Raw genomic sequence first — 41877 nt, forward strand, 5'->3', positions numbered from 1 at the left:
CAATAAGATTATATCATAAATAGAAATATATTTTTATATATTTTTATAGATTATTTTTAACAGTTAAAAGCCCCCTTAGTCTTTATTTCTTATTGCTCATTAACATGAATTATAATATGTATATAATATTATAATTTGTTAATATTTTCAATAGTTTTTTGCATTTTTGTTACATTCAACCCCATATTTTTAATATTTTATATTTATAATTATATTTTCATTGTCAATCTAACATTTAACCCCTCTATTTATAAGTATCCTATTTACATTCTCATATTGGTTAGACACAAAAGACTACATTATATAATTTATTGATTATTTTTCTTAATAACCAGAAATTGACAACAACAAAAAAAAATCGCAAATCCAATATATTGAATAATACGATTTTTATACTTTACTATTTAGTTTTTTTATAACTATTTATTTCCTTATAACATACAAACTTAATTTACTTAATTACGTGCAATAAAAATAAATATACTTTTTTTAATTCATATAAATTTCAGTAAATCTAAAACTAAACTCTACATCACTATTACATGTACCTTATTCTTATCTACGCCCATAATAGTCCTTCCATTATTGGCATAATCCTTAATAATTTCAATAACTTCATGAGTTATAACCTCACCTGGGCATACTAAAGGAATTCCTGGTGGATATGGTATTATGCTTTCCTTAGCTATTTTTCCCTCGCTTACTTCAACATCAACAAATTCACTTTTTGCATCAAATGCTTCATAAGGTTCTAACATTTTTTTCGGAATAATACTGCTGTATGATGGATTTTTTTCACATGCAAGTGTACTCATATCTAACTGTTTTATTGCTTCATAAATCTTTAAGAAATCCTCTTCCTTATTTACTGGAGATAATATAAGTACTACACCTCTTGCAAAACTCATCTCACATTGTATTTTCATTTCACTCATGAAATCTTGAAGTTTATGGCCACTATATCCATCTGGAACAATTAAAACATATCTGCTTAAATCAATTTCATATTTTTGTTTATCTTCAGCTTCAAGCATTTCTTTAGATAATACTTTTACTTTTCCAAGACTATTTATTCTTTCCTTCCAAACTTCAGCATTATTTATAAGTCTTTCATATTCATCATGACCATACTCATCTAAATAATGCCTTGCATAATCAAGTGATGCCATTATCAAATATGATGGAGATGTGCTCATAAACGCTCTTATATAAAATTCTGCATGTTCACTATCATCATTAACCATAAGATATGACCCTTGAGTCAATGATGGCAATGTTTTATGTGCACTTAAAACAACATAATCAGCCATACTTGAAACACTTTTAGGCAGTCTGTCACTTGCTCCATAATGAGCACCATGAGCACTATCTATGATTACCTTTAATCCTCTATTTTTCAAATCTTCTAGTATATATTCTATATCATATGTAATTCCAAAATAATTTGGATAAGTAAGTATTATTCCTTTAGGATTATTAGCTTTATTTATAGCTTCATATATTTTATTTTTATCTGGTGGAAGAAATACTCCATTCTTTTCATCTATAACAGGTTCTATATATGTTATCTTAAGCCTTCTAAGAATTAATCCATTATAGATAGATTTGTGACAGTTTCTCTCAACAACAACTTCATCACCGTCATTAAATGCTGAAAAAATAGCTGCAAGATTTCCACCTGAACTTCCATTAACTAAAAAGTAAGCCTTTTTAGCATTATAAGTCTTTGCAAGCATTTCCTGTGCTTCTTTTATTACACCTTCTGGCGCATGAAGATTGTCTAGGTTATCAACTTCTGTTATATCCATTCTCCCCATATTATTCATAAATTCTTTACCAAGCTCATCAATATAATATGTACGCCCACTTTTATTTCCTGGCATTGATAATAATAATCTTTGTTTATTATGATACTTAATAAGTTCCTCTAATAATGGTGCTTTCATTTTTTCTCCTTTACTTATAGTTTATTGTATTACTTGTATAGAACACTTTGATAATACCTTTTCTGCTGTTTCAAAAATTTCTTCTATAGTTATTACATCTAAATCATCTATTTCATCTAAATATAACTGTCCACTGTTAAACATAGTATCGTGAGTAGATAATTCCTTTGCCATGACTATACTTTGTTCTTCTCTAAACAATCTCTTAAGCTTAAAACTCTTAATAAGCTTGCTTTTGAGTTCTTCATTAAATTGTTTTTTATATTCTTCAAGGCAAGTTATACATTTCTTCAATACATCTAATGTTTGATCTGTTTTTTCCTTTGAAGTTGTAAAGGTGATCTTGTATAGCTTAATATAATTTTCATAAACCACTCTAGTAAGTACATCATACACTAATCCATTTTTAGTTCTAAGATTGTCATATAATACACTGTTTACTCCTTCTCCAAAAAATTGATTAAAGATTCTTAGACTTTTCATTTCTCTTTCATTTAATTCATCTATTGGAAATATAGCTTGTATCTTGCATGTTTTTGAATCTTTCTTTTCATCATAGAATATTTTATTTTTAGGAAGTTCATATTTATCTAAAACATTATTCTCAATATTATTTTCAGACTTCCATTCACCAAAGTGCTTTTCGCATATTTCCATTACTTTATCATAAGCTAAAGAAGTAACTGCTGTAATCACTCCATTTTCCGGGAAATAATTTTCTTTATAGAACTTTTTAATATCCTCTAAAGTCATACTATCTAAGTCTTTATGAACACCTATTATTGGATACTTAATTCTTCTTTCATTAAATGCATTCATAAATAACTTATCTTCACAATACTGTTCTAAGTCTTCATCCCATTCATTTAGTTCTTCTTTTATTACACTCATTTCCTCTTTAAATCCATTTTCATCAAAGGATGGATTTATTAATATATCAGAAAAGATTTCAAGTCCTTTTTCAAAATCTTCACTTAGTAATGTTCCATAATATATAGCATATGGATAATTAGTCATAGCATTTTGAAACCCAAAAATATTGCTAAGTTCTTCATTTATCTCAGCTTCACTTCTCTTTTTAGTACCTTTGTACACCATATGTTCAACTGCATGGGCAGTCCCCATCTTGTCATCTTCTTTTTCAGCCCCTGCTCCAGCATTAAAGCTTATACATATAGAAGAAAGAGCTCCTTCTCTATGCTCATATATAACTTTTAAATTATTTTTTAAAAATCCTTCTTTCAAATTAAAACTCCTTATCTTAAATATCAATCTCTTTATACTACTAAATTATATTACTTAATTTTAGACTATAAAATTATAGACCATATTTACTCCAATTATAATCTTATCACAAAAAAGCATTCTATTTATATTCATAATAATTTATGAATATAGATAGAATACTGATTTTAAGTACATTTCAAAAATTCCTCTTTCTTTTTTTAATTAAATCATACTATTTCCATGAAACAAAAAGACGGTAACATAATTTCTTACATTACCGTCTTATATATTTCAACTAATATCTTATTCTTCTACAGCCTTTAATGCTATTGCACATTCGATTCTCTTCTTTTGCATCTTACATCCAATTTCATATGGTATGTTCATATCTCCATTGAAGTTTACGTTGTTAGCTTGGCATCCACCACTACAGTAGAATCTTGCCCAACATTCTCTACATTTAGGCTTGTTATATATATGAGCCTTCTTGAATGTCTTAGCTAATTCACTATTATAAGTATCTTCATAAATATCACCTAATTTATATTCTTCTTTACCAACAAATTGGTGACATGGATATACTTCACCTTGTGGAGTTATTGCAACATATTCAAATCCTGCTCCACATCCTGAAATTCTCTTATAAACACATGGTCCACCTTGAAGATCTATATTGAAGTGATAGAATTTGAATTCATCTCCTTCTTTCTTTCTTCTAGCCATTTCTTCATATAATTTATCATAGTTATCAAAAATAGTTTCAAGATCTTCTTCTCTTAATGAAAGTGGGCTTTCATCTGGTAATACAACTGGTTCAATTGATAATTCTCTGAATCCTTCATCTACCATAGCCATTACGTCATTGTAGAAGTCTGTATTATCTCTAGTAAATGTTCCTCTTACATAGTAAGTCTTACCTGGAGTTCTTCTCTTTATCATTTCCTTTATGTTTGGAACTATATCATCGTAAGAACCAGTCTTATCGATTTTAATTCTTACGTTATCATTAACATCTTTTCTTCCATCAAGAGATAAAATTATATTTCCCATTTCTTTATCCATATAATCCATCATTTCTGGAGTTAAAAGAGTAGCATTTGTAGTCATTGTAAATCTTACATTCTTACCCCATTTTTCTTCGTTATCTCTTGCGTATTGAATTATTTCTTTAATCTTATCCATTATTAAAGTTGGTTCTCCACCAAATAAATCAATTTCAATATTCTTTCTAGGACCACTTCTCTTTATAACGTAGTCAATTGCCCTTTTAGCAGTTTCAACGCTCATAACTCCGCCATGACCATGGTATTCACCTTCATCTGCAAAACAGTACTTGCATCTTAAGTTACATCCGTGAATTACATTTAAGCATATTGCTTTTATGTAATCTCTATCATCCATAGAACTATGTGCTATTTCTTCATATTGATCTTCTGAATAAAGAATTCCATCTTCAGCTAATTCTTGAATTTCATCATAAGCTTCTGAAAGTTCTTCCTCATCATATTTACCCTTAAGTCTATCTAAAACTTCTACTTTAGATTCTAACTTATTATCATCTAATATATCATAAACTAATTCATCTACAACGTGTACCGCACCAGTATTAACATCTAAAACAAAAAAGTTTCCGCCTTGTTTAAATTTATGTATTAACGCCATTTTAAACTCCTCCTAATAAATATAACAATTGTAAATATACAATTGACAATAGACAATTATATACACCATATTTAAATTGTCCATTGCCAATTATACATTAAATTAAAGCAGTAACGCTTAGTTACTGCTTCAAATTTTACTAGTTATTTTCGCATTCTAAGTTTGCAACTGTGCAAGATGTCTTACAAGCTGATTGACAAGAGTTTGCGCATTCTTTGCATCCTGGTTTGCATAAGCTGTTTTTTATGTTTGTTTTGTTGATTGTTTTTATATGCTTCATTAATAAAAGCCCTCCATTCAATTTTTCTCTGACAATTATACCATTGTTAGTACAAATTCTCAATGGTTATTATTAATTGTTATATTATAACAATTATATATATAAATATATATATTAGAATCTGTTCCTTTTATTACTAATAAATTTAATATTACCAGATTCTACATTTTAATTTTTACTTTATTATATTTTTCTGTATAATATTAATTCAAAATACTGCAAATTCAATTATTTTGAAAAATTAAGCTTTTAAAATAATAAATATTTAAATAGAAACAGATGAGCTCTATATCTATCTGTTTCTATTTTTAAAATTTAAGTATTATTTAACAACAGAAGTTACGTAGCTTATTTTTCCATCTCTAACTACTCTAACTACACCTTTTACAACAGTATTTTGACCTTTTTCAGGTGTTATAATGAAAGTATCACCATTTTTATCAACTTTTTCAGCTCCAATAACATAGATATCTCTAGTTACATAATCTGATGAGTTATCGGCTATTTTTAATGGACTCTTTTTAAACTTATAAGTGTTATCAGCTACTTTTTCTAATTCAGCATAATCTGCATAAAACTCATTTATACTTGGTACAGTTGATAATACTATATCTTCACCACCTCTACCACTATTTTGCGCATGGTGAGTACTTTTACTAGTTGATGATGATCCTGTATGTGAATTACTTGAGCTTCCACCTTTATCTTTGGAATTATTTCCATTATTATTTGTTGAATTACTTCCTTGATTATTTGTTGAACCTTGATTTATAACTGTTCCATTTGAGTTAAATTCTTTATCTACTTTTGGAGTATCCCCTATGCATTCTCCAGATGCACTAAATGTATATTTAGATCCATTTATTTCTACATTTCCAGTTGCCATAGATCCTGATGGTTGTAAACAATAAACTTTTCCACCAACTTTTACAATCCCTGTTTGCATTGATCCTTTTGTTCCATCTGATACTGGATTCATGTAATACCATTTTCCATTATCTTGTATCCAACCTGTTTTCATTGATCCCTTTGTTCCATCTGATACTGGATTTGTGTAATACCACTTTCCTCCATCTTGTATCCAACCTGTTTTCATTGATCCTTTTATTCCATCTGATACTGGATTCATATAATACCATGATTCCCCATCTTGTATCCAGCCTGTTTTCATTGATCCTTTTGTTCCATCTGATACTGGATTCATGTAGTACCAATTTCCATTATCTTGTATCCAACCTGTTTTCATTGATCCTTTTGTTCCATCTGATACTGGATTCATATAATACCATGATTCTCCATCTTGAACCCATCCAGTCTTCATATATCCAACTGAATCAAAATGATACCAATTTCCATCTAATTGTCTCCAACCAATAGAATATGAATTTCCTTCAGTATTCCACCATCCTTTGCTATCATTTCTCCAAGCAGCTGAAGCTCCCATTGACGTTACAACTGATATAGTAGCTACAGCTAATGCTGCTGCGACTAACTTTTTTAACTTTAAACTCTTCATTATACTTACCTCCTAGTCAATCTCTTCTTTATCACTAAAATATCCATAATTAATCCAACTATAAAAATCCCTATCGATGCTATAAATAAAACTCTACAAAAATATTCTGAAGATGCTAAAATCATAGGTTGAAAATATGACTTATTTACAATTCCACCAAACTTTATATAAACTTTAGATAAATATATAAATCCAAAAGCAATTGTTGATAACATTCCAGATATCATAATTGACTTAGATAAATAATTAATTACCTTTATAAAACTAAAATTATTGTTAATCATTAATGCTATAATAAGAATTATCAATATTAATAGATCAATATAAAATGATTTATAGACAATTGATGTTGCTTTTACTGCATACATAAATACACAAGAATTAATTAATTGAGAAAAATTTAGATTACTCATCTCTTTATTTATGATAATTTCAGATTCATCCATCAATTCTGAATATATTTTGTCCATCTTTTCATCAAAGCTCATACTCTCATCTAAGATTATAGACATAACTATATTTTGTATCTTTGTTTTAGAAATTTTACCATCATCAATATTTCCACTTTGTGAATTTACTTTTTGAGAATTATCTGATAAATTAATATTATTTTCTTTAGTATTATTTTGTTTTTCATTTTCATATACATTTTGTTCATTAGAATCACTTACATTATCCTCAACTTTATTAGAATTCGTTGATGTCTGTGAGTTTTCATTTGGTTCATCTTCTTCATCAAGATATCCATGATCTTTTGCGTATTGCCAAAGCTGTTCTTCAGTTATGCCTCTTTGAGCCATTTTAGCTCTAGCCTCAGCCTCTGTTATGCCTTTTTCTTTAAGTATAGCTCTAGCTCTCGCTTCTAATTCTGCTCTTGTAGCTAACTTTTCAAAAAATACATCATTATTTATATTATTATAATTATCTACTTTTAAATTTAAGTTATTAGAGCTGCTACCAATCTCTATGATTAAATTCATAGGTTGTATAGTATATTTATTTATTGCTTGGTAGCTAGTTAAATCCTTTTTCTTATTAATATAAGCATCATAACCAGTTAAAGAATTTAAAGCTTCAGCTATTCTTTCTTTGTATATATTAACATCAATCTCAGGTACATTAGTTTGTCCATTAATAATATTACTAATCATATAATCAAGAACCACATTTGCTTCTTTTCTCACATCATCTTCAGTTATTATAGATTTTTTAAAATCTTCACTTATATCATCACCTAAAATAGCACTCATTTTTCCATAAAGTGCATCAGTAACAACAGAATATGTATTAGTAGAATCTAATAAATTTAAATAAATCTTCTTATTAGTAAGAGAAAACCTTACAAAAGCAGATAACATAGTAACTAATATAGTACAGATTAATAAAACAGTAAGAACTACATTAATATACTTTGTTGTTTTTTTCATTATAAATTAACTCCAAACTAGCTTATTTTTTTGAATTCTTTATATAATTATAATAAGTTCAATAAATCCGCCCATGTATTGATTTTTCCCAATTCATTTTGTAATGAATTTACATTTTCTGAACTTACTTGAAGAACTACTTGTTCATCTCTTTCTAAGGTAACTACAAGTTTATTATTTGAATTTTTACCATAAGTTAATTTTCCATTTAATTTTTGAACATTAAAATATTTGTTTATAGTGTCTTCTAATTTTTTAGTTCCATCAGTATGGTAATCATACTTAAATTCTTCTACCACATCATTCACAACTTTTTTCATTTGTTGTAAAGTTTCATCAGAATTTTTACTAACATACATAATAGAAGTCAATATTTCTTTGAAAGTTTTTCCTTCATTATATTCTTTTTCAATATTACTTTTTATTTGTTCTTTAATATTAGTATCAGTTATATCTTGATCAATATATTTTTTAATATCTTCTATAAAATCATGTGTCACATAATTTTTACTAATACTAGCCTTATTAATATTTAAACTTTCAGCTATATTTTGTCCTTTAATAACATTCATGATTATTTGATTTTTGGCATTCTCTCTATTTCCAGCTGATTCAGCTGCAAATACATTCATTGACGTACATGTAGTAATTGTTAATGCTAGTGCACCAATTGATAGAAGTTTCTTAATTTTCATTATCTTGTTTCCCTCCAACTATAAATTAGAATTTTAACTCATTTGTATTTTAAAATAAGTCACTCATATCTATATGATAACACATTTACAGCTACTCTTCTACATTTTTTTCACAGATTTTCTAATTAAATTATATTATAAGAAAAATTTATTAATAATTTTGATGTTTTTGTCGAAAACAATATATTATAATAAGTATAATTATATTTAATCTTAGTAGAGTTTAATCTGTTATCAAAATAATATGCATCATAAAATACCATAAAAAAATAAGCCATATGACTACTTTCATATGACTTATTAAAATTCTTATATTTCTATATTTTTCATTAAATTCTTTTCAAATTCTATTATCATTTCTTCAATAAACTTAATCACTATAAGCATATTAACTTAATGTCAGTTATTAATTTATTTTTTCTTTTATTCTCCATCATTTCCATAGTAATAGTAGTACTTACCCTTTAAATTGTCTACTCCCTGTAATACACATCCAATAATATTGGCACCTACTTTTTTCAAAGAATCCTCTGCTTCCAGTACAGTATCTCTTTTAGTTCTTTGGGCTCTAGCTACTAATATAGTACCATCAACTTTAGTTGAAAGAATTTGAGCATCTGTAACAGCACCAACTGGCGCACTATCAAGTATAATCACATCATACTCTTCTTTAAGTTTATCTAACAAATTAGTCATAGCTGAAGATGCAAGCATTTCTGCTGGATTTGGTGGAAGCTTTCCAGACGTTAATACAAATAAATTATCACTATGCTTTTGAACAGCTTCTTGTAAATTTACTTTACCTAATAATAGCTCAGATAATCCAACCATGTTCGATATTTTAAACTTCTTATGTAAAGATGGTTTTCTTAAATCACAATCAATTAAAATAACTTTATTATTATTTTCAGCAAAAGTTAATGCTAAATTTCCAGATACAGTTGATTTTCCTTCTGCTACTTCTGCGCTTGTAACAAGTATAGTCTGTATTTTTTTATCGAAAGAAGAATATTGTATATTTGTTCTTAATGTCCTATAAGCTTCAGATATTACAGACTTAGGATTTCTTTCAACCTCAAATCCAAGGTACTTTTGATTTTCTACTGCTTTCTCTAATTTACTTTTAAAAAACATTTTTATTTTCTCCCCTATTTAAACTCATCCTCATTAGGAATTACTCCTATTACAGGTAATCCAAGTTGGCTTTCCAATTGTTCCTTTGTTTTAAACGTATTATTCATAAATTCAATTAAAAAACTAAATCCTACACTTACCATTAATCCTAATAAAAATGCAATTGCTATATTTAATTTTTTATTTGGGCTAACTGGATTTTCTGGCACTCTTACTTCTTCAATTACTTGTACATTTCCATTTGGTATAAGCTCTGTAGAATAATTAATAAATTCATTTGTTACTGATTCTACTACTTCTTTAGCCAACTCTGGATCAGTATTAATATAACTTATCTCCAAAATCTCTGTATCTGCTCTTGGAGTTACAGTTAGATTTCCTAAAACATCTAATGAATTTAAATTTAAATTAGCCTCATCAAGTGCTCGTCCGACCAAATCATTTGTTGCAATAACTTCTGCATACGTTTTTAATAGTTTTTGATACATCTGAACATCATTATTGCTATATGACTGATCAGCATTTTGACTTTGTTCCTTACCAATAAATAATTTAGTACTTGCTTCATATTTAGGTGAAATAACAAAAAAACTTATAATTGCTGAAACAACTGTAGCTATAATAGTTATTGAGGCTATTATTTTCCATCTTTTTTTAAGTACATCAATAATGTCTTCAATTCTTATAACTTCTTCATTCATCCTATAATTCTCCATAATATATATTTTTTCGACTATATTCTATTTTAACATCAAAAAATGATTATGTTAATAATAAATCATTATATTTTTTAATATTATTTCATATAACTCATAAAAACATTTCCAAATTTTACACAAAATATAAAAGAATTAAATACAATTGCATTTAACCCTTTTATATAAAAATTAAGCCATCTATATTTTTATATAGATGGCTATTTTCAACACAGAATTTTTTATAGTTCTGTAATCATATTTAATATTTTATTATTTCTCTTTATGAATTTATCCATTTCATCAGCATCTAGCTCTTTGTTCGCAATCTTAGCTAAATCAAATATATGCTCGCATACAAGTTTAACTTCATCTTTTTTGCTTTCATCCTTAGAGATTCCAACAAGCTTTTTAACTAAAGGATTATTGTTATTTACAACTAAAGTTTCCTCTTCTTTAAACATACCCATAGCTCCCATACCAGCTTGAGCATACATCTTACTCATTTCTGCCATTCTTCTTGATTCTTCTGAGATTAAGATTATAGCTGAAGTATCTGTATTCTTTAATCCTTCAACAGATATCTTAGAAACTTTTTCTCCTAAAGCTCCCTTAAACATATCTTCTATTTCTTTGTTTAGATTCTTAACTTCTTCATTATTTTCATCAGTCTTTGTTCCTAATGTATCAGAAATATCTGAATCTATTCTCTTGAACTTAACTCCATTTTCATGCATTTCTAAGAATGTAATAAAGTGATCATCTAATGAGCAGTCTAGTATAAGTGCATCAAGATCATATTCCTTAAACATCTTTATATATTGAGACTGTTGTTTTTCATCATTAGCATAATATACTTTATTTTCATGCTTTTCTTTATTAGCTTCAAGGTAATCTTTTAATGTTACATATTCGCCTTTTAAATTCTTGAATATGATTATATCTTTAATCTTTTCATAGAACTTTTCATCTCTTAAACATCCATATTTAATGAATATTTGAATATCTGGCCAGAATTTATTGAACTCTTCTCTGCTGTTCTTGAATAAGTCATTTAACTTATCCGCAACCTTTTTAATAATATGGTTAGATATCTTAGTTACATCTTTATCATTTTGTAAGAAGCTTCTTGAAACATTTAAAGGTAAATCTGGACAATCAATTGTACCCTTAAGTAATAATAAGAATTCAGGAATTACTTCTTTAATGTTGTCAGCAACGAATACTTGGTTATTATAAAGTTTAACCTGTCCTTCTCTGATTTCAACTTCATGAGTTAGCTTAGGGAAGTATAGTATACCCTTTAAGTTAAATGGATAATCCACATTTAAGTGAATCCAAAATAAAGGTTCATTAAAGTCCATAAATACTTTTCTATAAAAGTCTTTATATTCTTCATCTGTACATTCGCTTGGCTTCTTCATCCATAATGGGTGAGTATCATTTAATGGCTTTGGAGCTTCAGGTTCAACTAATTCCTGATATTCTGTTCCATCTTCTTTTTTCTTTGTAACATACTTAGGTTCTTCCTTTGGTTTATTTTCATCTTCTAAGTATATTTCAGTTGGTAAGAACGAGCAATATTTTTCTATTATCTGTCTTACCTTATATTCTTCTAAAAATTCACTACTTTCATCATCAATATATAATGTTACAGTTGTACCTCTTGTAGTTCTTTCATCACTTGATGAAATTTCATATTCAGTACCACCAGTACATTCCCACTTAACTGGTTCTGCATCTTTTTTATAAGATAATGTATCTATTTGAACTTTAGTAGACACCATGAATGTTGAGTAAAATCCTAGACCAAAGTGGCCTATTATATCCTTACCTTCATCCATTTTATCTTTATATTTTTCCATAAAATCTGTAGCACCTGAAAAAGCAACTTGATTTATGTACTTTTTAACTTCTTCTTCAGTCATTCCGATACCATTATCAGAAAACTTTAATGTCTTCTTTTCTTTATTTACAGAAACAACTACTTTGTATTTTTCATCCTTTGAAGCTTCAGCTTCTCCTAATGAAACAAGTCTTTGAAACTTACTTATTGCATCACATGCGTTACTTATAACTTCTCTTATAAATATATCCTTATCAGAGTATAGCCATTTCTTAATAATAGGAAATATGTTCTCTGTATCAATTGATATATTACCATTTTCTTTTATCATTACATAACCACTCCTCTATATTTTTCTAAGATTATTTTAGCCTTATTAGTATATATTGTCAAATAAATACATATATAAAAGTTAAAAACTACATTTAATAAATTGTTCAAATTCCTTGACTATTTCAGGATCAAACTGTGTTCCAGAACATCTTTTAATTTCTTTTAGTGCCTCTTCATGACTTAATGCTTCTTTGTATGCTCTTTTACTTGTAATAGCATCATATGAATCTGCTACACTTATTATCCTTGAAATAAGTGGAATCTCTTCCCCCTTTAATCCTAGAGGATAGCCCTTTCCATCCCATCTTTCATGATGACTTAAAACATACTTAGCAATATCATTAAACTCAGTAGCTGCATTAATTAATCTATATCCCTTTGCACAATGTGTTTTTACAATCTCATATTCTTCTTCTGTAAGTTTGGTTGGTTTGTTAATTATGCTCTTATCTATTCCTACTTTACCTATATCATGAAGCTGAGCTGCAGTTATTAATTCATTCATTTCAGACACTTTTAAATGTAATACTTCACCTATTCCCTTTGCATACTCCGTCACATGTTTTGAATGCTCATTAATCCCTCCATAATTTTCCTCAAGACACTTTTTAAACGAATAAATTATAGAACTTCTAATACTCTTTTTTTCAACTATTTTTTTTCTATATACTTTTTCTTCTACTCTTTTTATGCACTCATTTATATCTTCATCTTTAGATTTTTTTATGATTTGTCCAAGTGCCATACTTACCTGTATATAGTTATGTTCTACTTTGTTGCACATTTTCTTTATTGTTCTAATTATACTGTTACAGTTATTTTCAGTAACATTAGGAAGTAAGACTATAAATTCATCTCCTCCCCATCTATATACATATGGCCCACATACTTCTTTCAAAATATTTGCTGCATGTATTATAAGCTTATCACCCTCTAAATGCCCAAAAGTATCATTAACAATTTTAAGACCATTTAGGTCTGCCATAATTATCCCAAGTGGAAAATATTCTTCATTGTCAAATTCTTCAATCTTTTGTTCAAAGCTATATCTATTATACAAACCTGTAAGAGTGTCAATTTCAGTTAAATATATGAGTCTTTTTTCATTAGCATTTCTTTCAGTAACATCCCTTGCAACAGCAACTATTCCACAAACATCTCCATCATCATCTGTAACATAATTCTTTATATATTCATAAATTAAATCATTACCTTCTTTATCCTTAACACTCTGCTCATAGCGCTTTACTTCTTTATTGGCTATTATTTCTTTATCAATATCATTGATCTTTTTTGCTTTTTCTTCATCAAAACCAATTTCAATAGCCGTTTTGTCTAATATCTCTGAGACACCCATACTATTGTATATCTCTTTAAATGCTTTATTATAATTTTTAATTCTTCCTTGCTTATCTTTATAGAATATTGCTTCTGGAATTCCATCTATTATTTTTCTTAACATAGATGCCTGCTTTTCTAACTTATATTCTCTATCTGTTCTTTCACCTGCGTCAACTATAATATTGCAGATAGCATATACATTGTCCTCATTATTTCTTAATAATATCTTATAAATGTCATATATATTACTTCCAATTTTAATTCTATTTATTGTTAAATTTTTATCACTGATATCGCCAACAAATTTCTCTAATACTTCAAAGTCTACAATTTCATCAAAATGTTTGTTATTTGCTTCTTCAAAGCTAATATTAAATATATTTTCAAAAATTTCATTAACATAGAAGATTCTGTCCCCAGCATCCCCTATACAAATTGCCCATGGTAAATAATTTGATAATATTTCATATGCTTCAACAAAATTTTTATATTTCATAGCAATTCTCCTTTGTTTATATAAACACCTTTATATATTAATATCTAGTAAAGCATTATTTTCCACCAAAAGTTTAAATTCTCTTACTATATTAGGATCAAATTGACTTCCTGCACATCTTTCAAGTTCTTTCATAGCTTCTTCATGCTTTAATGGTTTGTTGTAAGGTCTATTACTTGTCATAACATCATAAGAATCTGCTACACTTATTATTCTCGAAATAAGTGGTATTTCTTCTCCAGTTAATCCAAAAGGATATCCATTCCCATCCCATCTTTCATGATGACTTAAAACACATTTAGCAACTGTTTCAAGGCCGCTAGATGCATTAATTATTCTATATCCATTCTCACAATGAGTTTTTATAATTTCATATTCTTCGTCAGTAAGCTTACTTGGTTTTTTAAGTATATATTCATCTATTGCTATTTTACCTATATCATGTAGCTGAGCTGAAGCAATTAATTCATCCATTTCTGATACTCTAAAATTTAATCTTTTACCTATTTCTATTGCATAATTTGCCACCCTATTAGCATGTTCACTAGTTTCATAACTCTTATTTTCAAGATTCTTTTTAAGAGAATTAATTATAGAATCTTTAACACTCTTATTTTCCACTAACTTTTGAGAATATACCTTTTTCTCCACATTTTTAATACATTCATATATGTCTTCATCTATAGATTTTTTTACTATATTCCCCAAAGCAATATTTACCTGTATATAATCATGCTTTACTTCCTTACATCTTTTTTGTATATCCCTAATTATATCTTCACATTTACTCTCATCAAAATTAGGAAGTAAAACTATAAATTCATCTCCGCCCCATCTAAATATATATTCTCCACATATTTCTTTTAAAATATCTGCTGCTTTAAAGAATACTATTTCTGGAAGCGAATCTACCATTGTTCTCAGAAGTGATGTCTACATACTTAATTGGTCTTCTTTATTAACTTTTTCAGTTATATCAATAAAAATATCACATATAGCATATACATCATCATTATCTTTTAGAGGAATACGGTAGATATCATATATATTACTTTCAATTTTTATTTTATTAGCCGTTAATTTCTTATCCTTTACCTTATCATTAAATTCTCTAAGACCTTCAATTTTTAAATCTTCATAAAAATTTTTACTAATTATTTTTTCATAACTAATATGAAATATATTTTCAAAGACTTCATTTATATATAAAATATTACCATTAACTTCTTGTATACAAACTGGCCATGGTAAATCTTTCATAAATCCTTTGTATAATTCAACAAAATTCTTACATTTCATAATAGTTCTCCTTCTTTTTTAATAGCTTTTATTAAATCATATCAAATTTATTCAAATAAAAAAAGTACTAGATTTACCAGTACTTTCTCAAAATTCATATAAATAATGTTAACAACACACTTTTTATGCAATATAATATAAAATAATTAATACCCATAACCCATTTTTTAAGCTCCCTTTTAATTAAATTCATTATCTATAACATTTTTATATGATATATATGTGCCATACAAATATCCACCATGTATTACAGACACTCCTATAGACAATATAGAAATAAGCTTATTCATAATTTCAACATACTGTCTCTGACTTTCATTCATCTGCCCTACTACAGTCTGATTATTTATAGAATTAAAACTATAAAATATACATACAGCAAAGGTTATAGTTAAAAAGTAAATAGTATAATCTTTAAAACTTCTCTTCACATTGTTAAAGGCCATTTTAAAATACATCTTTTGAGTCACCTCCAAGCATTGTCACTACATCAATTATCCTATTAAAAAATTCTTTTCTAGTATCATTTCCTTTTATAATCTCGTTAAAGATTTTTCCGTCTTTAATAAATAAAATTCTATTGGCATAACTTGCAGTAAATGCATCATGAGTAACCATAAGTATTGTTGCTTCTAATTCTTTATTCAATTTTTCCATTGAATTTAATAACAGTTTTGCAGCCTTAGAATCTAATGCGCCAGTTGGTTCATCAGCTAGTATAATCTTAGGATTATTAACTATAGCCCTTGCAGCTGCCACCCTCTGTTTCTGCCCGCCTGAAGGCCCCATAATCCCAACGAACTCACCCTTTTCAACTTTAAAGCTTATATTATTGATTGCCTTTGTAATATTGTCCTTATTTCCATAATATTTTTCTATATTTTCAACGTTTAATATGCTTTCCATAGTTGTTTCCTCCTCATTTATCTTATGAATTTATTTTATACCCGCACTTAATTAGTTCATATTAAACAATCTTTCAATTATATTACAATTGTGTAAGATAAGAAATAAGTATTTATAAATCTTAATTCTCATATTCACCTTATGTACTCATAAATAAAAATGCAGATATCACAGTTCTTATGTCCTGCAATACCTACACTTTATCTTGTCAAAATGAAATTATAACCTTTGTTCCGTATTCTTTCTTTGATTTTATATTTATATCAAGCTGAAGTTTACAACATAGCTTTTTACACAAGTAAAGTCCTATGCCTGTAGATTTTCCATATACTCTTCCATTTTCCCCAGTAAAGCCTTTATCAAAAACTCTATTAATATCTCTTTCTGATATTCCAATTCCATTATCCTCTATTATTAAATTGAGTTTTCTATCCTTCACATAATATTCAGATGACTTATCATTTTCTTCAGTATATATTTTTGTTTGTGCTCCACTTTCTCTACAGTACTTAATTGAATTTATTATTATTTGATTTAAAATAAATTTAAGCCACTTACTGTCGCATATAACATTAATATTAACTCTATCTATTTTTAATGAAATCCTCTTATTTATAAAATCACGCCTGTTTTCCCTTATGCATTCGTTGACTACATCCTCAAGATTAAATTCCTTTACTATATAATCCTTACTTACATCTGTACTTCTTGAATAATAAAGTGCTTGAGTTATATACTTCTCTATTTTTTCTATCTCTCTTATAAGTTCATTCTTCTCATTTAACCTACTGTTCTCAAGGGTGAGCTTTAATGATGATATAGGTGTTTTAATTTCATGTACCCATGTTTCTATATATTCTCTATACTCCCTTTGAAGAAATTTATGAACATTTACCTCTTCATGCATATTTCTATTACACTCCCTAAGGCAGTCATAGAATATTTTTCCCTCATAATAATTTGGTCTCTTTATAAGCTCTGCTACAAGATATTTCTTATCAAGCTTTTCAATAATATTAATAATTTCACCGTAAAATTTTAATTCCTTACGATAATTTAATATCATATAAATAACAACTGGAGCAAACCATATAAAGAAAATAGAAAATAGTATTATATTAGGCATATCTGCTATTTTCATAATCACAAATATAAGCATATACACCATAAAATTTAATATTAAAAACGGAGAATTTGATTTTAAATAATCTCTTATATTCATAGTAAGATATATCCAAGCTCTCTCTTAGTTTCTATGGCATTTTCAAATCCTATATCATCTAATTTTTTTCTAAGCCTTGTAACATTAACAGATAGTGTATTATCATCTATAAATAAATCAGAACTCCATAAATAATCCATTAAATCCTTACGACTTACTATTGATTCTTTATTTTTCATAAGGCAGGCTAGTATTTTAAATTCATTCTTACTTAAATAAGCTGTGTTATCCTTATAAATTACTTCTCCTTTATTTATGTTAAGTTTAAGTCCTCTATGCTCCATATATTCTTTCACTATATTATTTCCACTTCTTCTTAAAACAGCTCCAATTCTTGCAAGAAGAATTTGAGTATTATATGGCTTTGTTATAAAATCATCTGCACCTATATTCATACTCATAATTTCATCCATATCACTATCTCGACTTGTTACTATTATTATAGGTATATTTCTATTCTTTCTAACCTCACTGCATATAAAGTATCCATCACAATAAGGAAGATTTATATCAAGAAGAACAAGATCAGGCTCATTATCAAGTATGCACTTTACTGCATTTTTAAAATCCTCTATTCCAACAGCCTCATATCCATAGGCCCCCTAAAAATTCAATCAACTCATTTTTTATATTTTCATTATCTTCAACAATAACTATCTTTGCCATATTCCCCTCCACTTAAAACGCTATATTTTTATTTTACCATATAAATACATTATTTAAATAATACCCCATACAACAACTATTTATTCTAGACAATAATCGCTGGTTTATGTAGTATATTTTATATATTTAATTTGTTTGGTAAAAAATAAATGAGGTGTGATTATGAGAAATAATTTACTAATTCCAATTAACACTGTTGAATTCAAAACAAATGTTAATATAAAATTCAACAATATACTTTCTGGCTTTGATAATTTTCTAAACTTCACTATAGATGCTAAAAATATTAAAGATGGTGAAATCAAATTAATAACTTTAATAGAAAAAATCTTTGAAGAAAATAATAATGAATGTTACATTGACCTTTATTTAAACAATCTGTCTGAAGAAGATAAAGAAAATCTTCTTAACTTAATTTCTGATACTTATGATAATGAATTACTTAAAGAAATAATAAATTTAAAACACAATACACCTTACTACAAGCTTAAAGATAAATCACTCATCCCACTTCTAACTAAATTAAATACAAGAGAAATATTTTTCGTTACATTTTATTTTGTAAAAAAAACTATCACAATCTGGGGAAATTATAATCTTAATTTTCCATGCTTCTTTAATACCAAAAATACTTTAGAAGAATATTTAAATTTAGTTAATACATTTGATTTTAATATACAAAACATAAATCTTAATATTTAATAAAATTAAAAAGTAGTATAATACTCAAAAATCTTATACTACTTTTTTATAATCTTATATTAATTTTACCCCTGCGAATTTTCGCAACATGTTGCGAAAGATATTTTCCTTACTATCTTAAATATGTTCAATATAATTTATTTCTATGTATTATTCACCTAAATGGCTTTCTTCAAATTTATGACTAAAATTAGATATAACCTTACTGAAAGGCTTCTTTAAAAATGTTCCTATTAAAATAAATAATCCTCCAAAGAAAGCAAGTGCAGTCAAATCTGTACTTACTACTTTAACTACTGTACCTCCTACACTTTCCCTCAATAATGAAACTGCATAAGTAAATGGTAAGAATGGATGAATACTTTGGAAAAACTTTGGTGTAAGTTCTATAGGAAATGTTCCTCCACTTCCTCCTATTTGAATTACAAGAAGTACAATCCCAATTACCTTTCCTGCATTACCAAATACAGAGCATACAGTATATACAATTACTGCAAATACACAGCTGATAAACATAGAAAATAGTACAAAATATACAGGGTGTACAGAATAAATCTTCAAATAAAATAAATCTCCAAGTGCAACTATAACACTTTGAATTAAGCATATTGAAATAAACAAAAGAAGTTTTCCAAAATAACTTTCTATAGAATTAAATTTAATCTTTTCACCATTTTCATCTACCATTCCATGTGGGTCTACCCCTAAAACAGATGTTAATAGAAGAACTCCTACCCATAAAGATAACGTAGTATAAAATGGTGTCATTGCTGTACCATAGTTACCCATTGGGAATAACTGCTGCTCAATTAAGTTTACAGGGTTTGCAAGAAAATTACTTCTCAGCTCAATATCACTCTTAAGCAAATCTATAAGCTCCTGAAGGCTTTCATCATTATTTACTTTTTCCATCTTTTCTACTAATAAATTAATTGTTTCTTCAGCTTTAGGAAGCTTTTCCTTTACAAATTCTATTCCTTCAATCCCCTTATCAGCTCCATTATAAGCTGTATTCAAAAGATTGCTTACATCAGGTAGTTTAGCTTCAGCTTCATTTAAAACAGATAATACATTATCACTAGTCTTATTTATACTATCTGTAATGTTATTTATCTTAGGTACAATTTCTGAATCATAATTTGAATATAAGTCAGTAGTTATTGAATTTATACTATCAGAAAATGTCTTTAAATTATCAAGAAGAGATGTATCCACAGTACTTCCAGAATCAATTTCATTCTTTATAACTGTCAATGTTGATTTCAAACTTGAAATATTAGACTGTACATTATTAAGTCTGCTTACTACATTATCAAGTCTTGGCGAAATATTATTTAAAGCATTAAATACATTCAATGCTGCTGAATTTATTTTATCTAAGGTATTTACTCTATTTAATAAATTATTTACTGTTTCAGGAGCCTTCTCTCCTCCACTATTTACAAGATTTGTAAGTGTTGTAGAATAATCCGAAACCTGTGAACTTATTTCAGATAATATTCTTATATCTTCTTTTATGGTTGGTGATAATTCATCTAATGCAGTTTTAGAAGCCGAAGTAAAGTCCTTAAGCTGATTAGTAAGATTTCTGCTATTATTAATAGTTTCCTTAACTAAAGGAATATCTTTTTGCAGACTACTAGTAATATCTTTTAATTTAACTACACCATTTGCTGCAAGATCTACTGTTTCATTAACATCTGTAAATCTCGATTGCACATCTAAAAGCATATTATATACATTAGTTATTTTAGGCTTTACATCTTCAATCTTAAGGCCAATTTCCTTAGTTGCCGATAATATTGTACTTCCAACTGTTTCAATAAATGTTTTACTTATATTTTCTTGAATTCCAGTTGCCCCTTTAGATGTAAGCTTAGGTGCTATAGCATTAATCTTTTCATTCACTTTATATATGATATCTCCCCTTTGAATGTCTTGAGTAATTACTGAGGCTATCTGCTCAGAAAACTTTGTTGGTATAGTAATTGTTGCATACAGTTCTCCATTTTTAAGCATTTCATCAGCCTCATCTTCATTTAGAAATGTCCATCCCATAAGATCATTTTCTTTAAGGCTATCTACTATTGAATTTCCTAAATTAATTTCCTTTCCTCTTACTTCAGAACCTGAATCCTGATTTATAACCCCAATCTTTATCTGACTTGTAGCCTCCTTAGCATATGGATCCCAGGAAGCTGCAATATTGAACCATGCATAAAGTGATGGAAGAACACATAATGCACCTACCGTTATAATTGCTGCATAATTTTTAAATAAATTTCTTAAATCAGTTGTAAAGATTCTAAATATATTTTTCAACATAGTCACCTCATCTTTCTGTTTTTATTTTTTTACAGATATGATTTCAAATAATATTTTCATAACTATATTCCGTAGTTTTTAATTAATTATTCCATTTTAAAAAAACAAAAGGTTTCAATAACAAAGTATTTTCTGTTATTGAAACCTAGATAATTTTAATATATACAATTATCCTAATGTTCTAAATTCATATCCATGCCCTTTAAAATATTCAATAATCTTTGGAAGTGAATTTGCAGTTTCTTCTTTACCATAAGTATCATGCATAAGAAGTACTACCATTTCCTGATTCATTGAACTTTCTACTGCATATTTCAAAAGCTGGCTTGCATCTTTTTTTTCGCCCTCAGCATCTCCACTAAGTGCACTCCAGTCTATAGATGCCATGTTATTTTCCTTTAAATATTCATCTAGTTTGTCCATGTCCTTCCATGACATATACCCTCCAGGACATCTTATGACCCTTGTAGAAAAATCATCACCCAATATCTTTTTTAATTCATTTTCATTCTTACTGTAATCATTTTTGAAAGCCTCTAAATCAAGATGTCTTCCTGGATAAAGCACGCTATAATCATGGCAGTATGAATGATTTCCTATAGCATGTCCCTTATTATATTCTTCTTTAACTAGCTTTTTTGCATTTTCTCCGCCATCTTCAAGTACCGAACCCATTATAAAAAATGTAGCTTTTACATTATAATCATCTAATATCTTTAATATTTTAGGAGTTACTGTATTAGAAGCACCATCATCAAAAGTTAAAAATACAATCTTTTTTCCTCCATTTTGATAATCACCCTTTTTAAGTTTTTGGGCTACTTCTACTGCATCATAGATAAATTTCTGCCCTTCATCACTAGTATTTTTATATTTATTATCAGACTTATTATTCTCTTTATTTGAAGAATTTGTTTTATTACCTTTTTTCTTACTAGTATTTATATCATTCTTTTCAGTATTATTTTTAGTATTACTCTCATCATTATTGTCTGAGTTCTCATTGCTATAATTTAAATTTAATGATATCTTATTATCATTAAATGATATAGCTCCTGCTTTGCCTATTGCTGCTCCAAACAAAAATATGCTCATAACAATAAAACTCATAGCACGCATATATATATTTGGAACTTTTAATTTTCTCTCTTCTCTTCTTACTTTTCTATTGTTGGTTTTATCTCTTTCAAAATCATTAATATTATTATTTTCTTTTATATCTTCTTTTACAATACTGTTATCTTGTTCTCCTATCACTTGTTCTATAATGTTGCTATCTTCTTCTATTTCTTTCTCTACAACATTAACATCTTGTAACTTTTCTACCTCTCTTTTTGTAAGGCTATCTTCTTCTACAATACCATCTTCCTCTATCTCTTTTTCTGCGACAGGAATATTTTCTGTTTTTTCTATATCTCTTTCTGAAATAATATTATCTTTTATTTCTTCTACTTCTTGTTCACAATCTGATTCTATTTTTTCTTTTTCTACAATAGTATTATCTTCTACTTCTATATCCTTTTCTATTATCTCTACATCTTCCTCTTCCATATTTACATTATTATTTGCTTCATCATTTAATTTATCCATAGCTGATCTCCTTTTCAAATCCAAATAATTATTCCATATAAATTAAAACTTAACTTGTTTTGTTTACATATTATATTAATATTAACAATGGCATCAGCATATGAATAATAATTATAAATTTAGCAAATAAAATAAGACACCATAATATTTATGATGTCTCACCTTATAATATATTCTATTTGAAATATTCTAATCCAATTGCGTTACGTACTTCACTTAAAGTCTGAGCAGCTACTTCTCTAGCCTTATCGCTTCCATCTTTAAGCATCTTATAAACTGAATCCATATCCTTAGCAAATTCTTCTCTTCTCTTTCTGATTGGTTCAAGTTCAGCTTGCATTACTTCATTTAAATATCTCTTAACTTTAACATCACCAAGACCACCTCTTTGATAATGTTCTTTCATTTCTTGAACAGCTTCCTTATCTTTAGCAAAAACATCTAAGTAAGTGAATACTGTATTTCCTTCAATTTGACCTGGATCTTCTACTCTTATATGGTTTGGATCAGTGTACATTGACATAACTTTTTTCTTTATAGTATCAGCATCATCTGATAAATAAATACAGTTACCTATAGATTTACTCATCTTAGCTTTTCCGTCTGTACCAGGTAATCTTCCGCAAGTATCTTTTGGAATTATAGCTTCTGGTTCAACTAATACATCACCATATATACTGTTGAAGCTTCTTACTATTTCCCTAGTTTGTTCTATCATAGGTAATTGGTCTTCCCCTACTGGAACTGTTGTAGCCTTAAATGCAGTTATATCAGCTGCTTGGCTTACTGGATATATTAAGAATCCAGCTGGAATACTATTTTCGTAATTTTTTTGTTTTATTTCAGTTTTAACTGTAGGGTTTCTTTCTAATCTTGAAAGTGTTACAAGGTTTAAGTAGTGCATTGTAAGTTCATGTAATTCTGGTAATTGAGATTGAACAAATATAGTTGATTTTGTTGGGTCTAATCCAACTGCTAAATAATCTAAAGCAACTTCAGTTAAGCTCTTTCTTATTTTTTCAGGATCTCTTGCATTATCAGTAAGAGCTTGTTGGTCAGCTATCATTATGAAGCTTTCATAATCTCCTGTATTTTGTAATTCAACTCTGTTCTTTAATGAACCAATATAGTGACCTATATGTAATTTCCCTGTTGGTCTATCTCCTGTTAATATTATTTTTTTACTCATTAAAAATTCACTCCTTAATCTATTTCATCTATTATTTATTTTAGCCTAAAATATCTATAAAAAACAAAACTCCGTCCTAAATTTAGGACGGAGATAATATCCGCTATACCACCTATTATAGTGTATATATAATCAAAACTTATATATAAAAACTTCAAACACAATTCATGTTCTATCTGCTTTAAGGTGCAGCACTCCATATCATATACTCTCAAAAAATTCTTTTGATTTCCCTTCATTCCTACAAGGCCCATTCATAAAACTCTTTCATGCCAGGCTTCCACCATCCCCAGCTCTCTTATACGAACCTAAGTTAAATTACTCTTCCTCTTCAAAGGATTATTACTATTCACTTTATTACTATCTTAATTGTTCTAATAAAAATTGTCAACTTATTCAATAAAGCTATTTGTTGCTGTTTACAACTTCATCAATTATATTTACTCTTTCTTCACCTAAGATATTGGCAATTTTAACTGACATTGCTTTTTCCTTATATACTGCATCTTTGTTTGCATTTACAATTTTCATTATCTTATCTGACATAGTATCATATGTTATTAAATCCTCATAATAATTATCTACGATGTCCTTTAAGCATGTTGCTAATTCTCTTGGATTTTTATAAACTGCTCTCATTTTGTACTCCTTATTGTGTATATATTAGTTTAAAGTAATTTTTAAATTCTTACCCAAACATAGGATTTTGAATAAGTTTTATATATTATATCACCATAACTATAAAAATTCCATGTTCTTAATCAAATAAAATACTATTATACACATTTATCTACTTTATACTTATAGAAAAGTCACTTGGTACAATCATTACTATACATTTTGCTCGTCTTACAACACTTGTAGTGACTGAACCAATTAACCTGTTTAAGCCTCTTTTAGTAGACTTAGTCATGACTATTACTCCTATGTTTTCCTCAATTGATTTTCTAATTATTTCATAACTTGCATATCCAAATGTAAAATAAGTATTAGTTATATAACCTTTCATTTTTTCCTTTGCTGCTGACAATATATCTTTAGATAATTCCTGGGCTATTCTTATTTCATCTGCTACCATCATTTCATTAATGGCTACTAATTCTTTTACATGCATTATTGTAATTTCAACAGATCCCTTTGGGAATATTTCTTTAACAAAATCCAAAGAATGCATACTTCTTTCAGTTCCATCAATTGGTATTAAGACCTTTTTCTTGTCCATATAGATCAACCCCTTAAATATCTATTAATATACAAATTCTATGAAAACAATTAAACACCTTTTAAAATTATAATCTTTTTTTACTCTTTATCTTGAATATATGCCAAGTTAATTGTTTACACAAAATTCATTTTTAATGCAGAAATTTATTTATCATAGTACCTACAGCCACGAACAGTATAACACCAACAATTACAGTTATATATACTAATGACATCCATTTACCCATTTTATTCCCCATACTTCCATAAGACTTATTTAAAGGTAGTGATATTGGTTTGCCCTCTTTATCAAACATCATTGACATCCTTTTATCACTGGCAATATAACCTTTATCGCTTTTTGTGACCTTTAGATTCTTAACATCCATCTTCCCTTTCTCACAAAATAATCTAATCTTTTTTTTAACCATATCTGTCATAAATTCTCCCATCACTTTCATTTAAACTTATATAAAATAAAAGGAAGACATATAAATTTTTTATACTGCCTTCTCCTATAGTCCCTCTAATATTGTATAATTTTATATTAAATAAAACAATTACCATTTTAAGTAATTTTTTTAAGTTTAAAATTATTTCTTCAGAAAACTTATTATAATAATTTATATGTTTAATTGAAAAATCAAATAAAGTTCTAGTAATTTTAATAAAATAAATAATTTTTATCTTTAAATAAATCTGATACATATATAAAAATAAATACTTAAAGTAAAATTAATAAAAATACACCTTATATAAAATCAAAAACTAAATTAGCTTTAATAGACTTATTCAAAATAACAGTGTAGAATGACGCGCGGGGTTATTTCCCTTAATTATTTATAAATTATATAGAAAGGATAATTTTACTATGGAAAATGAAAAATCAAAAGCAGGAAAACTAGGGTTAATAGGACTTGTTGCACTTTGTATTAGTGCTATGGTTGGTACAGGTGTCTTTGATTTACCTAAAAATATGTCTGCTGGATCTGGGGTTACCGGTCAACTTATTGCTTGGGGTATTACTGGTATTGGCATCTGGTTTATTGTAAAAATGTTTGTTATCCTTAGTGATGTTAAATCAAATTTGACTGCTGGATTATATAAATATGCGGAGGTTGGTTTTGGACCATTTAGTGGCTTCTTTACTTCCTGGGCTTACTTTGTTTGCCAATGTGCTACAAATGCTGCATATGCAGTTTTAGTTATGAGTACATTGAATTACTTTTTCCCAGGAGTTTTTACTGGAGGAAATAACTGGCCCTCAGTTATTGGTGCTTCTATAATTACATGGTTAATCACCGCTTTAGTTCTTCAAGGAGTAAAAGTTTCAAGTGTAATTCAAAAAGTTGCTACAGCTTTCATGCTTTCAGTTATATTTGTGTTCTTAGCAACTGTTTTAATGCACTTCAACCTACATACTTTCACTGATAATTCAGCTGCTTATATAGCTATTCCAGCTTTAGATGATAAGCCTATGGGTAGTCTTATCCATCAAGTTATGAATACTATAGTTATTACATTATGGTTATTTGGAGGTGTCGAAGGTGCTGTTGTTATGTCTGATAAGGCAAAAGATGTAAAGCTAGTACCTAAAGCAACAGTTCTAGGTTTTATTATTTGTTTAGTCATGTATGCTAGTGTAGGAATATTTTCACTTGGCGTATATTCATATGGTGAATTAGCTAATATGACTTCACCATCTACTGCATATATTCTTATGAACTTATGGCATAGTACTATTGGACGTGATGTAATAACTATTGCACTATTATTTGCTGTTTTCTCAAGCTGGATTTCATGGATTGAAATGTTAGCTGAACTTCCTCAACATGCGGCCGCAGATGACGGATCATTTCCTAAGTCTTTTGCTAAAGTTTCTAAAAAAGGAGTTCCTGTGGTTTCAATTATTGTAGCAACTATTGTAATTGAAATAATTATTTTAATTTCTCATTTTGATAATAATGCATATCAAATGCTTTTAACTATTGTTGCTGTTATGACTATTCCGCCATATTTATTTTCTGCAATGTATCTCATTAAAATTAGCAAAAATAAGGATAGTAGTGACTTTACTGGAAATAAAAAGCACAGCAGAAATAAAGCATTAATAATTGGTATTCTTGCATTCATATATATTCTCTTTATGGCGTATTCAGCACAGATTAAATATACACTTATTTCGTTTATTTTCTATGCAATTGGAATTCCACTTTATATGATAGCTAGAAAACAAAATGGTAAAAAAATATTTAGTAAAGGCGAAGCTATATTTGCAGTTATAATTGTACTTGTTGCTCTTTATGGAATTTATTCTCTAGTTATGAGCTAAGTCTTCTTAACATATAGTAAATACCAACATTAAAATCATAATTCGAAAATAAATTCATATAAAATTATTAAATATAAAAAGCTCACTAGAAATTTATTCTAGTGAGCTTTTTATAAATACTATCTACTTCTATTTTTATTTACAAACATTTCCCGCTACATTTAATACATCCCATGTTCTTGCAAATGGAGGTGCATAACATAAATCAAGCATTCCAAGTTGTTTTGTAGTAAGTTTTCCAAATATACATGCAGCTAATACATTTACCCTTTGAACTGCTCCCTTATATCCTGCCACTTGACCACCTAATATTTCATAAGTATCTGCATTATAAATTAATTTTACATATATCTTATTTTGACCTGGATAATAATCTGTTTGATTCATATCAGTAATAAATGCTGTCTTATAGTTAACTCCAAGTGCTTTAGCCTTTTCTTCAGTGATTCCAGTTCTACCAGCTTCCATATCCATTACTTTTATACAGCTTGATGCTAATGAACCTTGGAATTCAGTATCCATTCCTGCTAAATTTTCACCTACTATACGTCCAAGTTTGTTAGCTCCTGTAGCTAGTGGAACATAACTTTGTTCATCCTGTACTATTTGATAAATAGTTGCACAGTCTCCTGCTGCATAAACATCTTCTATAGAAGTTCTTCCGTGATTATCTACAACTATAGCTCCATTTCTAAGCATTTCAATTCCTGAATCCTTTAAGAATTCTGTGTTAGGTCTAACTCCTGTAGCTATAATTACAACATCAGCTTCAACTTCACGATTATTTGTAACAACCTTTTCTACTTTACCGTCTCCAATTAATTCAGTTACAGTTTCTTGTACATAAAGATTAACATCATGTTTTCTTAATTCTTCTTCTAAAAGATCTGTAATTTCCTTATCAAAAACATCTTGAAGTATTCTATCCCCTAATTGGAATACTGATACTTCCTTACCATACTTCTTAGCTGCTTCAACTGCTTCAAGACCTATAAATCCTGCACCAATTATAGCAACCTTCTTGTTTTTTTCATTTTTCATAAGAGCTTTTAATGCATATCCATCTTGTAAGCTTTTTAATGTATGAACATTTTCTAAGTTTACATTCTTAATTGGTGGTATTATACTTCTAGCTCCTGTAGCTATCATTATTTTATCAAAGGAATCTTCAAAAACAGTATCTTCTTTTAAGTTCTTTACTGTAACCTTCTTGTTTTTAAAATCTACATTTGTTACCTCATGAAGAGTCTTAACGTCTACTCCTGATTTTATAAATGCTTCTGGAGTCCTTGCTATCATTCTTTCTGTATCTTCAAAGAAATCTCCTACAAAATAAGGAAGTCCACATGCACCAAATGATACTATATCTCCTTTTTCATATATAACAATTTCAGCATCCTTATGAAGTCTTCTAAGTTTAGCTGCAGCACTAGTACCAGCTGCAATTCCTCCAACTATTACTACTCTCATTATTTATCCTCCAATATTGTTCTTCTATTAAAATATGATTATTTATTTAATTTTTATCATTAGCTCTATTTATATTCTATGTTTATCCTAATACTAATTATTTTATTACCTTTTGTCAACATATCCTATCGTTTTAGTTGCATATAAATTTTTGTATAATTACCGAAAAACTATATAATCTTTAAATTTTTCATGCTTAAATCTAATATTTTTGCAGAATGAGTAAGTGCTCCTACAGAAATATAATCAACACCAATTTCAGCTATTGATTTTATATTTTTCAGTTCAACATTTCCTGAGAATTCAGTAAGTGCTCTATCACCAATCATTTCTACTGCTTTTTTTGCAGTTTCAAGATCCATATTATCAAGCATTATAATATCAGCTTTAGCCTCTAATGCTTCTTCAACCATTTCAAGGCTTTCTGTTTCAACTTCAATTTTTCTTACAAATGACGAATTTTCTTTTGCTAATTTTACTGCATTTTTTATTCCGCCAGCTGCACTTATATGATTATCCTTAAGCATAACACCATCTGATAAATTAATTCTATGATTACAGCCTCCCCCTACTTTTACACTATACTTTTCAAGTATTCTTAGATTAGGAGTAGTCTTTCTTGTATCTAAAAGCTTAGCCTTTGTATGGCTTATTTCATTTACAAATTTATTAGTTAAAGTAGCAATTCCACTCATTCTTTGAAGCAGATTAAGAGCTACCCTTTCCCCAATAAGGACATTTCTAGTGCTTCCTTTTAATTCACCTATTTTTTCTTTAGCACAAACTTTTTGCCCATCTTGTTTAAATAGCCTTACTTCAACATCTCCCAGTATTTCAAAAACTCTTTTAAACACATCTAACCCAGCTATTATTCCATCTTCTTTGCATAATAATTCAACTGTACATGTACTTTTTTCATCAATAATACATTCTGTTGAAATATCTCCATTAGGTATATCTTCAATAAGTGCATTTTTTATTATATTATCTACAACTAAGCAATTCATTATCAAGTTTCCCCCCAAGCTTCTCAATTGTATTTCTTGCTATATCTTCATTTTCTTTAACTAATTCTTCTAAAGATTTATTAATTTCATCTACTACTATTACTTTATTCTCTATATTATCAATTTTAGAATTTATTAAATTTGCACCTCTTCTTGAAAAAACAAGCCCTTCAAGAAGTGAATTACTTGCAAGTCTATTAGCTCCATGAATTCCTGTACAGCTTGCTTCTCCAACAGCATATAAATTTCTCATAGAAGTCTCCGCGTCTATATTTACTTTTATTCCACCCATAAAGAAATGCTGTGCTGGTGAAACTTTTATCTTTTCCTTAGTTATATCAGTTCCTCTTTCTAAGCAAGCTTGATATATAGAAGAAAATCTATTTTTTATATACTCTTCTCCTAAAAATCTTATATCTAAATAAACATAAGGTGTATTTGTCTCTTTAATCTGCTCATAAACTGCTTTTGAAACAACATCCCTTGGAAGAAGTTCATTAATAAATCTTTCACCATTTACATTAGTGAGCTTTCCACCTTCTCCTCTTAATGATTCAGATATTAAAAGTCTTCTGTTATCACTATTTTCTTCATAAAAAGCAGTAGGATGAATCTGAATATAATTTACATCCTTAAGCTCTACATCATGCTTTGCGCAAATAGCAAGTCCATCTCCTTTTAATATTCTCTGATTTGTAGAGTTATTAAATAATCCACCAATACCACCTGTGGCAAGTACTACAGATTTAGCATACACATTAATCTGAGTATTATCCTTAATAATTACGGCACCAATACACTCATTATCTTTTTCTATTAAATCTACAAAAAATGTATTTTCAAAAACAGTTATATTTTCAGCCTTTCTAACATTATTTATTAATGTTTTGGCTACACTTTCACCTGTATTATCCTTTGTATGAACTATTCTATTAATTCTGTGAGCCCCTTCTTTTGTATAGTTCCATGTACCATCTTCATTTTTATCAAGGTTTAAGCCTAATTTTTCTAAGTTTTTCACATTTTCTATTGATTCTTCAGCCAATACTGTTACAGCTTTTACATCATTTTTATACTGTCCAGCCTTTAATGTATCTTCTATAAAACCTGGAATATCTTCTTTATTTCTTGCTACTGAAATACCACCTTGAGCTAAATAAGTATTTGTAGTAGATATTTTATCTTTACATACTACAAGTACATTTAAGTCTTTTCTTAAATTTAATGCACAATAAAGGCCTGATATTCCAGACCCTACTATAATTATATCAACAAATTTATTCATTACTTATCACTTCCTAATTTATGCATGTTTTCTAAAGATCTTAATGCTTTCTTTCTAATTTCTTCATCCAATACAATTTCATATTCCATATTTAATAAGCAGTTATATAAATTTTCTAAAGTTGTCTTTTTCATATCCTGACAGCATACTCCATCTCCTGGAATTATAAATTTCTTATTTGGATTTCTTTTATTTAATTCATATAATATTCCTTCTTCAGTTGCCACTATATAAACTTGTCCATCATCCTTTGTTGCATAATCAATTATTCCGCTTGTACTTCCAATATAATCTGCCATATTACGTATTTCTTTAGTGCATTCAGGATGAACAAGAATCTTTGCATTTTTATACTCTTCTTTTGCCTTTAAAATATCTTCTGCACTGACTTTATTATGGCATCTACAAAATCCATCCCATAATATAAATTCTTTTTCTGGGAAAAATTCTGATATATATCCTCCTAAATTTTTATCAGGTAAGAATAAGATTTGTTTATTAGGTATATTCTTCATTATATTCATGGCACTTGATGAAGTTACAGCAACATCACAGCAAGCTTTTACTTCATAAGTTGAATTAATATAACATACAACAAATGCTTCTGGATATTTTTCCTTCATTTCTATTAATGCTTTTTTACTTGCCATATCAGCCATCGCACATCCAGCTGTGTTACAAGGCATAAGTACTGTTTTTTCTGGAGATAAGATTTTTGCACTTTCTGCCATAAATCTAACACCACAGAATACTATTACTTGTTCCTTACAATCTCTAGCTTTTTCACTTAGATAATAAGAATCTCCTACATAATCAGCTAACTCTTGAATTTCTCCTGGCTGATAATAATGTGCTAAAATTACAGCATTTTTTTCTTTCTTAATCTTAAGTATTTCTTCTTTTAAATTCATATTCATCTTTACATAGCACCCCACATCTTTTACAGGTGTATATACACCTTGTGGCTTATTATATCATCACTTACCTTTTTATTCAATAAAATATATTTTTTAACTCAAATAAAATATTTCAGTTTTTCCCTTGACTGTTATTTACAAAGACTGTATTATTGTATTAAAGACTTAATACAATAATACAAAGTAAAGGAGTGATATTATGTCATGGAATTTTACTGATGACAAACCTATATATCTACAGCTTATGGAACAAATTCAGCTGAGAATTATATGTGGCACCTATAAAGCTGGGGAAAAACTTCCTTCTGTGCGAGAGATTGCAAGCGAAGCTTCAGTAAATCCTAATACAATGCAAAAAGCTCTTACTGAATTAGAAAGAACCGGTCTTGTTTTTAGTCAAAGAACAAGTGGTAGATTCATTACGGAGGACACAAAAATGATTAAAAATATTAGAAATGATTTAGCCAAAGATACAATAAACTCTTTTTTTAAAAGCATGAAAAAGATGGGATACACTCAAGATGAAATACTTGAACTTGTTAAAAATATTTCTAAGGAGATGAAATAATGAATAATGATAATAATCAAATTTCTAGTAATGATAATTCAAAACCTGATTTCCCTATTTCTGATTGTTTGAATAATACCCCAATACTAGAATGTAAAAACTTAGTTAAACATTTTTCCAAAAAGCAAGCCTTAAAAGGAATTGATTTAAAAATTAATAGAGGTAGAATTGTAGGGCTTCTAGGACCTAATGGAAGTGGAAAAAGTACCTTGATAAAACTTGCAAATGGCCTTTTAACCCCTACAAGTGGTGAAATATTAATTGATGGTAAAGCTCCTGGTATACACTCTAAAGAAATAGTTTCTTACTTACCTGAGAGAACATATTTAAATAACTGGATGAAAGTTTCTGACATAATCAACTTCTTTAACGATTTCTATAAAAACTTCAATCCTAAGAAAGCATATGACATGTTAAGCAAATTAAATATAAATCCACAAGATAAGTTAAAAACAATGTCTAAAGGTACAAAAGAAAAAGTACAGCTTATACTGGTAATGAGCCGTGAAGCTGATTTATACCTTTTAGATGAACCTATTGCAGGGGTTGATCCTGCTGCCAGAGATTATATATTAAATACTATTTTAACTAATTATAATCCAAATGCCACAATAGTAATATCAACACATCTTATTTCAGATATAGAAAGAATTTTAGATGATGTTGTATTCATATCTTATGGTGAAATATTCTTAACTAAAAGCGTTGATGAAATACGTGAAGTTGAAGGAAAAAGTGTTGATGCTTTATTTAGGGAGGTATTTAAATGTTAAGAAAATTAATTAAATATGAATTCAAAGCAACAGGGAGAAACATTCTGCCTCTTTATGGTGGATTACTAATTCTTTCTGTAATATTAAGAATCTTCCATGATAATCCTAACTCTTTAGATGGCACCTTTAGTAGATTAGCTCTTATGTTGAGCATATTTGTATACGGATTCATTATGGCAGCTGTATTTATAGCTACCTTCTTTATAATAGTTCAGAGATATCACAAAAATCTTCTTGGCGATGAAGGATACTTAATGCATACATTACCTATTATGCCTTATAAGAATATTATCAGCAAATTAATTACATCTGGTGTATGGAGTATAGTAAGTTGCATTATTGCTGTACTTTCTATTTTCATATTGTTTGTAGATAAAAATTTTATTAATGCACTCTTTAACTTTTTTCTTCCAAATCTAAAAAATGCATTTAATGAATTAGGTGGAATAGCATATATAATTTTCTTAGAAATGATAATTTTAGGACTATTAGAATTAATACAGTTTATTCTTAAATTATATGCTTCAATATCACTTGGTCATTTATTCAATAATGCAAAAATTCTTTTATCTGTAGTAGCCTTTATAGCTCTTTGTATTTTAGAAGGATTTATTTCAAGTAACTTCTTTATTAGATTAAATGATGCTATGAATATTCCTTCACTAGTATTTATGTATGATTCTTTAAATAATTTAAGCTGGTTGCTTATAGCATGTATTGTAATCAAATTTATTTATTCATGTGTTTATTTCTTTATAACAAATTATTTATTAAAGAACAAATTAAATCTTGAATAGATAAAAAGAAATCCAGATAATTAAAACATTATACTGGATTTCTTTTTTTATTATTAAGTTCAAATCGTATTATATGACTAACTTAGAAATTTATATTTATTTACATTATATAATTATTTAAATTCGAATTTTGATACTTCATTATTCAAATCATTAACTGTATTCTTTAAATTATCAAATTGAATAACAAACGATTCAGCAGTAGATGAAACCTCTTCTGCCGAAGCAGTTACTTCTTCAGATCCAGCTGCTGTTTCTTCAAATATAGCAGAAAGATTCTCTACTTTATCCAAAACTTCATCTTTTAATGAATTTACTGATATTACTTCATCTCTTATAAATGTTATTTTATCAGTAAGCTCTTTTACTGAATTTGATATTCCATTAAAAACTTCACTCGATTGTTCTACAGCTTCTTCCTGACTTATTACAAGTTCAGTAGTTTCATTTACTTTTTCCACTGCATTTTGTGTTTTTTTCTTAATTGCATTTACTAAAAGTTCTATTTGTTTAGCAGACTTACCTGTTTCATCTGCAAGCTTAACTATTTCATCTGCTACAACAGCAAATCCTCTTCCACTTTCTCCTGCTCTTGCTGCTTCAATAGCTGCATTAAGTGCAAGAAGATTAGTTTGTGATGCAATATCACTTATAGCTGCATTCATATTGCTTATACTTTCAACACTTTCAGCAACATCATAAACAACAGCTTTTACTTCTTCTGAATTTAACTTTGTAACTGTAGATTTTTCTTTAATTAAATCTACCATCATATTTCCATGCATACTTAAATTATCAGTTTTCTTAGCTATTTCATCTGCACCTTGCGTCTCAGAATTTATATTATTCATTGAATTAGATAAATCAGTAATTCTTTCTGAAATTTCTTCTAAGTTTTGTGAACATTCAATATTTCCTTGAGATATCTGTGCTATAGTCTCTGAAACTTGATTTATTGAATCTGAAATCTGCCCACTCATCTTATAAGCCTCTTCTGAATTTTTATTTACAGACGTAATTGAATTATCAACATTCCCCATTAAAGCAGATATCTTTTCTAACATGTTATTAAAGTTTTCAGTTAACGAATAAAACTCATATGTAATAGGTTCTTCTTCTATTTCTGAATTAAGTTTTCCCTCAGAAGCTAACTGCATATGCTTATTTATATTATCAATAACATCACCTAGCTTAGTTTTAAATACATATGCTATAGCTATTGAAATTAACGCTATTATAGTTATACTAATAACATTAATTCTTATTATACTTAATATAGATGAATTTAAATCTTTTCTTGGTTCTTTAAGAATTATCTTCCAATCAAGAATAGAAGATGTTGTATAAACAACTTCATAATCTACAGAATCATAATTTATCATCATGCTTCCACTTTGATTATTTTTAATCTCATCCCAACCAGAATACTCTGCTGGCTCTTCTAATTTCTATAAACATCGTTCCATTATTCTTTTTCAAAATAATCGATGATATTAAAGCTGATAATATTAACGGTATTACTGATAACAGTGCTGTTGTTACCATTGATATAGTATTTAATTTGAATTTACGGCTTGTCCTAATTTTCAAACCTCTCTCTCCCTTCCTCTTATAACATTGTGTTCAGTCTCTTAAATATTAATCTTCTCCACCAAAAAAATATAAATAATAAGTTTTCTTAATAAATAATACCTTTAAAAAAGATTAATAGATAAAGTTGAAATAAATTATCATTCTTACCAGACATATAATATTGTTTTTATTTTATCAATATTACATAATTTCTCATTAAAAGGAATTATACACTAATTTTATTTATTTTTCTACCTTTTTTTCTATTTTTATATTTAATTCTTATATTTATCTATATTTTTTACAAAAACTAGATTATTTTTTAATATTATTCAAACTAATATAAAAATTCAATATTATCAATTTATTGTATTTAACAAGATATAAATTATTTTAAATAAATAAAAAAATATAGTTAATGGATAGAATTTTATATTCCAAATTCTTTTCCATTAACTACAATATTTATGACTATATTATTTACCTCTACATCTTCACAGATGTTAAATTAATTAATATCCTTGTGTTTCTTCACCTTTTAATAGTCCAACTGCTCTACTTGTTCCGATTCTGTCACAGCCTTCATTTATAAACATTTCAAGGTCTTCAACTGTACTTACTCCACCAGCCGCTTTAATTTTAACATTTGGTCCTATATGTTCTTTGAATAATTTAACGTCTGCAAGTGTAGCTCCACCAGTACCAAAGCCTGTAGAAGTTTTTATGTAATCTGCTCCTGCATCTGTTACACATTTACATACTTGAACCTTTTCATCTTCAGTTAAATAGCAAGTTTCAACAATAACTTTTAAGATCTTGTCTCCACATACTTCTTTTAAAGCTTTTATTTCTTCTGTAACTTTATCAAATAACTTATTCTTAACATCAGTAATGTTAATTACCATATCTATTTCATTAGCTCCATCTTCTAGAGCCTTCTTAGTTTCTGCTATCTTTCCTTCTGTTGTTGAATATCCTAAAGGGAATCCAACTACTGTACATATGTTAACTTTATCTTCATATGTTTCATTAATACGAGATATATAACATGCTGGAATACATATTGAAGCTGTCTTATACTCAATTGATTCTTCACATATTTTCTTTATATCTTCCCATGTTGCAACTGGTTGTAATAATGTGTGATCTACATGACTTAAAATATCTGCTTTGTTCATTTTACTACCTCACCGTAATTAATTTTATTGTTTATGTAATTATATTACATTCTACATGTTAAAATGTCAACACAAAATGTTAAAGTTCGAACATTTAATTTATTGACACATAAAATCAGTCAATGTAAAATAATTCTGATAAATTTATTTCTTAAATTAAAATATAAGTTTAATAGCTTATATAGTTTTTTATTGAAAGTGTGGTGATTAATATTTGAGCAAAAAATTACAGCGTGCAAATAAAATTATAGATATATTAAAAGAAAGAAATGGAGCTACTGTAAAAGAATTAGCTTCAATATTAAATGTTTCTGAAATGACTATAAGACGTGATCTTGAAGTATTAAAGTCTAATAATATTATCAATAATGTTTATGGTGCAGCTATATATAATCCTTCAAATAATATAGAAAAACTCGAATCATTTTATGATATTAATAGTGAAACCATTAAACAAGAAAATCAGAAATTATTAATTGGTAAAACTGCAGCTTTGCTCATTGAAGAAGATGATGTGATAATAATTGATACTGGAACTACAACAGAAAAGCTTGCAAGTTCAATAGATCCAAACTTAAAAATCAGTGCACTTATTTTTAATACTAATATTTTAAATGAATTAATTCAGAAAAAGAATATAAACTTAATTTTTTCTGGAGGCTACTTCCATCCAAATACTCAAATGTTTGAAAGTGCTGAAGGAATTTCATTAATAACAAAAACCCGTGCTACAAAAGTATTTGTTTCAGCATCTGGAGTGCATGAAACCTTAGGTGTTACTTGCTCTAATAGTTATGAAGTCTTAACAAAACAAGCCATTTTAAATTCATCATTAGAAAAAATACTTCTTGTAGATTCATCAAAATTTGGTACTGTAAAATCATCTTATTTTGCTGATTTAAATAACTTTAATACCATAATAACAGATGATGGCATAAGTGATGAATGGAAAGAAATCATTCATAATAAAGGCATAAAACTTATTATAGCCATGCTATAAAATAAATTAATAATCATATTTTATATAAAAAATTACTAGTATATTTTAGTTTTTATACTAGTAATTTTTTATTATATCTAACCTATTAAAATTTTAATATTACTGAATAGTGAATTTTCCTAATAACTCTTCTAATTTTTTAACAACTGAATTTAATTCTTCAGTTCCTCTTCCTACTTCATTAACTGAGTTAAGCTGTTCATGCACAGTCGCTGATACCTCTTCAGTTGCAGCTGCTGATTCTTCACATACAGCAATTATTCCATTCATTGAGCCAGATACTACTTCACTACTTTCATTAACATTTCCAATATTTTAAATTAACAATTCTACCTGATCAGCCATAAAATCAAAAGTATTCTGCATTTTTTCAAAGATACTCTTTGATACATTCATTGAATTATTCATTTCATCTAACGATATATTAGATTTATCCATGTTTTCTTTAGTGTTATTAATTTCAAGCCTTATTTCATTAATTATTTGGCTTATTTTTTGTGTTGCTTCAGCTGTCTGTTCTGATAAACCTCTTATTTCCTCAGCTACAACTCCAAATCCCTTTCCAGACTCCGCTGCTCTTGCTGCTTCAATAGCTGCATTAAGTGCTAAAAGATTTGTCTGCTCTGATATATCATCAATTGTAGATATTATACTTTCTATAACTACAGACTTTTCTGCTAAAAGATTAACATTTTTATTAGTCTTATTAGAAAGATTTCTTGTATCCTCAACTTTAATCATTAAATCTGTAATTGAACTTAAACCTTCTTTATTTTCATCTGTAGCTTTTCCAAACTCACTTTGGAATCCTTTTGTAATAGAAACCATTTTTTCTACATTATTATTTAGTTCATTTAATTTTTCTGCACCTAATTGCGCTTCTTGTGCCTGTTCACCAGCACCATTTGCTAATTCTACTACAGTATTATTAATTGACTCTGCAGATTCATTTAACATATATCTTTTTCAGTTGCAGTTATCACCATAATATTACCATTATATAATTTTGAATATGCAAGTACACGATTAACTTTATCAGCTTTATAATTAAAGTTTATTTACTTGTTTTGTAGACTCATTTCTCTCATAAATAACCTGATTTGCTTCATTAGTTAATTCAGGATTAATAAAAATGGCACATCCTAAAAATTTTTCATTATCATTTACTACCTTTTCTACAAATCCATCAAATGAGTTCAGATAATCTTTTGAGTAATTTTCATCATTACTAACTTTATTTAAATCTAATGTAGTTCCAATTAATGATTCTATATTTTCCACAAAATTTTTAGTAGAGATTAACCCTTCATTAATCTCCTTAGCATTAGTTCTTGCATATTTAAAAGATTATTTTCAGATTCATTTTTTTACCGTCCTTATACTCATAAAACTCGATATTCCAGTTATAAGAATTGAGGTAACTAAGCATGATATAATTATTGCTACAAGAATCTTATTTAACATAGTTAATTTATTATTCAAAATCAAAATAATCTATTTAAATGAATATGAACTATATTTAATTATTACTTCCTTTTATATATAAAAAACTGCTGCCATTTATGATGACAGCAATTTTTAACAGCTATTTATATAATATATCAAAATTCCCTTACAACATCTTGTTTTCTTTGTGCTTGCTTTCTACAAATAAAGTTTATTGCATATCCACATACTATACCTAAAACAGCTGGAACTATCCACCCTAATCCTTGTGAATAAAACGGTAATTTTGAAAAAGTACTTACAAAGAATCCAATAGTAATTCCTGCTTGATTTAATGCATCAACTACACTTACAACCCCTGTAAACAATATAGTGAAAGAATATACCATTTTATTTTCAGCAAAAAATTTATCAAACATAGCTAAAACTATAAGCATTATAGCTATTGGATATATTGCATTCAAAACAGGAACTGAAACAGCTAAAATTTTTGTAAGTCCCATATTAGCTAATATCATACTTGAAAGAGAAAGAATTCTCACCCATGCTTTATAACTTACCTTAGAAGTTAATGTTTCAAAATATTCACTACATGATGTTATAAGACCAACACATGTTGTAAGACATGCTACTGTGAAAATTACTGCTAAAAGTATTCCACCTGGTTTTCCAAATATATATGTCATAACATTATTTAAAGTCTGTGCACCATTTTCTGTTGCACCAAACCTTCCCCCACTTGTCGCTCCTAGATGACAAAGCATTGAATATACTACTATAAGTAATGTTCCAGCTATAAATCCAGCCTTTATTGATGATGAAACTACTGCTTTTTCTGAAGTTACTCCCTTTGATTTTATTGCAAAAGAAATTACTATCCCAAAGTTCAATGCAGCTATTGTATCCATTGTTAAATATCCCTCTAAAAATCCCTTTACAAATGCTCCTGACGAATATTCTGAAGTTGGAACACCATATCCTCCTAATGGCTTAAATATACTCGCTAAAAATACAAATCCTATAAGACTTAATAAAGTAGGTGTTAAAAATTTACCCATACGGTCTACTAATTTAGAAGGTGTAAGGCATAACCAATATGCTATCGAAAAAAATACTAAAGTATATAAAAATCTTGCAAGTACTGTACTTATATTTGTTTCAACTAAAAAAGGAGCTACAGCCATTTCAAAGGGTAAGCTTCCTGCCCTTGGAATTCCAAGACAAGGTCCTATTGATAAATATATCAACACTGTAAATATTCCTGCAAAAACTGGATTTACTCTACTAGCTAAATTTCTAAGTCCTCCAGATTTAGCAACTGCTATTACTCCTAAGATTGGGAACCCAATTGCTGTAATAAAGAAACCAAACATTGATATCCACACATTATATCCTGCTGATTGTCCTAAGAATGGTGGAAAAATTAAATTTCCAGCTCCAAAAAATAATGAAAAAAGCATTAAGCTTACTAATCTTAAATTTTTCTTTGATAATTTATCCATAATTAAAATCCTCCTAATTTTTCAATTAATGCCCTTTGCGGGTAATCTGTGATCAGGTAACAGTTAACAATTTTTCACTTCTACTTATTGCAATTAATATTTTCAAAAAAGTCTTTTTTACAGCCCTAGAATTCTCTTATTTTTTTCTACTATACTACTAAACTCCTCATACTAATTTAACTGCTGCTATTAACTGAATATTTAATATGTTAGGTTTATTATTCTAAAAAAGCACCTTGTTATTTTAGAGTAAATAGGGTTAATCATATTTCTTAACCCTTATATATCAAGGCTTCGAAAAGCCGAGATTTTTATATCACTCAAATTTCC

General features: G+C 28.0%; 38 protein-coding genes and 1 pseudogene. 6 read left to right on the forward strand and 33 right to left on the reverse strand.

The features are described 5' to 3' along the window. Positions 1-527: 527 nt before the first annotated feature. The 17 genes and pseudogenes from HF850_RS10705 to HF850_RS10780 all read right to left on the reverse strand — a co-directional run bounded on the left by HF850_RS10705 (position 528) and on the right by HF850_RS10780 (position 18691). Positions 528-1946: an aminotransferase class I/II-fold pyridoxal phosphate-dependent enzyme gene (locus HF850_RS10705; protein WP_169105437.1), complete on the reverse strand. Its 1419-nt coding sequence runs from the start codon at positions 1944-1946 to the stop codon at positions 528-530. A 21-nt stretch (positions 1947-1967) separates the two neighbouring features. Next, the gene (locus tag HF850_RS10710) at positions 1968-3191 is read right to left on the reverse strand and encodes a pitrilysin family protein (protein ID WP_169105438.1); all 1224 of its coding nucleotides are present in this window, start codon (positions 3189-3191) and stop codon (positions 1968-1970) included. 285 nt (positions 3192-3476) lie between these two features. Further along, on the reverse strand, positions 3477-4835 hold the full coding sequence (scfB, locus tag HF850_RS10715; RefSeq protein WP_169105439.1) for a thioether cross-link-forming SCIFF peptide maturase: 1359 nt from the start codon (positions 4833-4835) through the stop codon (positions 3477-3479). A gap of 139 nt (positions 4836-4974) precedes the next feature. After that, a complete protein-coding gene (scfA, locus tag HF850_RS10720; RefSeq protein ID WP_169105440.1) occupies positions 4975-5115 on the reverse strand; it encodes a six-cysteine ranthipeptide SCIFF in 141 nt (46 codons plus the stop codon). Positions 5116-5437: 322 nt separating this feature from the next. Continuing rightward, positions 5438-6631: an N-acetylmuramoyl-L-alanine amidase family protein gene (locus HF850_RS10725; protein WP_169105441.1), complete on the reverse strand. Its 1194-nt coding sequence runs from the start codon at positions 6629-6631 to the stop codon at positions 5438-5440. Positions 6632-6636: 5 nt separating this feature from the next. Then, a complete protein-coding gene (locus HF850_RS10730) occupies positions 6637-8058 on the reverse strand; it encodes a hypothetical protein (RefSeq protein ID WP_169105442.1) in 1422 nt (473 codons plus the stop codon). Between the two features lie 47 nt (positions 8059-8105). After that, a complete protein-coding gene (locus HF850_RS10735; RefSeq protein WP_169105443.1) occupies positions 8106-8753 on the reverse strand; it encodes a hypothetical protein in 648 nt (215 codons plus the stop codon). A 423-nt stretch (positions 8754-9176) separates the two neighbouring features. Further along, entirely contained in the window at positions 9177-9887 is a 711-nt protein-coding gene (locus HF850_RS10740; protein ID WP_169105444.1) for a CpsD/CapB family tyrosine-protein kinase, read from the reverse strand. A gap of 14 nt (positions 9888-9901) precedes the next feature. Beyond that, a complete protein-coding gene (locus HF850_RS10745) occupies positions 9902-10588 on the reverse strand; it encodes a Wzz/FepE/Etk N-terminal domain-containing protein (protein ID WP_169105445.1) in 687 nt (228 codons plus the stop codon). 236 nt (positions 10589-10824) lie between these two features. After that, positions 10825-12759 (reverse strand): molecular chaperone HtpG, encoded by a 1935-nt coding sequence (gene htpG, locus HF850_RS10750; RefSeq protein ID WP_169105446.1) that lies wholly within the window; start codon positions 12757-12759, stop codon positions 10825-10827. Between the two features lie 81 nt (positions 12760-12840). Continuing rightward, positions 12841-14598, reverse strand: coding sequence for an HD domain-containing phosphohydrolase (locus HF850_RS10755; protein ID WP_169105447.1), 1758 nt, complete (start codon positions 14596-14598; stop codon positions 12841-12843). 30 nt (positions 14599-14628) lie between these two features. Next, positions 14629-15513 carry an HD domain-containing phosphohydrolase gene (locus tag HF850_RS10760; RefSeq protein WP_243159463.1) on the reverse strand — a complete coding sequence of 295 codons (885 nt, stop codon included), beginning with the start codon at positions 15511-15513 and terminating at the stop codon, positions 14629-14631. A gap of 18 nt (positions 15514-15531) precedes the next feature. After that, complete coding sequence (locus tag HF850_RS15825) at positions 15532-15897, reverse strand: PAS domain-containing protein (protein ID WP_243159464.1); 366 nt, start codon at positions 15895-15897, stop codon at positions 15532-15534. Positions 15898-16076: 179 nt separating this feature from the next. Further along, a complete protein-coding gene (locus HF850_RS10765) occupies positions 16077-16355 on the reverse strand; it encodes a hypothetical protein (protein ID WP_243159465.1) in 279 nt (92 codons plus the stop codon). Then, positions 16345-16803: an ATP-binding cassette domain-containing protein gene (locus HF850_RS10770; RefSeq protein ID WP_169105448.1), complete on the reverse strand. Its 459-nt coding sequence runs from the start codon at positions 16801-16803 to the stop codon at positions 16345-16347. Before HF850_RS10770 ends, HF850_RS10765 begins: the two co-directional genes overlap by 11 nt. A gap of 208 nt (positions 16804-17011) precedes the next feature. After that, positions 17012-18025: a sensor histidine kinase gene (locus HF850_RS10775; RefSeq protein ID WP_169105449.1), complete on the reverse strand. Its 1014-nt coding sequence runs from the start codon at positions 18023-18025 to the stop codon at positions 17012-17014. After that, positions 18022-18691, reverse strand: a pseudogene (locus HF850_RS10780) (response regulator transcription factor). The gene HF850_RS10775 and the pseudogene HF850_RS10780 overlap by 4 nt, the downstream one beginning before the upstream one ends. Before the next feature lie 162 nt (positions 18692-18853). Between HF850_RS10780 and HF850_RS10785 the strand changes: the two are divergent. Further along, the gene (locus HF850_RS10785) at positions 18854-19393 is read left to right on the forward strand and encodes a hypothetical protein (RefSeq protein ID WP_169105450.1); all 540 of its coding nucleotides are present in this window, start codon (positions 18854-18856) and stop codon (positions 19391-19393) included. 150 nt (positions 19394-19543) lie between these two features. On the opposite strand, the gene HF850_RS10790 is transcribed toward HF850_RS10785, so the two are convergent. The 6 genes from HF850_RS10790 to HF850_RS10815 form a co-directional block, all read right to left on the reverse strand. Then, entirely contained in the window at positions 19544-21718 is a 2175-nt protein-coding gene (locus HF850_RS10790; RefSeq protein ID WP_243159466.1) for a YhgE/Pip domain-containing protein, read from the reverse strand. Positions 21719-21886: 168 nt separating this feature from the next. Further along, positions 21887-23308 (reverse strand): polysaccharide deacetylase family protein, encoded by a 1422-nt coding sequence (locus HF850_RS10795; protein WP_243159467.1) that lies wholly within the window; start codon positions 23306-23308, stop codon positions 21887-21889. A 175-nt stretch (positions 23309-23483) separates the two neighbouring features. Further along, on the reverse strand, positions 23484-24497 hold the full coding sequence (trpS, locus tag HF850_RS10800) for a tryptophan--tRNA ligase (protein ID WP_169105451.1): 1014 nt from the start codon (positions 24495-24497) through the stop codon (positions 23484-23486). 405 nt (positions 24498-24902) lie between these two features. Next, complete coding sequence (locus HF850_RS10805) at positions 24903-25136, reverse strand: TIGR04540 family protein (protein WP_169105452.1); 234 nt, start codon at positions 25134-25136, stop codon at positions 24903-24905. 151 nt (positions 25137-25287) lie between these two features. Next, the gene (locus HF850_RS10810; RefSeq protein ID WP_169105453.1) at positions 25288-25719 is read right to left on the reverse strand and encodes a universal stress protein; all 432 of its coding nucleotides are present in this window, start codon (positions 25717-25719) and stop codon (positions 25288-25290) included. 133 nt (positions 25720-25852) lie between these two features. Then, the gene (locus HF850_RS10815; protein ID WP_169105454.1) at positions 25853-26140 is read right to left on the reverse strand and encodes a hypothetical protein; all 288 of its coding nucleotides are present in this window, start codon (positions 26138-26140) and stop codon (positions 25853-25855) included. 431 nt (positions 26141-26571) lie between these two features. On the opposite strand from HF850_RS10815, the gene hdcC reads away from it, so the two are divergent. Then, positions 26572-28032 carry a histidine-histamine antiporter gene (gene hdcC, locus HF850_RS10820; protein ID WP_169105455.1) on the forward strand — a complete coding sequence of 487 codons (1461 nt, stop codon included), beginning with the start codon at positions 26572-26574 and terminating at the stop codon, positions 28030-28032. 135 nt (positions 28033-28167) lie between these two features. Here hdcC and HF850_RS10825 read toward each other — a convergent pair whose 3' ends face one another. From HF850_RS10825 to nadA, 4 genes are all read right to left on the reverse strand, one after another. After that, complete coding sequence (locus HF850_RS10825) at positions 28168-29502, reverse strand: CoA-disulfide reductase (protein WP_169105456.1); 1335 nt, start codon at positions 29500-29502, stop codon at positions 28168-28170. A gap of 170 nt (positions 29503-29672) precedes the next feature. Next, positions 29673-30509, reverse strand: a complete 837-nt coding sequence (gene nadC, locus HF850_RS10830; RefSeq protein WP_169105457.1) for a carboxylating nicotinate-nucleotide diphosphorylase — start codon at positions 30507-30509, stop codon at positions 29673-29675. Next, positions 30487-31794, reverse strand: a complete 1308-nt coding sequence (locus HF850_RS10835) for an L-aspartate oxidase (RefSeq protein ID WP_169105458.1) — start codon at positions 31792-31794, stop codon at positions 30487-30489. Before HF850_RS10835 ends, nadC begins: the two co-directional genes overlap by 23 nt. After that, positions 31794-32705, reverse strand: a complete 912-nt coding sequence (gene nadA / locus HF850_RS10840) for a quinolinate synthase NadA (protein WP_347564429.1) — start codon at positions 32703-32705, stop codon at positions 31794-31796. Before nadA ends, HF850_RS10835 begins: the two co-directional genes overlap by 1 nt. A 205-nt stretch (positions 32706-32910) precedes the next feature. Here nadA and HF850_RS10845 point away from each other — a divergent pair, with 205 nt between their 5' ends. From HF850_RS10845 to HF850_RS10855, 3 genes are all read left to right on the forward strand, one after another. Beyond that, positions 32911-33279 carry a GntR family transcriptional regulator gene (locus tag HF850_RS10845; RefSeq protein WP_169105460.1) on the forward strand — a complete coding sequence of 123 codons (369 nt, stop codon included), beginning with the start codon at positions 32911-32913 and terminating at the stop codon, positions 33277-33279. Positions 33280-33347: 68 nt separating this feature from the next. Further along, on the forward strand, positions 33348-34052 hold the full coding sequence (locus HF850_RS10850; protein ID WP_243159471.1) for an ABC transporter ATP-binding protein: 705 nt from the start codon (positions 33348-33350) through the stop codon (positions 34050-34052). Continuing rightward, positions 34046-34849: an ABC transporter permease gene (locus HF850_RS10855; protein WP_169105462.1), complete on the forward strand. Its 804-nt coding sequence runs from the start codon at positions 34046-34048 to the stop codon at positions 34847-34849. The genes HF850_RS10850 and HF850_RS10855 overlap by 7 nt, the downstream gene beginning before the upstream one ends. Positions 34850-34962: 113 nt before the next feature. On the opposite strand, the gene HF850_RS10860 is transcribed toward HF850_RS10855, so the two are convergent. Beyond that, positions 34963-36231, reverse strand: coding sequence for a methyl-accepting chemotaxis protein (locus HF850_RS10860; protein ID WP_169105463.1), 1269 nt, complete (start codon positions 36229-36231; stop codon positions 34963-34965). A 702-nt stretch (positions 36232-36933) separates the two neighbouring features. Next, positions 36934-37599: a deoxyribose-phosphate aldolase gene (deoC, locus tag HF850_RS10865; protein WP_169105464.1), complete on the reverse strand. Its 666-nt coding sequence runs from the start codon at positions 37597-37599 to the stop codon at positions 36934-36936. Between the two features lie 214 nt (positions 37600-37813). Here deoC and HF850_RS10870 point away from each other — a divergent pair, with 214 nt between their 5' ends. Next, positions 37814-38599 (forward strand): DeoR/GlpR family DNA-binding transcription regulator, encoded by a 786-nt coding sequence (locus HF850_RS10870; RefSeq protein WP_169105465.1) that lies wholly within the window; start codon positions 37814-37816, stop codon positions 38597-38599. Between the two features lie 99 nt (positions 38600-38698). Here HF850_RS10870 and HF850_RS15830 read toward each other — a convergent pair whose 3' ends face one another. The 4 genes from HF850_RS15830 to brnQ all read right to left on the reverse strand — a co-directional run bounded on the left by HF850_RS15830 (position 38699) and on the right by brnQ (position 41547). Next, positions 38699-38869: a hypothetical protein gene (locus HF850_RS15830; protein ID WP_243159468.1), complete on the reverse strand. Its 171-nt coding sequence runs from the start codon at positions 38867-38869 to the stop codon at positions 38699-38701. A 45-nt stretch (positions 38870-38914) separates the two neighbouring features. Then, positions 38915-39556 carry a methyl-accepting chemotaxis protein gene (locus HF850_RS15835; protein WP_243159469.1) on the reverse strand — a complete coding sequence of 214 codons (642 nt, stop codon included), beginning with the start codon at positions 39554-39556 and terminating at the stop codon, positions 38915-38917. A 90-nt stretch (positions 39557-39646) separates the two neighbouring features. Then, positions 39647-39880: a hypothetical protein gene (locus HF850_RS15840; protein ID WP_243159470.1), complete on the reverse strand. Its 234-nt coding sequence runs from the start codon at positions 39878-39880 to the stop codon at positions 39647-39649. A 320-nt stretch (positions 39881-40200) separates the two neighbouring features. Next, positions 40201-41547, reverse strand: a complete 1347-nt coding sequence (gene brnQ, locus HF850_RS10880; RefSeq protein WP_169105466.1) for a branched-chain amino acid transport system II carrier protein — start codon at positions 41545-41547, stop codon at positions 40201-40203. Positions 41548-41877: the final 330 nt, after the last annotated feature.

It is taken from the genome of Clostridium sp. SM-530-WT-3G (genome assembly GCF_012843905.1).
Lineage (GTDB): Bacteria > Bacillota > Clostridia > Clostridiales > Clostridiaceae > Clostridium.

Bases quoted from the DNA above. Each gene is read 5' to 3' on its own strand.
- HF850_RS10705 (WP_169105437.1), bottom strand. From the start codon at position 1,946: ATGAAAGCACCATTATTAGAGGAACTTATTAAGTATCATAATAAACAA.
- scfB (WP_169105439.1), bottom strand. From the start codon at position 4,835: ATGGCGTTAATACATAAATTTAAACAAGGCGGAAACTTTTTTGTTTTA.
- scfA (WP_169105440.1), bottom strand. From the start codon at position 5,115: ATGAAGCATATAAAAACAATCAACAAAACAAACATAAAAAACAGCTTA.
- HF850_RS10725 (WP_169105441.1), bottom strand. From the start codon at position 6,631: ATGAAGAGTTTAAAGTTAAAAAAGTTAGTCGCAGCAGCATTAGCTGTA.
- HF850_RS10730 (WP_169105442.1), bottom strand. From the start codon at position 8,058: ATGAAAAAAACAACAAAGTATATTAATGTAGTTCTTACTGTTTTATTA.
- HF850_RS10735 (WP_169105443.1), bottom strand. From the start codon at position 8,753: ATGAAAATTAAGAAACTTCTATCAATTGGTGCACTAGCATTAACAATT.
- HF850_RS10740 (WP_169105444.1), bottom strand. From the start codon at position 9,887: ATGTTTTTTAAAAGTAAATTAGAGAAAGCAGTAGAAAATCAAAAGTAC.
- HF850_RS10745 (WP_169105445.1), bottom strand. From the start codon at position 10,588: ATGAATGAAGAAGTTATAAGAATTGAAGACATTATTGATGTACTTAAA.
- htpG (WP_169105446.1), bottom strand. From the start codon at position 12,759: ATGATAAAAGAAAATGGTAATATATCAATTGATACAGAGAACATATTT.
- HF850_RS10755 (WP_169105447.1), bottom strand. From the start codon at position 14,598: ATGAAATATAAAAATTTTGTTGAAGCATATGAAATATTATCAAATTAT.
- HF850_RS10760 (WP_243159463.1), bottom strand. From the start codon at position 15,513: ATGGTAGATTCGCTTCCAGAAATAGTATTCTTTAAAGCAGCAGATATT.
- HF850_RS15825 (WP_243159464.1), bottom strand. From the start codon at position 15,897: ATGAAATGTAAGAATTTTGTTGAATTATACAAAGGATTTATGAAAGAT.
- HF850_RS10765 (WP_243159465.1), bottom strand. From the start codon at position 16,355: ATGTATTTTAAAATGGCCTTTAACAATGTGAAGAGAAGTTTTAAAGAT.
- HF850_RS10770 (WP_169105448.1), bottom strand. From the start codon at position 16,803: ATGGAAAGCATATTAAACGTTGAAAATATAGAAAAATATTATGGAAAT.
- HF850_RS10775 (WP_169105449.1), bottom strand. From the start codon at position 18,025: ATGAATATAAGAGATTATTTAAAATCAAATTCTCCGTTTTTAATATTA.
- HF850_RS10785 (WP_169105450.1), top strand. From the start codon at position 18,854: ATGAGAAATAATTTACTAATTCCAATTAACACTGTTGAATTCAAAACA.
- HF850_RS10790 (WP_243159466.1), bottom strand. From the start codon at position 21,718: ATGTTGAAAAATATATTTAGAATCTTTACAACTGATTTAAGAAATTTA.
- HF850_RS10795 (WP_243159467.1), bottom strand. From the start codon at position 23,308: ATGGATAAATTAAATGATGAAGCAAATAATAATGTAAATATGGAAGAG.
- trpS (WP_169105451.1), bottom strand. From the start codon at position 24,497: ATGAGTAAAAAAATAATATTAACAGGAGATAGACCAACAGGGAAATTA.
- HF850_RS10805 (WP_169105452.1), bottom strand. From the start codon at position 25,136: ATGAGAGCAGTTTATAAAAATCCAAGAGAATTAGCAACATGCTTAAAG.
- HF850_RS10810 (WP_169105453.1), bottom strand. From the start codon at position 25,719: ATGGACAAGAAAAAGGTCTTAATACCAATTGATGGAACTGAAAGAAGT.
- HF850_RS10815 (WP_169105454.1), bottom strand. From the start codon at position 26,140: ATGACAGATATGGTTAAAAAAAAGATTAGATTATTTTGTGAGAAAGGG.
- hdcC (WP_169105455.1), top strand. From the start codon at position 26,572: ATGGAAAATGAAAAATCAAAAGCAGGAAAACTAGGGTTAATAGGACTT.
- HF850_RS10825 (WP_169105456.1), bottom strand. From the start codon at position 29,502: ATGAGAGTAGTAATAGTTGGAGGAATTGCAGCTGGTACTAGTGCTGCA.
- nadC (WP_169105457.1), bottom strand. From the start codon at position 30,509: ATGAATTGCTTAGTTGTAGATAATATAATAAAAAATGCACTTATTGAA.
- HF850_RS10835 (WP_169105458.1), bottom strand. From the start codon at position 31,794: ATGAATAAATTTGTTGATATAATTATAGTAGGGTCTGGAATATCAGGC.
- nadA (WP_347564429.1), bottom strand. From the start codon at position 32,705: ATGAATTTAAAAGAAGAAATACTTAAGATTAAGAAAGAAAAAAATGCT.
- HF850_RS10845 (WP_169105460.1), top strand. From the start codon at position 32,911: ATGTCATGGAATTTTACTGATGACAAACCTATATATCTACAGCTTATG.
- HF850_RS10855 (WP_169105462.1), top strand. From the start codon at position 34,046: ATGTTAAGAAAATTAATTAAATATGAATTCAAAGCAACAGGGAGAAAC.
- HF850_RS10860 (WP_169105463.1), bottom strand. From the start codon at position 36,231: ATGATAAATTATGATTCTGTAGATTATGAAGTTGTTTATACAACATCT.
- deoC (WP_169105464.1), bottom strand. From the start codon at position 37,599: ATGAACAAAGCAGATATTTTAAGTCATGTAGATCACACATTATTACAA.
- HF850_RS15830 (WP_243159468.1), bottom strand. From the start codon at position 38,869: ATGAATGGAATAATTGCTGTATGTGAAGAATCAGCAGCTGCAACTGAA.
- HF850_RS15835 (WP_243159469.1), bottom strand. From the start codon at position 39,556: ATGTTAAATGAATCTGCAGAGTCAATTAATAATACTGTAGTAGAATTA.
- brnQ (WP_169105466.1), bottom strand. From the start codon at position 41,547: ATGGATAAATTATCAAAGAAAAATTTAAGATTAGTAAGCTTAATGCTT.